This window comes from Pseudonocardia sp. ICBG1142 (assembly GCF_020496255.1).
Lineage (GTDB): Bacteria > Actinomycetota > Actinomycetes > Mycobacteriales > Pseudonocardiaceae > Pseudonocardia.
This window is the reverse complement of record NZ_JAHLJC010000031.1, coordinates 519,044-576,714: the sequence shown is the minus strand read 5'-3', so window position 1 is coordinate 576,714 and position 57,671 is coordinate 519,044. Positions and strand designations below refer to the sequence as shown.

At 74.8% G+C, this 57,671-nt stretch carries 48 protein-coding genes (2 of these 48 running past the window's edge); 27 read left to right on the top strand and 21 right to left on the bottom strand.

The window, feature by feature from the left end; all coding sequences use genetic code 11:
* Positions 1-253 carry the start of a CDP-alcohol phosphatidyltransferase family protein gene (locus tag KPL59_RS26880; RefSeq protein WP_051050132.1) on the bottom strand. 386 nt of this gene lie to the left of the window's left edge, so 253 of the gene's 639 nt are visible here — the first part of the coding sequence; its start codon is at positions 251-253; its stop codon lies beyond the left edge, outside the window.
* 189 nt (positions 254-442) lie between these two features.
* On the opposite strand from KPL59_RS26880, the gene KPL59_RS26875 reads away from it, so the two are divergent.
* The 4 genes from KPL59_RS26875 to KPL59_RS26860 all read left to right on the top strand — a co-directional run bounded on the left by KPL59_RS26875 (position 443) and on the right by KPL59_RS26860 (position 4,221).
* A complete protein-coding gene (locus KPL59_RS26875; protein ID WP_020623540.1) occupies positions 443-970 on the top strand; it encodes an OsmC family protein in 528 nt (175 codons plus the stop codon).
* Between the two features lie 305 nt (positions 971-1,275).
* Positions 1,276-2,190, top strand: a complete 915-nt coding sequence (locus KPL59_RS26870) for an MEDS domain-containing protein (RefSeq protein ID WP_226362423.1) — start codon at positions 1,276-1,278, stop codon at positions 2,188-2,190.
* A 288-nt stretch (positions 2,191-2,478) separates the two neighbouring features.
* Entirely contained in the window at positions 2,479-3,129 is a 651-nt protein-coding gene (locus KPL59_RS26865) for an ATP-binding protein (RefSeq protein ID WP_226362422.1), read from the top strand.
* 219 nt (positions 3,130-3,348) lie between these two features.
* The gene (locus KPL59_RS26860; protein ID WP_083695912.1) at positions 3,349-4,221 is read left to right on the top strand and encodes a BTAD domain-containing putative transcriptional regulator; all 873 of its coding nucleotides are present in this window, start codon (positions 3,349-3,351) and stop codon (positions 4,219-4,221) included.
* Positions 4,222-4,332: 111 nt separating this feature from the next.
* Here the strand turns inward: KPL59_RS26860 and KPL59_RS26855 are convergent, their stop codons facing one another.
* Both KPL59_RS26855 and fgd read right to left on the bottom strand, forming a co-directional pair.
* A complete protein-coding gene (locus tag KPL59_RS26855; protein WP_020623544.1) occupies positions 4,333-5,112 on the bottom strand; it encodes an enoyl-CoA hydratase/isomerase family protein in 780 nt (259 codons plus the stop codon).
* Positions 5,109-6,113 (bottom strand): glucose-6-phosphate dehydrogenase (coenzyme-F420), encoded by a 1,005-nt coding sequence (gene fgd / locus KPL59_RS26850; protein WP_226362421.1) that lies wholly within the window; start codon positions 6,111-6,113, stop codon positions 5,109-5,111. The genes KPL59_RS26855 and fgd overlap by 4 nt, the downstream gene beginning before the upstream one ends.
* A gap of 329 nt (positions 6,114-6,442) precedes the next feature.
* Here fgd and recQ point away from each other — a divergent pair, with 329 nt between their 5' ends.
* From recQ to KPL59_RS26830, 4 genes are all read left to right on the top strand, one after another.
* On the top strand, positions 6,443-8,290 hold the full coding sequence (recQ, locus tag KPL59_RS26845) for a DNA helicase RecQ (protein ID WP_226362831.1): 1,848 nt from the start codon (positions 6,443-6,445) through the stop codon (positions 8,288-8,290).
* Positions 8,287-9,057 carry a gamma-glutamyl-gamma-aminobutyrate hydrolase family protein gene (locus KPL59_RS26840; protein WP_226362420.1) on the top strand — a complete coding sequence of 257 codons (771 nt, stop codon included), beginning with the start codon at positions 8,287-8,289 and terminating at the stop codon, positions 9,055-9,057. Before recQ ends, KPL59_RS26840 begins: the two co-directional genes overlap by 4 nt.
* Before the next feature lie 115 nt (positions 9,058-9,172).
* Positions 9,173-9,751 carry a DinB family protein gene (locus tag KPL59_RS26835; protein ID WP_226362419.1) on the top strand — a complete coding sequence of 193 codons (579 nt, stop codon included), beginning with the start codon at positions 9,173-9,175 and terminating at the stop codon, positions 9,749-9,751.
* 150 nt (positions 9,752-9,901) lie between these two features.
* Positions 9,902-11,095, top strand: coding sequence for an alpha/beta hydrolase (locus KPL59_RS26830; protein ID WP_226362418.1), 1,194 nt, complete (start codon positions 9,902-9,904; stop codon positions 11,093-11,095).
* Here KPL59_RS26830 and KPL59_RS26825 read toward each other — a convergent pair.
* The 4 genes from KPL59_RS26825 to KPL59_RS26810 all read right to left on the bottom strand — a co-directional run bounded on the left by KPL59_RS26825 (position 11,092) and on the right by KPL59_RS26810 (position 18,591).
* Positions 11,092-13,221 (bottom strand): AAA family ATPase, encoded by a 2,130-nt coding sequence (locus tag KPL59_RS26825; RefSeq protein WP_226362830.1) that lies wholly within the window; start codon positions 13,219-13,221, stop codon positions 11,092-11,094. The genes KPL59_RS26830 and KPL59_RS26825 overlap by 4 nt on opposite strands.
* A 297-nt stretch (positions 13,222-13,518) precedes the next feature.
* Positions 13,519-15,903, bottom strand: coding sequence for a glycoside hydrolase family 65 protein (locus KPL59_RS26820; protein ID WP_226362417.1), 2,385 nt, complete (start codon positions 15,901-15,903; stop codon positions 13,519-13,521).
* Positions 15,900-16,634, bottom strand: a complete 735-nt coding sequence (locus tag KPL59_RS26815) for a beta-phosphoglucomutase family hydrolase (protein ID WP_043277242.1) — start codon at positions 16,632-16,634, stop codon at positions 15,900-15,902. Before KPL59_RS26815 ends, KPL59_RS26820 begins: the two co-directional genes overlap by 4 nt.
* Positions 16,635-16,707: 73 nt before the next feature.
* A complete protein-coding gene (locus KPL59_RS26810) occupies positions 16,708-18,591 on the bottom strand; it encodes a histidine kinase (protein ID WP_226362416.1) in 1,884 nt (627 codons plus the stop codon).
* Positions 18,592-18,751: 160 nt separating this feature from the next.
* Here KPL59_RS26810 and KPL59_RS26805 point away from each other — a divergent pair, with 160 nt between their 5' ends.
* Together KPL59_RS26805 and KPL59_RS26800 are read left to right on the top strand one after the other, a co-directional pair.
* Positions 18,752-21,301, top strand: a complete 2,550-nt coding sequence (locus KPL59_RS26805) for an RNA helicase (protein WP_226362415.1) — start codon at positions 18,752-18,754, stop codon at positions 21,299-21,301.
* A gap of 132 nt (positions 21,302-21,433) precedes the next feature.
* Entirely contained in the window at positions 21,434-23,578 is a 2,145-nt protein-coding gene (locus KPL59_RS26800) for a bifunctional diguanylate cyclase/phosphodiesterase (RefSeq protein WP_226362414.1), read from the top strand.
* Positions 23,579-23,586: 8 nt separating this feature from the next.
* Here the strand turns inward: KPL59_RS26800 and KPL59_RS26795 are convergent, their stop codons facing one another.
* Positions 23,587-24,375, bottom strand: a complete 789-nt coding sequence (locus KPL59_RS26795; RefSeq protein WP_020622114.1) for an LLM class F420-dependent oxidoreductase — start codon at positions 24,373-24,375, stop codon at positions 23,587-23,589.
* A 78-nt stretch (positions 24,376-24,453) separates the two neighbouring features.
* A complete protein-coding gene (locus KPL59_RS26790; protein WP_226362413.1) occupies positions 24,454-25,341 on the bottom strand; it encodes a DUF742 domain-containing protein in 888 nt (295 codons plus the stop codon).
* A gap of 335 nt (positions 25,342-25,676) precedes the next feature.
* Here KPL59_RS26790 and KPL59_RS26785 point away from each other — a divergent pair, with 335 nt between their 5' ends.
* On the top strand, positions 25,677-26,606 hold the full coding sequence (locus KPL59_RS26785; protein WP_226362412.1) for a hypothetical protein: 930 nt from the start codon (positions 25,677-25,679) through the stop codon (positions 26,604-26,606).
* Entirely contained in the window at positions 26,600-26,953 is a 354-nt protein-coding gene (locus KPL59_RS26780) for a GntR family transcriptional regulator (protein ID WP_226352536.1), read from the top strand. The genes KPL59_RS26785 and KPL59_RS26780 overlap by 7 nt, the downstream gene beginning before the upstream one ends.
* 17 nt (positions 26,954-26,970) lie before the next feature.
* On the opposite strand, the gene KPL59_RS26775 is transcribed toward KPL59_RS26780, so the two are convergent.
* On the bottom strand, positions 26,971-28,179 hold the full coding sequence (locus tag KPL59_RS26775; RefSeq protein WP_075333413.1) for an acyl-CoA dehydrogenase family protein: 1,209 nt from the start codon (positions 28,177-28,179) through the stop codon (positions 26,971-26,973).
* 213 nt (positions 28,180-28,392) lie between these two features.
* On the opposite strand from KPL59_RS26775, the gene fdhA reads away from it, so the two are divergent.
* On the top strand, positions 28,393-29,607 hold the full coding sequence (gene fdhA, locus KPL59_RS26770; RefSeq protein ID WP_149665220.1) for a formaldehyde dehydrogenase, glutathione-independent: 1,215 nt from the start codon (positions 28,393-28,395) through the stop codon (positions 29,605-29,607).
* 43 nt (positions 29,608-29,650) lie between these two features.
* On the opposite strand, the gene KPL59_RS26765 is transcribed toward fdhA, so the two are convergent.
* On the bottom strand, positions 29,651-29,992 hold the full coding sequence (locus KPL59_RS26765; protein ID WP_226362411.1) for a DUF1932 domain-containing protein: 342 nt from the start codon (positions 29,990-29,992) through the stop codon (positions 29,651-29,653).
* Between the two features lie 171 nt (positions 29,993-30,163).
* Between KPL59_RS26765 and KPL59_RS37165 the strand changes: the two genes are divergently transcribed.
* Positions 30,164-30,574 (top strand): aldolase/citrate lyase family protein, encoded by a 411-nt coding sequence (locus KPL59_RS37165; RefSeq protein WP_308187959.1) that lies wholly within the window; start codon positions 30,164-30,166, stop codon positions 30,572-30,574.
* Between the two features lie 4 nt (positions 30,575-30,578).
* Here KPL59_RS37165 and KPL59_RS26755 read toward each other — a convergent pair whose 3' ends face one another.
* From KPL59_RS26755 to KPL59_RS26740, 4 genes are all read right to left on the bottom strand, one after another.
* Complete coding sequence (locus KPL59_RS26755) at positions 30,579-31,724, bottom strand: VanZ family protein (protein ID WP_226352532.1); 1,146 nt, start codon at positions 31,722-31,724, stop codon at positions 30,579-30,581.
* A gap of 54 nt (positions 31,725-31,778) precedes the next feature.
* Positions 31,779-32,762, bottom strand: coding sequence for a methylmalonyl Co-A mutase-associated GTPase MeaB (gene meaB / locus KPL59_RS26750; protein ID WP_075306448.1), 984 nt, complete (start codon positions 32,760-32,762; stop codon positions 31,779-31,781).
* 158 nt (positions 32,763-32,920) lie between these two features.
* The gene (gene scpA / locus KPL59_RS26745; RefSeq protein WP_226362410.1) at positions 32,921-35,152 is read right to left on the bottom strand and encodes a methylmalonyl-CoA mutase; all 2,232 of its coding nucleotides are present in this window, start codon (positions 35,150-35,152) and stop codon (positions 32,921-32,923) included.
* Positions 35,149-37,080, bottom strand: coding sequence for a methylmalonyl-CoA mutase family protein (locus tag KPL59_RS26740; RefSeq protein ID WP_226362409.1), 1,932 nt, complete (start codon positions 37,078-37,080; stop codon positions 35,149-35,151). The genes scpA and KPL59_RS26740 overlap by 4 nt, the downstream gene beginning before the upstream one ends.
* 300 nt (positions 37,081-37,380) lie before the next feature.
* Here KPL59_RS26740 and KPL59_RS26735 point away from each other — a divergent pair, with 300 nt between their 5' ends.
* From KPL59_RS26735 to KPL59_RS26700, 8 genes are all read left to right on the top strand, one after another.
* Positions 37,381-37,986 carry a sulfite oxidase-like oxidoreductase gene (locus KPL59_RS26735; RefSeq protein WP_043278273.1) on the top strand — a complete coding sequence of 202 codons (606 nt, stop codon included), beginning with the start codon at positions 37,381-37,383 and terminating at the stop codon, positions 37,984-37,986.
* Positions 37,987-37,988: 2 nt separating this feature from the next.
* Positions 37,989-38,705: an FAD-binding oxidoreductase gene (locus KPL59_RS26730; RefSeq protein WP_226362408.1), complete on the top strand. Its 717-nt coding sequence runs from the start codon at positions 37,989-37,991 to the stop codon at positions 38,703-38,705.
* Positions 38,706-38,816: 111 nt separating this feature from the next.
* The gene (locus tag KPL59_RS26725; RefSeq protein WP_226362407.1) at positions 38,817-39,746 is read left to right on the top strand and encodes an alpha/beta hydrolase; all 930 of its coding nucleotides are present in this window, start codon (positions 38,817-38,819) and stop codon (positions 39,744-39,746) included.
* A gap of 146 nt (positions 39,747-39,892) precedes the next feature.
* Positions 39,893-41,410 carry a cytochrome ubiquinol oxidase subunit I gene (locus tag KPL59_RS26720; RefSeq protein WP_226362406.1) on the top strand — a complete coding sequence of 506 codons (1,518 nt, stop codon included), beginning with the start codon at positions 39,893-39,895 and terminating at the stop codon, positions 41,408-41,410.
* 17 nt (positions 41,411-41,427) lie between these two features.
* Positions 41,428-42,492, top strand: coding sequence for a cytochrome d ubiquinol oxidase subunit II (gene cydB / locus KPL59_RS26715; RefSeq protein ID WP_226362405.1), 1,065 nt, complete (start codon positions 41,428-41,430; stop codon positions 42,490-42,492).
* Positions 42,493-42,497: 5 nt separating this feature from the next.
* Positions 42,498-44,291 (top strand): thiol reductant ABC exporter subunit CydD, encoded by a 1,794-nt coding sequence (gene cydD, locus KPL59_RS26710; protein WP_226362404.1) that lies wholly within the window; start codon positions 42,498-42,500, stop codon positions 44,289-44,291.
* Positions 44,288-45,994, top strand: coding sequence for a thiol reductant ABC exporter subunit CydC (gene cydC, locus KPL59_RS26705; RefSeq protein WP_226352527.1), 1,707 nt, complete (start codon positions 44,288-44,290; stop codon positions 45,992-45,994). The genes cydD and cydC overlap by 4 nt, the downstream gene beginning before the upstream one ends.
* A 185-nt stretch (positions 45,995-46,179) precedes the next feature.
* Positions 46,180-47,631, top strand: coding sequence for a hypothetical protein (locus KPL59_RS26700; protein WP_308187958.1), 1,452 nt, complete (start codon positions 46,180-46,182; stop codon positions 47,629-47,631).
* A 66-nt stretch (positions 47,632-47,697) separates the two neighbouring features.
* On the opposite strand, the gene fabG is transcribed toward KPL59_RS26700, so the two are convergent.
* On the bottom strand, positions 47,698-48,456 hold the full coding sequence (gene fabG, locus KPL59_RS26695) for a 3-oxoacyl-ACP reductase FabG (RefSeq protein WP_020623147.1): 759 nt from the start codon (positions 48,454-48,456) through the stop codon (positions 47,698-47,700).
* A gap of 166 nt (positions 48,457-48,622) precedes the next feature.
* On the opposite strand from fabG, the gene KPL59_RS26690 reads away from it, so the two are divergent.
* From KPL59_RS26690 to KPL59_RS26680, 3 genes are all read left to right on the top strand, one after another.
* The gene (locus KPL59_RS26690) at positions 48,623-49,381 is read left to right on the top strand and encodes a class I SAM-dependent methyltransferase (RefSeq protein WP_226352524.1); all 759 of its coding nucleotides are present in this window, start codon (positions 48,623-48,625) and stop codon (positions 49,379-49,381) included.
* Positions 49,382-49,648: 267 nt separating this feature from the next.
* Entirely contained in the window at positions 49,649-50,467 is an 819-nt protein-coding gene (locus KPL59_RS26685; RefSeq protein ID WP_374111670.1) for an iron-siderophore ABC transporter substrate-binding protein, read from the top strand.
* 19 nt (positions 50,468-50,486) lie between these two features.
* Positions 50,487-51,248 carry an SDR family NAD(P)-dependent oxidoreductase gene (locus KPL59_RS26680; protein ID WP_226352522.1) on the top strand — a complete coding sequence of 254 codons (762 nt, stop codon included), beginning with the start codon at positions 50,487-50,489 and terminating at the stop codon, positions 51,246-51,248.
* 66 nt (positions 51,249-51,314) lie between these two features.
* Here the strand turns inward: KPL59_RS26680 and KPL59_RS26675 are convergent, their stop codons facing one another.
* From KPL59_RS26675 to KPL59_RS26655, 5 genes are read right to left on the bottom strand one after another with little or no spacing between them, the layout of a single operon-like run.
* Positions 51,315-52,379, bottom strand: coding sequence for an ABC transporter substrate-binding protein (locus KPL59_RS26675; protein WP_226352521.1), 1,065 nt, complete (start codon positions 52,377-52,379; stop codon positions 51,315-51,317).
* The gene (locus tag KPL59_RS26670; RefSeq protein ID WP_226362403.1) at positions 52,376-53,143 is read right to left on the bottom strand and encodes an ABC transporter ATP-binding protein; all 768 of its coding nucleotides are present in this window, start codon (positions 53,141-53,143) and stop codon (positions 52,376-52,378) included. The genes KPL59_RS26675 and KPL59_RS26670 overlap by 4 nt, the downstream gene beginning before the upstream one ends.
* The gene (locus tag KPL59_RS26665) at positions 53,140-54,168 is read right to left on the bottom strand and encodes an iron ABC transporter permease (RefSeq protein WP_226362402.1); all 1,029 of its coding nucleotides are present in this window, start codon (positions 54,166-54,168) and stop codon (positions 53,140-53,142) included. The genes KPL59_RS26670 and KPL59_RS26665 overlap by 4 nt, the downstream gene beginning before the upstream one ends.
* Before the next feature lie 46 nt (positions 54,169-54,214).
* Positions 54,215-55,321 (bottom strand): cytochrome P450, encoded by a 1,107-nt coding sequence (locus KPL59_RS26660; protein ID WP_226362401.1) that lies wholly within the window; start codon positions 55,319-55,321, stop codon positions 54,215-54,217.
* Positions 55,322-55,359: 38 nt separating this feature from the next.
* Complete coding sequence (locus KPL59_RS26655; RefSeq protein WP_226362827.1) at positions 55,360-56,949, bottom strand: Na+/H+ antiporter; 1,590 nt, start codon at positions 56,947-56,949, stop codon at positions 55,360-55,362.
* Positions 56,950-57,053: 104 nt separating this feature from the next.
* On the opposite strand from KPL59_RS26655, the gene KPL59_RS26650 reads away from it, so the two are divergent.
* Entirely contained in the window at positions 57,054-57,587 is a 534-nt protein-coding gene (locus tag KPL59_RS26650) for a YbhB/YbcL family Raf kinase inhibitor-like protein (RefSeq protein ID WP_226362400.1), read from the top strand.
* Between the two features lie 11 nt (positions 57,588-57,598).
* Positions 57,599-57,671 carry the 5' portion of a hypothetical protein gene (locus tag KPL59_RS26645; RefSeq protein ID WP_226362399.1) on the top strand. 944 nt of this gene lie beyond the right edge of the window, so only the first 73 of its 1,017 coding nucleotides appear in the window; it begins with the start codon at positions 57,599-57,601; the stop codon falls past the right edge of the window.

Sequence of the window (57,671 nt, the reverse complement as noted above, 5' to 3'; positions counted from 1 at the left end):
TGTAGAGGCGGTCCACGGCCGGGTCGAGCATGGCGCCGAACCGGCTGAACTGGTCCAGGACACGGGCGAGCTTGCCGTCGAGCCAGTCGGTGAACCCGCCGATCGCCAGCACCGCGACGGCCCAGCCGTCGGCCTCCGGGCCGAGCATCAGCCACAGGAACAGCGGCACCCCGGCCAGGCGCAGCATGCTGAGCGCGTTCGGGACGGTCCAGAGCCGGTCGTCGTCGGTGGGCGGGCCCACGGTGTCGTGCACCGAGTCCCGGACCGTGTCGCGCACCGTGTCCCGGACGGTGTCGCGGGCCTCGCGGACCGAGTCGGCGGCCTCGCGGGCGCTGCGGCGCACCGCGGCCGCCCGTCCGGTGTCGCTCTCCCTGCCCACACCGGGCACCCTAGTCGTCGGGTCGGGGTGTGCGGGGCGCCCCGTCGGGGTGAGGATGGGGACATGACCGACACGAACGTCTCCCTCCGTGACATCCAGGCCCCGCTCAAGCAGCAGTACCGCGACGACCCGGAGTCGGCGGTCATCACCCTGAAGGCCGACGGCGAGCTCGGCTCCGGTGTGGCGTGCAAGGTCTCCACCGGCCAGGCGATGGCCGAGGCGGGCCTGCACCCGGCCACCGGCGGCGACGGCACCCAGCTGTGCTCGGGCGACATGCTGCTGGAGGCCCTGGTGGCCTGTGCCGGGGTGACCCTGCGCGCGGTGGCGACCGCGCTGGAGCTCGAGGTGCACGGCGCCGTGCGGGCCGAGGGCGACCTCGACTTCCGCGGCACGCTCGGCGTCGCGAAGGACGCCCCGGTCGGGTTCCGGGACATCCGGCTGTCGTTCGACGTCGACATCCGCGACGGCGACGCGCCCGCGGCGCAGGACAAGGTCGCGACCCTGGTGAAGCTGACCGAGCGGTACTGCGTCGTCCTGCAGACCATCCAGGGCAGCGCGACCACCTCGGTCGCGGTCAACCCGGCCGCCTGACCCCGCCACGCCACCACCGCGCCGCCACGGACGGTGAACCCCCGACGCCGGGAGCCACCGCCGTCCGGCGGACACCGGACAGCGCCGAACGGCCGTACGTCCTGGTCGGACCGGGTCTGCGCACCACCGTCGCCCGCCGGTGACGTTCCGCTCGTCGCGCGTCACCGTCGGTTCGGCGCCTCGCACGCTCCGAGGTCTCGGGCCTCCGCCGAGGGCCTCCGTACGGTTGATCCGTCCAGGAGTTCGTGACGGGGTGTGCCCGGCGCCGCGAGGAGCGGCGGCGGGGCGGGCGCGGCAGGTGAGACGTGATCAAGCTGGCGGACGCGCTGACGTCCGGGGATCACGTGTGCGCGGTCCCGGACAGCACCGAGCACCTCGGGGAGCTCGCCGCCGCCTACGTCGGGCACGGTCTCGACCGGGGCGAGCGCATCCTCTACTTCGACGACGACGGCGCCGCCGACGTCCTGCTCCGCCGTCTCGCCGAGGACGGCGTCGAGGTCGACGACCCGCTGCGCCGCGGCCAGCTGGAGATCCTGCCCGCCGAGCGGACCCGGCAGACCTTCCGCACCCCGCTCGCCGACGTGTACGCCGGGATGGCCGACGAGATCGTCCGCTCCCGTGAGCTCGGCTGGAACGGCACCCGGATGACCGGGCAGATGCACTCCGTGCTCGACGCGGGTGCCGCCGGCACCCTGCCCGAGTACGACGGCCTGCTGGCCCGGCTGGTCCGCGAGAGCGCGGGCGGGCTGACCGCGCTGTGCACCTACGACGACCACTTCCCCGCCGAGCAGGTCGACATCATGCGTGCCCTGCACCGCGACCACGTCCCGTGCTCCACCGCCTACGACGACGGCCTGCTCCGGATCGTCCGGCTCGGCACCGGTCACGCACGGCTGGCCGGCGAGGTCGACCACAGCAACCGCTCGAAGATCACCTCGCTGCTGCACGCGGCGCTGGACTCCGCACTGCGCTCCGCCGACGCCTCCCCCGACATCGGCCTGGACATGGCCTCGGTGCGGTTCATCGACGTCGCCACCGCGGTCGCGCTGGTGCACGCCGCCGAGGGCTTCCCGGCCACCCACCGCCTGGTGCTGCACCGGGTCCGGCCGCGGGTGCTGCGGGTGCTCGAACGCTGCGGTGCCGCGTTCTCCCCCCAGCTCGTGTTCGACGACCGTCCGCCGGCCCGCGAGGTCGTGCATCCGGGAGGACGGGACCGGTGAAGGTCAACGCCGCTCCCCGCCCGCCCGGCTTCCGGCACGCCCTGGTGCACGCCGACGATCCGGTGGAGCTGCTCGCCGCCGTCGTCCCGGGCCGCGGCGCGGGACACCGGTGCCCGGGTCGCGCTCGACCTGCCGGCGCCGCTGGAACAGGCGCTGCACGACGAGCTCGGCGACGAGGTCGAGCTCGGCAGGCTGACGTCGCTGACCAGCTCGGCCCGGGAGTCCGGACAGACCGTCGCCGCCTGGCGGGCCCGGGAGCTGCGTGCGCTGACCTCGTCGGGCCGCCCGGTGCTGGTGGTCTCCGCGCACGACCCGGACCTCGACGGGGTCGACGGCGGGTTCTGGGTCGAGCTGGAGGCCGCGCTCAACATCTCCCTGGCGGGGCTGCCGGTGCTGCAGGTGTGCGCCTACCCACGGCTGCCGCTGCACGGCGCGGTCGGCGAGTCCGCCGAGGTCAACCACCCGCTGCGGCTGCACGCGTCCGGGCTCGCCGCGAACCCGCGGTACCGCCCGCCCGCCGAGGCGGTCGCGGCCCTGCCGATCGCGCCGCCGCACCTGCTCGGGCCGCCGGACGTCACGCTGTCCTACAACACCTTCGAGCTGTCCCGGGTGCGCGACGCCGTGACCGAGGCCGCCCGGGCCTGCCGGTTCGACACCACCCGCGGCGAGGACATGGTGCAGGCGGTCAACGAGATCGCCACCAACGCCGTCGAGCACGGGTCCCCGCAGGCGGAGCTGTCGGTCTGGGCACGCGACGGCGAGCTGGTCTGCGAGGTCCAGGACAGCGGGGTGATCACACTGCCGCTGATCGGGCTCGCGCCGCCGCACCCGTCGCAGGCGCGGGGACGCGGGACCTGGATCGCCCGGCAGCTCTGCGACAGCCTGCACGTGTGGCGGGCGCCGGACGGCACCCACGTCCGGCTGCTCTCCCGGGCCTGAGGCAGATCTCACGATCCGCCCCCACCCGGATCTCACACCGTGGGCACTGCTGGGCTATCCTCGCAAGCGACGACACCACACGGAGACGCCGCCCGCCGTCCGTGTCGGTGCAGTTCCGTCGTGCCCGCTCCGCGATCCGAGGCCTCCCGCCCGGCGCGCCCCGGCTCTGTGCGGAGCCGACCGCGGGCCGAACGCCACGACCGATCCGGGGAAACGGCCATGTCCGACGACGATCACTGTCGATCCAGTGAGCAGATCACTCCCACCTCCGCCCCGCACGTGCGAGTGCTGGGCTCGTTCGGGCTGCGCGCGGACGACCGCGCCGTCCCGCTGCCGGTCGACTCCCGTCGGCTGGTCGCCTACCTCGCCGTGCACCGGCGTCCGCAGCCGACGGCGGCGCTCGCGGCGACGCTGTGGCCCGGGGTCGGCCCGGTCCCCGCGGCCCGGCTGCTGGACGAGGCCGTCGCCGGCGTCGACGTACCGGGGCTGCTCGACGCCGACCACCTCGGGCGGCTGCAGCTCGCCGACGACGTGGTCGTCGACCTCACCGAGGCCATGCTGCTGATCCGCGGGCTGTCCGCGCCCAGCATGCTGCGCACGGTGCGCGAGATCGGCGCCCCGGAGACCACGCTGCTGGAGTCCGACATCCTCCCGTCGTGGACCGCGCCGTGGATCGCCGTGGAACGCGAGCGGTTCCGCCAGCTGCGCCTGTCCGCCCTGGAGGGTCTGGCCGGCACGCTCACCGCCGCCGACCGGCACGACGACGCCGTCGCCGTCGCGCGCCGGGCCGTCGCCACCGCCCCGAGCCGCGAGCGGTCGCGTCGCGCGCTGGTCGAGGCGCTGCTCGCCGGCGGGCACGTCGCCGACGCCCTCGCCGAGTACGAGGAGTTCCAGCGGCTGCTGCGCAACAGCGTCGGCGCCACCCCGGACTCCGAGCTGGACCGCCTGCTCGCCCCGCTGGACGCGGGCTGGCCGCTCGGCCCGGGTCTGCACCGTCCGACGCAGCGCCTCACCGTGGGCATGCCCGGCATCTCCCGCGGCCCGCAGCGGTCGCGCCGGGTCGTCGCGGGGAGCCCGGCCAGCGCGCGCTGAGCGACCGCACCGCGACACGCCAGGGCACACGCAAGGACGTACACGGAGGGGGCGCGACCGGTCGGTCGCGCCCCCTCCGTCGTGTCCGGGTCCGTCCTGGACGAGATGCGCTCAGTGGAACTGCGGGCGACGCTTCTCGCCGAACGCGGCGAGCCCCTCGGCACCCTCCGGGCCCGCGGCGCAGGTCGCGATGGAGTCCGCCTCCGCCGCCAGCTGTTCGGCGAGGCCCCGGTCCCAGCCGTCGGCCAGGAGCCCGCGAATGCGGCCCAGCGCGGCCGTCGGGCCCTGGGCGAGCCGGTGCGCGACCGCGGCGGCCTCGTCGGCGACCCGGTCGTCGTCGACGACCGAGGCGAGCAGTCCCAGCTCGGCCAGCGTCTCCGCGTCCAGGACCTCGTCGGTGAGCAGGACCCGTCGCGCCCGCGCGGCGCCGATCAGCCGCGGCAGCGTCCAGGTCATCCCGCCGTCCGGGGAGAACCCGATGCCCGGGTAGGCCGGGCGCATCCGGGTCGAGGTCCCGCCGACGGCGAGGTCGCACGCCAGCGCGATGCTCATGCCCGCGCCGGCCGCCCAGCCGGCGACCGCGGCGACCGTCGGCACCGGGCTCGCCGCCAGCGGGCGCAGCATCGAGTGGAAGGTGTCGGCGAGGGAGTGCACGTAGGCGTAGCGGTCCTCGGCGCCGGCGAAGGCACGCACGTCACCCCCGGTGCAGAAGTTCTCGCCGTCGCCGTGCACCAGGACCGCACCGGTCTCGGCCGGGTCGAGCGCCAGCAGCGCCTCGGCGACCTCGGCCACCGCGGGGCCGTCGAGGGTGCCGTGGCGGCCGGTGGAGATGCGGCAGCGCAGCACGCGCCCCTCGCGGGTCAGCGCCGGTGCGCTCGTCGCGGCGCTCACGTGAGCGCCCGCAGCTTCGGTGCGACGTCGGTCGTGAACTGTTCCAGGAACCGGCGCTGGTCGTGCCCGGGGCCGTGGACGACGAGGTGGTTCAGGCCCGCGTCGAGGTAGGGCTTGATCTGCGCGACGGCCTCGTCCGGGTCGGAGGCGACGATCCAGCGCTTCACGACCTGCTCGATCGGCAGCTCGTCGGCGAGCCGCTCCATCTCCCGGGAGGAGTCGACGGAGTTCTTCTGCTCCGGGGTGAGCGACAGCGGCGCCCAGAACCGGGTGTTCTCCCGGGCGGCGTCGGGGTCGCGGTCGTAGCTGATCTTGATCTCGATCATGCGGTCGATGCCCGAGGCGTCCCGGTCGGCCTTCTCCGCGCCCTCCTCGACGGCCGGGATCAGCTTGTCGGTGTAGAGCTCCATGCCCTTGCCCGAGGTGCAGATGAACCCGTCGCCGAAGCGGCCGGCGAACCGCGCCACCATCGGACCGCCCGCGGCGACGTAGATCGGCACCGGCTGCTCGGGCCGGTCGTAGATCATCGCGTCGACGAAGGTGTAGTACTCGCCCTCGGTGCTGACCGACTCCTCGGTCCACAGCGCGCGCATCATCTTCACGGCCTCGCGCAGCCGGGCGAAGCGCTCCTTGAACTCCGGCCACTCCCGCCCGGAGACGGCGATCTCGTTGAGCGCCTCACCGGTGCCGACGCCGAGCGCGACCCGGTTGCCGGTGAGCAGCGCCATCGTCGCGAACTCCTGGGCGAGCACCGCGGGGTTGTAGCGGAACGTGGGGGTCAGCACCGAGGTGCCGATCTGCACCCGCTTCGTGCGCTCCCCCACCGCCGCCATCCAGGGCAGCGCGGCCGGGGCGTGGCCGCCCTCGTGCCGCCAGGGCAGGAAGTGGTCCGACGCCCAGACGCTGTCGAGCCCCAGCTCCTCGGCGAGCACCGCGTACTCGACGAGGTCGCGGGGGCCGAACTGCTCGGCCGACGCCTTGTACCCGATCTTCAGATCCACGGGTCCGTCCTTCTCACGTGATCGCCCGGCGTCCGGTCTGCGGGGCGCCGTTGGTCCTGCAGGTCTTGCTACACCCCGGGAGCGCCCGGCGCAGCACCGCGGCGCCCACGACACACGGGCGGTGACCGGGACCACGCGTCGGACGCGGTGCCCGGTGCCGCGACGTGAGTGCCGGGCGGGGCGCGGCGGGCGGGGCTCGTACGATCGACGACGTGTTCGACGCCTCCGCCCCGGACGAGATCCCGCTCCCGCCCGAGCCCGAGGAGGACTACGGGTACGAGCCCCCACCGGAGGACGCCTGGGCCGCCGCACCCGCACCGGCCCGTGAGCTGCCCGTCCCCGAGCGGGTGCACAGCAGCGACCCGCACGAGATCCTGCGCCGGGTCTTCGGCTACGACGCGTTCCGCGGCGAGCAGCAGGCGATCGTGGAGCAGGTCGTCGGCGGCGGCGACGCGCTGGTGCTCATGCCGACCGGTGGCGGCAAGTCGCTGTGCTACCAGGTCCCGGCGCTGGCCCGGCCCGGGACCGGTGTGGTCGTCTCCCCCCTCATCGCGCTGATGCAGGACCAGGTCGACGCGCTGCGCGCGCTGGGGGTGCGGGCCGGGTTCCTGAACTCCACCCAGGACGCCGACGAGCGCCGCCTCACCGAGCAGGAGTTCCTCGCCGGGGAGCTGGACCTGCTCTACCTCGCCCCCGAGCGGCTGCGGGTCGAGTCCACCGTCCGACTGCTGGAGCGCGGCCGCATCGCGCTGTTCGCGATCGACGAGGCACACTGCGTCGCGCAGTGGGGGCACGACTTCCGGCCGGACTACCTGCTGCTCTCCGAGCTGCCGAAGCGCTGGCCGGACGTGCCACGGATCGCGCTGACCGCGACCGCGACCGACGCGACCCGCACCGAGATCGCCCAGCGCCTGGAGCTGACCGATGCGCGCCACTTCGTGGCGAGCTTCGACCGGCCCAACATCCAGTACCGGATCGTCGCGAAGAACGAGCCGCGTCGCCAGCTGCTGGAGCTGCTGCGCGCCGAGCACGCCGGGGACGCGGGCATCGTCTACTGCCTCTCGCGGCGCAAGGTCGAGGAGACCGCGGAGTTCCTCACCGCGCAGGGCATCCGGGCGCTGCCCTACCACGCGGGGCTCGACGCGTCGGTGCGCCGGGAGAACCAGTCCCGGTTCCTGCGCGAGGACGGCCTGGTCATGTGCGCGACGATCGCGTTCGGGATGGGCATCGACAAGCCCGACGTGCGGTTCGTCGCGCACCTGGACCTGCCCAAGTCCGTGGAGGGCTACTACCAGGAGACCGGCCGCGCCGGGCGCGACGGCGAGCCGTCCACGGCGTGGCTGGCCTACGGGCTCGCCGACGTCGTCCAGCAGCGGAAGATGATCGACGACGGCGAGGGCGACGCCGCGCACAAGCGGCGCCTCGCCCAGCACCTCGACGCGATGCTCGCGCTGTGCGAGACCACCGAGTGCCGCCGGGCCCAGCTGCTGCGCTACTTCGGGCAGAAGCCGGAGTCGGAGCGGTGCGGGAACTGCGACACCTGCCTGACACCGGTGTCCTCGTGGGACGGCACGGTCGCGGCGCAGAAGGTGCTCTCGACGGTGTGGCGGCTGAAGAAGGAGCGCAACCAGGAGTTCGGTGCCGGGCAGGTCGTCGACATCCTGCTGGGCAAGCACACCCCGAAGGTCGACCAGCACCGCCACGACGAGCTGTCGGTGTTCGGGATCGGGACCGAGCTGAGCGACGTCGCCTGGCGCAACGTGCTGCGCCAGCTGGTCGCGCGGGGGCTGCTGACCGTCGGCGGGAACTACTCCACCCTGCGGTTCACCGACGAGTCCCCGGCCGCGATGCGCGGTGAGCAGAAGGTCATGCTGCGCACCGAGCCGGAGCGCACCGCGCGGCCGTCGCGGTCGCGGGGCGGCGGGTCGAAGCCGGCCGTGGAGATGCCGGCCGAGGTCGCGCCGGTGTTCGAGCGACTGCGGGCCTGGCGGGCGGCGACGGCGAAGGAGCAGGGCGTCCCCGCCTACGTGATCTTCCACGACGCGACGCTGCGCGAGATCGCGACACGGTCCCCCGCCGACCGGGCCTCGCTCGGCACGATCTCCGGGATCGGCGAGGGCAAGCTCGCCCGCTACGGCGACCAGGTGATCGACGTGCTGCACGGGGCCGGCTCGTGACGCGCCCGCTGATCGGCATCAGCTGCTACAGCGAGCGGGCCGACTACTGGATCATGCGGGACGACGACGTCGTGCTGGTCCCCCGCACCTACGTCGACATGGTGCTGGCCGCGGGCGGGGTCCCGGTGCTGCTCGCGCCGGTGAACGGCGCCGAGGAGGCCGTGGACGCCCTCGACGGGCTGCTCCTCACCGGCGGCCAGGACGTCGACCCGGCCCGCTACGGGCAGGTGGCCGGCGCGCACACCGACACGCCGCGCACCGGGCGCGACGCCGCCGACGTGGCGGCGCTGCACCGGGCGCTCGGCCGCGGGATCCCGGTGCTGGGGGTGTGCCGCGGGCTGCAGCTGCTCAACGTGGCGCTCGGCGGGACGCTGCACCAGCACCTGCCCGACGTGGTCGGTGCACAGGTCGACGGGGCGCACTCGGCCGGTCCGGGGGTGTACGCGCCGGTGCCGGTGCTGACCGAACCGGGGACCCGGGCCGCGGAGATCCTGGGTCCGGGGCCGGTGACCGTGCGCTGTCACCACCACCAGGGGGTGGACCGGGTCGCCCTCGGGCTGCGGGTGTCCGCCCGCGCCGGGGACGTCGTCGAGGCGCTGGAGTGGAGCGACCCGGCCGGCCCCGGCGGCACGGACGCGCCCTGGGTGGTCGGTGTCCAGTCCCATCCCGAGCGCGACGCCGAGGACCTGCGCCTGGCCCGCGCCCTGGTCGCCGCCGCCACCCGGGCCCGCAGCCGCGCCTTCCGCCCGGTCCGCCTCGCCGGCTGAGCCGGATCCACACCCCCTGTCCGGTGTCCACACCCGCCACGACGGGTGTGCCTACCGGACAGGGGGTGTGGACGCGGGCAGCGGGTGTCCGCGATCGGGGCCAGGCTGTGGGGTCATGACGGAGATGGGGACGACGACGGGTGTCGACTGGAACTCCGAGCTGCTCGCTCAGCTGACGTTCCACTGGGAGACCGCACTGCGCCCGCGGCTGGCCGGGCTCACCGACGACGAGTACCACTGGGAGCCGGTACCCGGCTGCTGGGGCGTGCGCCGCCGCGGGGAGTCGGTGACCCCGCCGGGGGCCGGACCGGGCGACTGGGTGATCGACTTCGCCTTCCCGGCGCCGGAGCCGCCCCCGGTCACGACGATCGCCTGGCGGATCGCGCACGTGGTCGTGGGGGTGTTCGCGTTGCGGTCGCACTCCCACTTCGGCGGCCCGGCGGTCGACTTCGACTCCTACGACTATCCCGGCACCGCGGCCGCGGCCCTGGACGCCCTGGACACCGAGTACGCCCGGTGGACCGCCGGGGTCGCCGCGCTCGGCTCCGACGGCCTGGCCCGGCCGTGCGGACCGGCCGAGGGGCCCTACGCCGACGCGCCGCTCGCGACGCTGGTGCTGCACATCCACCGCGAGGTCCTGCACCACGGGGCCGAGATCGCGCTGCTGCGGGACCTCTACCGCGCCCGCGCCTGAGCAGCCCGCCGAGCGGAGCGCCTACTCTGTTGCACAACGACATCCGGCGGTGCGACGGACGACGGGGGGCCCGCAGTGGGACAGGACACGGACACGGGGCGGACGACGGCAGGGCCGGCCACACGGTCGGGTCCTCGACGCGCGGGGGCAGTGCTGTTCGCCGTGCTGCTCGGCCTGCTGGCCGTCCTCGTGCTGGTCTGGACCGTCCTCGCCCAGGCGCTCGCGCTGGCCCCGGTCGGCTGGTGGGGGCCGCTGCTGCAGGACGTGACGTCGCAGGGGCTGGTGCTCGTGCTCGGGTCGCTGCGCGACGGCCTCGGCGTGTGGAACGTCGTCCTCGCCCTGGTCGGCGTGGCGGCCGCCGCCGGGGTGCGGGCGCTGTCGCGGCGTCGCCGGGCCGGCTCGGTGTTGATCGGCCTCTCCGTGGCCGCCACGCTGGTGGCCGCGGGCACCTACACGGCGCTCGTGGTGACCGTCGCCCGCGACGGCGGCGGGCTGCACCCGTTCCTGCCGGTCTCGCCCGTCCCGGTCGCCGCGCCCGGGCCGGACCGCACCGTCGAGTTCGGTGCTCCGGGCGGGACCCCGCTGCTCGCGGACCTCTACCTGCCCCAGCCGGGCGGCGGTCCCGCGCCGGTGCTGGTGCGGGTGCACGGCGGCGGCTTCGTGCAGGGTTCGCGCGGCCCGTCGCCGTACAACCGGTTCCTCGCCGACAACGGGTACGCCGTCGTCGACGTCGACTACCGGCTCGCGACCGAGCAGGTGCACAACTGGGACACCCAGGTCGGCGACGTCGGCTGCGCGCTCACCTGGGTCGGCACCGCCGGCCCGGCGCTCGGGCTGGACACCTCGCGGGTCGGGATCTTCGGCGAGTCGGCGGGCGGCAACCTCGCGGTCAACGCCGCCTACCTCGACCGCGCCGGGACCCTGGCCCCGACCTGCGGTGACCGCGCCACGCTGCCCCGGGTGCGGGCGGTGGCCGGGATGTACCCGGCGGTCGACCTGACCGCCACCGAGCCGTTCTCCGCGATCGGGCGCCAGGTCGGGGCGGCCTACATCGGCGGGTCGCCGGAGCAGTTCCCGCAGCGCTACGCGTTCACCGACTCGATCACCCATGCCCGGCCCGACTCGCCGCCGACGCTGGTCGTGCAGGGTTCGGCGGACCACCTCGTCCCGGCGGCTCCGGTGGCGCGCTTCACCGCCGCGATCGCCGATCTCGGCGTCCCGACCCGCTACCTGCAGCTGCCCGGCCTCGAGCACGGCGCCGGTGACGCGCTCGGCACCGTCACCCCGGGCACCGAGCTGCAGCGCGCGGCGCTGCTGTCCTGGTTCGACCGCTGGGTGCGCTAGGGCCGGCCGATCCGCTTGAGCACCGGCGGCAGCTCCCCGCTGTGCAGCACCCCGAGCCGCTGGGTGGCTCGGGTGATCGCGACGTAGAGGTCGTTGAGCCCGCGCGGGGACTCGTCGAGCATCTCCTGCGGCTCCACCACGACGACGGCGTCGAACTCCAGCCCCTTCGACGCCGCGACCGGGAGCACCACGACCGGCGCGTCCAGCTCGGACTCCCCCTCGGCGGGCTCGGGGGTGGTGAGCCCGGCGGCGTCGAGGACGGCGCGGACCCGGTCCAGGCGGCCCTGCGGCGTGAGAACGGCGATGCGCCCGTCCCCGACCGCGTCGCGCTCGGCGCGCACCCTCTCGACCAGGATCCGGTCCCCGTCGGCCCCGGCGGGCAGCGCCACCGCCCACGGCGGGACCCCGGTCGAGCGCACCGACGACGGCGGCTGCAGCGAGGCGTCGATCTCGGCGAGCACGTCGTCGGCGACGTCGGCGATCTCCGAGGGCGTCCGGTAGTTCACCGTCAGCTGCTCCAGCCGCCACCGCCGCGCCACGAACGGTGACAGCACCTCGTCCCAGGAGCCCGCACCGCCGCGGTCCCCGGTCTGGGCGATGTCCCCGACCAGGGTCATCGACCGGGCGGGGGCGCGGCGCATGACCATCCGCCAGGCCATCGCCGAGAGCTCCTGCGCCTCGTCGACGATGATGTGGCCGTAGGTCCACTCACGGTCCGCGGCAGCCCGCTCGGCGGTGGAGTCGTAGCGGGAGACCTGCATGCGCTCGGCGAGCCGGTCGGCGTCGATGATGTCGGTGGCGCGCAGCAGCTCGGGGTCGGCCGGGGTCCAGCGCAGGTCCGGGGGCACGTCGGGGCCGGGCGCAGGGCGCTCCAGCAGCGCCCGCTCGGGCGCCGGGATCCGGCGGGCCACCGAGTTGAGCCGGCGGCGGTCGGCGAACAGGTCGGTCAGCAGCTGCTCGGGCGACAGCGTCGGCCAGAGCTCCTCCAGCTGCGCCGCCACCTCGGCGGACTCGGCGAGCTCGTCGCGGATGTCGTCGACGTCGCGCCGGTCCAGCAGACCGGACTCGCCGCCGCCGACACGGCGGGCGACCTGCTGGGCGAGCAGCCGGAGCAGCTCCTTGCGGAAGATGCGGCGGGCCTCGTTGTGCGGCTTGCGGGAACGCCGGGCCCGGGTACGGGCCTGGGCGACGGTGTCGCGGTCGAACACCACCCGCTGCTGTTCCACGACGAGCTCGACCGGGCTGCGCGGCAGCTGCTGCCGGTCGCGCACGGCGGCGGCGATCACCGGTGCCATCTCGGCGCGGCCCTTCAGCTCCGCCGTCGCCGGGGACTCGGTGCGGCGCGCGTCCAGGCCGGGGAACAGCTGCGCGACGGTGCCGAGCACGACGCTGGTCTCCCCCAGCGAGGGCAGGACCTGCCCGATGTAGCGCAGGAACGTCGGGTTCGGCCCGACGACGAGCACGCCGCGCCGGGCGAGCCGGTCGCGGTGGGTGTAGAGCAGGTACGCCGCGCGGTGCAGCGCGACCGCCGTCTTGCCGGTGCCGGGCCCTCCCTGCACGACCAGCACGCCGGACGGCTTCGACCGGATGATCCGGTCCTGCTCGCCCTGGATGGTCGCGACGATGTCGCCCATCCGCCCGGTACGGGCCTGCGACACCGCGGCCAGCAGCGCGGCCTCGCTGGTGAGCCCCGACCCGGAGCGGGCCCGCTCCTCCTCGGACATCTCGGCCAGGTTGAGCGGCTCGTCGTCGATCGCCACGACCTGCCGGAGCCGGGTCCGCAGGTGCCTGCGCCGCCGCATCCCCTCGGGGTTCGCGGCGGTGGCGGTGTAGAACGGCCGGGCGGCGGGCGCCCGCCAGTCCATCAGCAGCGGCTCGTACTCGTTGTCCTCGTCGAGCAGGCCGATGCGGCCGACGTAGCGGATCTCGCCGTCGTCGGCGTCGAGCCGACCGAAGGCCAGCCCGTGCTCGGCGGCGCGCAGCCCGGCGAGCCGGTCGGTGAGCATCTCCGCGGCGGCGTCGCGCTGGGTGATGGCCTGCGGGGTGCCGACGGTCTCCTCGCGGAGCGTGTCGGCCAGCCGGCGCGCGGTGTCGCGGCGGCGGTCCTCGAGCTGCTCGTAGAGCATGGCCACGTAGGACTGTTCGTGTGCCAGCTCCGGGTCGACCGGCGCGGCGGGGTCGGCCCCGGCAGCCGGGGAACCGGCAGCGGAAGTGGGTTCGGGCACGGCGCGGGGATCCTCCACCGGGGGGACGTACACGACACGTCCGCGCGGTGGCAGGGCGAGCCTGTCGCCGACGGAGCGACTGACCAGGCTACCAGCGGTGCACGACCGACCGGTACGTGACGGGCCGGGGTCGTCCGGCCACCGTCCGGCTGCCCCACCGTCCGGCGGAGCGGCCGGACGGCGGAGCGCCGGGCGCGGTCAGCCGCGGACCCGCGGGGCCCGCCCGTAGGGCTGCTCCACCGGCTCCACCCACTCCGGGGTGGGGGTCGGCGCGGTGGCCGGGGCCTCGCCGTCGAGCGCGATCGGGTCGCCGTGGTGGCGCAGCCGCATCGGGGCGCCGTCGGTGAGGCGGTACTCGGTCTCCTCGGGGGTGATCGAGACCCGGATCCGGCGCCCCTGCCACTTCAGGCCGAACGAGATCCGCGACAGCGACGTCGGGAGCACCGGCGCGAACGACAGCCCGTCGGCCTCGCAGCGCATCCCGCCGAAGCCCAGCACGACCGCGGTCCAGGTCCCGGCCATCGACGCGATGTGCATGCCGTGGTCGGTGTTGCCCGCGAGGTCCTGCAGATCGACCAGCGCGGCCTCGGCGAGGTACTGGTGGGCCAGCTCCAGGTGCCCGGTGCGGGCGGCCATCACCGACTGGGTGCACGCCGACAGCGACGAGTCCCGCACCGTGATCGCCTCGTAGTAGGCGAAGTTGCGGCGCTTCTGCTCCTCGGTGAACGCCTCCGGGAAGATCTGCATCGCCAGCACGAGGTCGGCCTGCTTGATGACCTGCTTGCGGTAGAGGTCGAAGTAGGGGTAGTTCAGCAGCAGCGGGTACCGGTCGGCCGGGGTTTCCTCGAAGTTCCACCGCTGGTGGTCGGTGAAGCCCTCGGACTGCGGGTGCACGCCGAGCCGGGAGTCGAACGGGATGAACATGGCGCTCGCGGCGTCGCGCCAGGACGCGATCTCCTCCGAGTCCACCCCGAGCCGCGACGCCGACCGCGGGTGCTTCGCGGCGACCTCCGCGGCGTAGCGCAGGTTCTGCTGGGCCATCAGGTTGGTGTAGACGTTGTTGTCCGCGATCGAGGAGTACTCGTCGGGGCCGGTGACACCGTCGATGCGGAAGTTGCCCGCCGAGTCGTGGCTGCCCAGCGAGCGCCACAGCCGCGCCGTCGCGACCAACAGCTCCAGCCCGACCTCCAGCTCGAACGCGGTGTCGCCGGTGGCGTGCACGTGCCGCTTGACCGCGTCGGCGATGTCGGCGTTGATGTGGAACGCCGCGGTGCCCGCGGGCCAGTAGCCGGAGCACTCGTGGCCGCGGATGGTGCGCCACGGGAACGCCGCGCCCTTGAGGCCGAGGGTCTCGGCGCGCTCGAAGGCCAGCGGCAGGATCGACTTGCGCCAGCGCAGCGCGTCCGCCGCCGCCTCCGGGGCGACGAAGGACAGCACCTGCAGGCAGAACGTCTCGGTGTCCCAGAAGGTGTGGCCGTCGTAGCCGTCGGCGGTCAGCCCCTTGGCCGGGATGCAGCGGCGCTCGGCGCGGGCGCCCGCCTGCAGGATGTGGAAGGTCGCGAGCCGCACGGCCTGCTGCAGTTCGGCGTCGCCGTCGATCTCGACGTCGGCGGTGGCCCAGAAGTCGTCGAGGTAGTCGCGCTGCTCGGCGACCAGGCCGTCCCAGCCGGTGTAGCGGGCGGCGGCGATGGCGGCGCGCACCTGGTCGTAGACCGCCGGCAGGCTGCGCCGCGAGGACCAGCCGTAGGCGAGGTACTTGACCACGCGCAGCGACTGGCCGGGCTGCACCCTGGCGATGACGGTGGTGCGGGCGAGGTCCTCGTTGGCGTCGGTGGACACCTGGATCCCGTCCGGGCCGAAGACCTCGTGCTCCATCGCCGCGCCGCAGCGCAGCCCCGACTTGCGGGTGCGGTGCACCAGGGTGGCCCCGGCGTCGCCGGCGCGGGACTGCTCGGGCTCCAGCACGTTGTCCAGCGCGGTGTCCAGGCGCGGGTCGTCGGCGTCGCGGCCGGGCAGCTGCTCGTTCGCGACGAGCTCGGACTGCAGCACCAGCAGCGCCGCGTCACCGGCGGCGCCGCTGCCCTCGTTGCCGTTGCTCACCAGCTCGACCTCGTAGGAGATCGCGGCGACCGCACGCTGGGTCAGCGACACCATGCGGGTGGAGCGGACCCGGACCCGGCGCCCGGCCGGGGACTCCCACTCGACCTCGCGGTTCAGCGTCCCGGCCTGCATGTCCAGCACCCGCTCGTGCCGGTGCAGGGTGCCGTAGCGCAGGTCGAACGGCTCGTCGTCGACCAGCAGCCGGATCAGCTTGCCGTTGGTCGTGTTGATGATCGTCTGCCCGGACTCGGGGTAGCCGTAGCCACCCTCGGCGTACGGCAGCGGGCGCACCTCGTAGAAGGAGTTCAGGTAGGTGCCGGGCAGGACGTGCGGCTCACCCTCGTCGAGGTTGCCGCGCAGCCCGATGTGGCCGTTGGACAGTGCGAAGACCGACTCGGTCTGGCCCATCGCGTCCAGGTCGAGGCGCGGTTCGCGGACCACCCACGGCTCGACGGTGAAGGTGGGCAGGTGGTCGGGCTTCACGAACGCTCCAGCAGGTCGGCGAGATCGGTGACGACGACGTCCGCGCCGTGCTCACGCAGCGCGGCCGCCTGGTCGAGACGGTCGACGCCGACGACGGCGCCGAAGTCCCCCGCGCGGCCGGCCTGCACGCCGGCCAGCGCGTCCTCGAACACGACCGCGGCGGACCGGTCGACCCCGAGGTCGGCCGCGGCGGCGAGGAAGGTGTCGGGGGCGGGCTTGCCGGGCAGGCCGCGCTCGCGGGCGGTGACCCCGTCGACGCGGTGGTCGATGAAGGTCTCCAGCCCGGTGACCCGCAGGATCTGCTCGGCGTTGGCACTGGAGGACACCACCGCGGTGGTGAGGCCGGCGTCCTTCACCGCCTCCAGGTAGCGACGCGACCCCGGGTAGACGTCGACGCCGTCGGTGCGGATGCGCTCCTGCACGAGGTCGTTCTTGCGGGTCGACAGGCCCCACAGGGTCTCGGCGTCCGGGGGGTCGTCCGGCGTCCCCTCGGGCAGCTCGATCCCGCGCGAGGCGAGGAAGCTGCGGGTCCCCTCGAGACGGGGCTTCCCGTCCACGTACGGACCGTAGTCGGTGGTGACGTCGAACGGGGTGTACCCGTCACCGTCACGGGCACGGAGGTACTCGTCGAACATCTGTTTCCACGCCGCAGCGTGGACGCTCGCGGTGTCGGTGAGTACGCCGTCCAGGTCGAACAGGCACGCGCGTGTGCCCTCGGGCAGCCCCAGCATGGCGCGCACGCTATCCGGATCGATGAAGCTCCGTCGCCCCGGGCGGTGCACGCCACTCCCCCGCCGACGGGTGTCACACCACGGGCACGCCCAGCGGCAGGACCAACAGGACGAACGGGGCGCCGGCGGAGGTGTCCGTCGGAGCCGCCGGATGGACCTCCACCCGGGCCGCCGGGCCGTCGGAGGCGTCCGGGTCCAGCCGCACGTGGACCGCGCCGCCCGCGCTGTGCGGCTCGATCTCCTCCTGCACCCCGCGGCGGACCGCGGCGAGCAGCGACAGCGGCGGCACCGCGGACGACGGGTCGACCCCGGCCCCGGACGGGTCGTCGAGCTCGGTGGTCAGGCGTGCCCCGAACCGGGTCCGTTCGATCTGCAGGTAGGCCCGGACGGCGGCGAGCTCCTCGTCGAGCCGGATCGACGCCTCCCCGGCCCGGTCCGCGGCCCGTGACAGGTCGGCGAAGCCGAGCAGCAGCTCCCGGGCCCGCGGCGGGTCGGTGCGCACCAGCGACGCGATGGTGTTGAGGGTGTTGTAGACGAAGTGCTGCTCCAGCCGGCGCGACAGTGGCCCGTGCCAGGGGCCGTCCGGGGCTGCGGTCGGGACGGCCGTCGGCGCCGCCGGGGCCCCGGGCAGCGGCGGGACCGCGTCGCGCACCCGGATGCGGACGGTCTCGTCGGGGGCCGGGGCGCGGTGGGCGCCCGGCCGCGGCGGACGGGCCTCGTCGGGGGGCGCGTCGCGGGCGGCCGGCTCGGCTGCCGGCGCGGCGGCGGAATCCCGGGTGGTCCGCGCGGCCGGGTCGTGGTCCGGCCCGGCTCGGCCGGGGGCCGGGCCCGGGGTGCGGGTGGCGGGGCGCGCGTCGTCGTCGGCGGCCGCGGGCCGGGTGCCCGCGCCGGCGGCCCGTGGCAGCACCACCGTCTCCGGACCCGGGCCGGTCCCGGCCGGGGACGCCCCCGGCCGGCGCAGCGCGACGGTCGGCCGGGACGCCGACGCCGCCCGGCGGGCCGCCTCGATGGCGGCGCCCAGGTCGTCGTCGTGCTCGGCGGGCGGCACCAGCCCGCGCCAGGACGGCAGGGCGAGCCGCCCGGCGGCCGTCCGGCCCCGGTGCTCGACCGCCGCGACCAGGCCGGGGGCCAGCCAGCGGGCGTCGCCGATGCCCTCGGGCACCCCGAGCGGCGGGGTCCCGGTGGCGGGGACGCCCACGACGGTCCGGGCGTCGACGTCGGCGGCGCCGATCCCGACGCGGCCCACGTAGCGGAGCCCGTCGGGTTCGGGCAGCGCCAGCAGCACCGCGCCGATCCGCTCCCGGCCCCCGCCGGGGCCCCCGGCCGGCACCCAGCCGGCGACGAGCACCTGCCGGTGCCGGCGCAGCGGCACCCGCAGCCAGTTCCGGGTGCGCCGCCCGGGCTGGTAGGGCAGGTCGAGCCGCTTGAGGTGCAGTCCGTCGAGGCCGTAGCGCTCCGCGGTCCGCACCACCAGGTCGGCCTCGTCGAGCCCGAACGAGGGCGGGACCAGGATCTTCGGCCCGGCCAGGCCGAGTGCCTCCAGCTCCGCGCGGCGCCGCCGGTAGGGCAGCTCCAGGGTGCGGCGGCCGTCGCAGAACAGCAGGTCGGTGACGACGTAGCCGATGGGCACCTCGGTCCGCAGGGCCGTGTCCGGGGACACCGTCGCGGTGCGGCGCAGCAGCGGCCCGCGCGACGGACGGCCCGCCTCGTCGAGGGCGACGACGGTGCCGTCGAGCACGAGGCCCCCTGGCGGTGCCTGGTCGCCGAGCACGGCCAGCTCGGGGAAGGACCCGGTCACGCTGCGCGCGGTGGACGACAGCAGCCGGACGCGGCCGGGCCGGGCGTAGGCCACGCAGCGGTGGCCCTCCCAGGCGAACTCGACCGCCCAGCGGTCCGGGTCGACCGCGTCGGTCAGCTCCCCGGCGGCGGGCAGCATCGGCGGGACGAGGTCGGGCATGGGCGCGCCAGGTCCCGCGCCGGCGCCCGACTGCCCGGCGCCGCGCGTCGCACCGCCCCCCACCACGGCATCCACGCTATCCCCCGCACGGGCGAGTGCGGGCGCCACCTCGGCGCTGCGGCGCCCGGTGTCGGGGGTGTCTGCGACGATCGGTCCCATCATGACGCTCACCGACCGGCTGCCGCGCTCCTCCGACCCCGCGAACCCCCCGGACCCCGCCGCGCTGGTGGACACCTTCGCCGAGTGGGCGTTCGACGAGCGCGGCCTGTCGCTGTACCCGGCGCAGGAGGAGGCGCTGCTGGAGCTGGTCACCGGCGCCAACGTGATCCTCTCGACGCCGACGGGCTCGGGGAAGTCGCTGGTCGCGATCGGAGCGCACGCCGCCGCGCTGGCCCGCGGGGAGCGCAGCTTCTACACCGCACCGATCAAGGCGCTGGTCAGCGAGAAGTTCTTCGCGCTGTGCGAGGTCTTCGGCGCGGACAAGGTCGGCATGCTCACCGGCGACGCCGCGGTGAACGAGAAGGCGCCGATCATCTGCTGCACCGCGGAGATCCTGGCCAACCTCGCGCTCCGCGAGGGCCCCGGGACCAACGTCGGCACGGTGATCATGGACGAGTTCCACTTCTACGCCGACCCGTCACGCGGCTGGGCCTGGCAGGTGCCGATCGTCGAGCTGCCGCAGGCGCAGTTCCTGCTGATGAGCGCCACGCTGGGCGAGACGTCGTTCTTCGCCGAGGACCTGACCCGGCGCACCGGCCGGGAGACCGCCGAGATCACCTCGGTGGAGCGGCCGGTGCCGCTGCACTTCCGCTACGTCGTCGAGCCGCTGCACGAGACGATCACCGAGCTGCTCTCGACCCGTGAGGCCCCGGTCTACGTCGTGCACTTCACCCAGCAGGCCGCCGTCGAGCGGGCCCAGGCCCTGATGAGCGTGAACGTCACCTCCAAGGAGGACAAGGCCGCGATCGCCGAGACGATCGGGGCGTTCCGGTTCACCTCCGGCTTCGGCCGCACCCTGTCCCGGCTGGTGCGCCACGGGATCGGCGTGCACCACGCCGGGATGCTCCCCCGCTACCGGCGACTGGTGGAGACCCTGGCCCAGGCCGGGCTGCTCAAGGTCATCTGCGGCACCGACACCCTCGGCGTCGGCATCAACGTGCCCATCCGCACGGTGCTGTTCACCGCGCTGTCCAAGTACGACGGGCGCCGGGTGCGCCCGCTCAAGGCCCGCGAGTTCCACCAGATCGCCGGCCGGGCAGGGCGCGCCGGGTACGACACCGTCGGCACCGTCGTCGCACAGGCCCCCGAGCACGACATCGAGAACGCCAAGGCACTGGCCAAGGCGGGCGACGACCCGAAGAAGCGCCGCAAAGTTCAGCGCAAGCAGCCCCCCGAGGGGTTCGTGGGCTGGTCGCAGACCTCGTTCGAGAAGCTGCAGCAGGCCCGCCCCGAGCCGCTGACCAGCCACTTCGAGGTCACCCACGCGATGCTGCTCAACGTCGTCTCGCGCGGCGGGGACACCTACGCGGCGATGGAGCACCTGCTCACCGACAACCACGAGCCCCGCAAGCGGCAGCTCAAGCACATGCTGCGGGCCATCGCGATCTACCGGGCGCTGCGCACCTCCGGCGTCGTCGAGCAGTACACCGTGGAGGGCGCGGCCCGGCCGCGCGCCCGGGTGGTCGACGAGCTGCAGCTGGACTTCGCGCTCAACCAGCCGCTGTCGCCGTTCGCGCTGGCGGTGTTCGAGCTGCTCGACCGGGAGTCGCCGACCTACGCCCTCGACGTGCTCTCGGTGATCGAGTCGACCCTCGACGACCCCCGCCAGATCCTCGCCGCCCAGCAGAACAAGGCCCGCGGCGAGGCGATCGCGGCGATGAAGGCCGACGGCATCGAGTACGAGGAGCGGATGGCCCGGCTGGAGGAGGTGACCCACCCCAAGCCGCTGGAGGAGATGCTGCACGCCGCGCTGGAGACCTACCGCCGCGGCGCGCCGTGGGTCGCCGACGCCGTCCTGTCGCCGAAGTCGGTGGTCCGGGACATGAGCGAGCGGGCGATGACGTTCACCGAGTACGTCTCGCACTACCAGCTCGCCCGTTCCGAGGGCCTGGTGCTGCGCTACCTGGCCGACGCCTACCGGGCGCTGCGCCAGACCGTGCCCGAGCACGCCCGCACCGAGGAGCTCACCGACCTCGTGGAGTGGCTGGGCGAGCTGGTCCGCCAGACCGACTCCTCGCTGCTCGACGAGTGGGAGAAGCTCGCCGCCGGTGCGGGGGCCGACGGGGAGGTGCTGCCGCCGGGGGCCGAGGTCGCCGTCGCCACACCGACCGGGGTCACCGGCAACACCCGCGCGTTCCGGGTCATGGTGCGCAACGCGCTGTTCCGCCGGGTGGAGCTCGCGGCGATGGGCCGTTACGCCGAGCTGGGCGACCTCGACGCCGACGCCGGCTGGACCGCCGACCGCTGGCGGGACGCGCTGGCCCCCTACTTCGCGATCCACGACCGGATCGGCTTCGGGCCCGACGCACGCGGGCCCGAACTGTTCGACCTCACCGAGGAGGCCGACCGCTGGCTGGTGCGCCAGGTGCTCGACGACCCGGCCGGCGACCGGGACTGGGCGATCGTCGCCGAGGTGGACCTCGCCGCCTCCGACGAGGCTGGCGAGGCGGTCGTGTGGGTGACGGACGTGACCGACGGGTCCTCGGTCTGACCCGACCGGCCGGTTGTCCGGCACCGACGTAACCCGGTCGGCCCCACCGGGCGGGTCGGATCGGTTACGGTGTTCACCGATCATCCCGATCATGAGGGAAGTCCCTCCCACCGGAGCGAACGGGGGCGGTGGATGCAGCAGGCCGACGTCGCCGCTGCACGCGCCGACCACGGACGGGCGCTCGTCCGCGCAGCCCTCCCCGACCCCGCCGACCTCGCCGCCCCGTGGACCGAGGAGCTGGCCCGCCGCTCGGTGCTGCCGGTCACCGAGCTGCGCCCGGTCGTCGACCGGGTGACCGGGCAGCTGCGGGCCGCCGCACTGGCCGAGCGCTACGACCCGGACCTCCCGGCCACCGCCGGCGGGGACCTGGTGCGGGCCCGGATCCACCAGCCGGGCTGCCTGGAGGTCGGGATGGAGCTGCTCGGGGCACACCTCGAACCCGCCGCCGACACCGCCGCCCGGGTCCGCCGGATCGCGGCGGTGCTCGCGTCGTTCGCCCGCGGGTTCACCGAGGCCACCCGCCGCCTGGTCCTCGCCGAGCACGAGCAGGTCACCCGCGCCGCGCTGGAGGCCCGCCGCGTCGCCGAGGAGGCCCGCCGCCGCTCGGACCTGCGGCTGCGGACCGTCGTCGACTCCGCGGCCGTCGGGATCGTGATCTTCGACCCGGGCGGCAGGCTCGTCGAGGTCAACGAGACCGCCGCGGTCATGCTCGGCTACACCCCCGCACAGCTGCTGACGATGCGGGTCACCGACTTCGTGCCCCCGGAGTCCGCGCCGGAGGTGTGGGCGGAGCGGCCGCGGCTGCTCGACGGCTCGCTGGACCGGCTCCGGGTGGTCCGCTCGGTCCGGCGGGCCGACGACAGCGACGTGTGGATCGACGCCGTCGTCACCCTGCTCGGACCGGTCGGCGGTGACGAGCGGCTGTTCGTCGCGGTGGTGACCGACGTGACCGACCAGCTCCGGATGCGGGAGAGCCTGGCCCACCAGGCGTCGCACGACCCGCTGACCGGGCTGCCGAACCGGTCGCTGTTCTTCGAGCGGCTGCGCGCCGCGATCGACGCGGGCTCCTCCGGCGCCCGCCCCGGGGTCTGCTACCTGGACCTCGACGGGTTCAAGGTCGTCAACGACACCCTGGGCCACCAAGCCGGGGACCGGCTGCTGCAGGTGCTGGCCGACCGGCTGCGGGACACGCTGGAGCCCGCGGGTCACCTCGTCGCGCGGATGGGCGGGGACGAGTTCGTCGTGCTGGTGCCGTGCACCGCCGACCGGGCCGAGCTGGAGGAGGTCGCGACCCGCGCTCTGGGGACCGTGCGCAGGCCGGTCCGCGTCGACGGCCGCGACATCGTGATCTCGGCGAGCGTCGGGGTGGTGCGCCACGACGGCGAGCTGGACGCCGACGAGCTGATCGCCGCCGCCGACACCACCCTGTACTCGGCCAAGCGCGCCGGCCGCGGGCGCTACGTGCTCTACGACCGCGACCGGCACCGCGACGACGTCGCCCGCCTCGAGCTGTCCTCGCAGATGCCCGAGGCACTGCGCCGCGACGACTTCGTGGTCGTCTACCAGCCGCTGGTCCGCCTCGCCGACGAGCAGACGATCGGGGTGGAGGCGCTGGTGCGCTGGCAGCGGCCCGACGGACAGCTGCTGGGCCCGGACCGGTTCATCCCGCTCGCCGAGGAGCCCGGGCTGGTCGTGCCGCTGGGCCGTCGTGTCCTCGACGAGGCCTGCCGGCAGGGCCGGATCTGGTCCGACGCGTACCCGGGCAGGCCGCTGACCATCAGCGTGAACGTCGCCGCCCGGCAGGTGACCGAGTCCGACCTGGTCGCCGACGTCGCGGCAACCCTGGAGCGCCACGACTGGCCACCCGAGCTGCTGCAGGTCGAGCAGACCGAGTCCGATCTGATGGGGTCGCCCGGCCGGCCGCTCGCGACGCTGCGCGAGCTCGACCGGCTCGGGGTGAAGATCGCCATCGACGACTTCGGGACCGGCTACTCGAACCTCGCCTACCTGCGGCACCTGCCGGTGCACCGGCTCAAGCTGGCCGGGCACTTCCTCGCCGGGACCGCCGAGCGCGACGACGTCATCCTGCGCACGCTGATCTCGCTGGCCTCGGCGCTGGACCTTGAGGTCACCGCCGAGGCGGTGGAGACCCGGGAGCAGGCGGCGCGGCTGCGCGAGTACGGCTGCGCCAACGCCCAGGGCTGGTACTACGCACCGGCGGTCGCCGCCGAACGGGTCCCGGACCTGATCCGGGACCCGTTCCTGCGCGAGCTCTGAACAGCCCGTCAGGCGGCGTTGCGCTCGTCGCGCCAGGCGATCCAGTCCTTCAGCCGGGCCAGGTCGTAGCCGCCCTGGCCGTCCTCGCCGACGGTGAACAGCCGCGCGCCGGCGTCGTACAGGGCGGCTGCGGAGTCCTCCGGGGAGCCCTCGACGCCCACCGAGCGCTCGATCTCGGCCGGGTCGCGGCCGATGTCGCGGCAGTGTCCGTCGAGCACGGCGGACTTGCGGACGAGGGTGTCGACGTCGCCGAAGCCGTGCCAGATGCCGGCGTGCTCGGCGGTGTAGCGCAGTGTCTTCTTCTCGCCGCCGCCTCCGATGAGGATCGGGATGTCGCGGGTGGGGGCCGGGTTGAGCTTCGACCACCGGTCGCGGATCCGGGGCAGGGCGGCGGCCAGGTCGTTCAGCCGGCCGCCCGCCGTGCCGAACTCGTAGCCGTACTCGTCGTAGTCGCGCTGGAACCAGCCGGACCCGATGCCCAGGATGAGCCGGCCGCCGGAGATGTGGTCGACGGTGCGGGCCATGTCGGCGAGCAGCTCGGGGTTGCGGTAGCTGTTGCAGGTCACCAGGGCGCCGATCTCCACCCGGGAGGTCGCCTCGGCCCAGGCGCCGAGCATCGTCCAGCACTCGAAGTGCTTGCCGTCGGGTTCGCCGTAGAGCGGGAAGAAGTGGTCCCAGTTGAAGACGATGTCGACGCCGGCCTCCTCCGCGGCGGCGACGGTGCGGCGGATGTCGGCGTAGTCGGCGTGCTGGGGCTGCAGCTGCAGCCCGATGCGGACGGGACGCGGATCGGTCATGTCCCCATCCTGGCCCCGGCGGGCGGTCCTCGCAGGGCGCCCGCGGGCCGGGGGCAGCGCTGTCGTGCCCGTGGGGGCCTACAGCCTGCGCAGCCCCGCCAGGACCCGGTCCATCAGCGCGACGCTCGGCCCGTCCTCCGCCGAGGACACGCCGTGCACCACCAGTCGCCCCTCGGAGGCGAGGTCGTCGATGAGCACGCGGGCGACACCCAGTGGCACCGCGGCCAGCGCCGCGACCTCCGACACCGACCGGGGCCGGGCGCAGAGCCGCAGCACCGTGGCGCGCTCGACCGACTCGGCCCGCGGGGCGGGGCCGGGGGCGGGCCGCACCGAGACCAGCGTCTCCAGCCGCAGCTCGGCGCGGACCCGGGTACGGCCACCGGTCATGACGTAGGGCCGGACCGGGGCGAACGCCGGGACCTGCGGCGACGCGCCGGCCGCACCGCCGGCCGCGCCGCTGTCCGAGCCGCCGTCCGTGCCGGCGGCAGCACCCGACGGGTGGCCCGGACCCGCGGTGGCGGGGCCGTCCGGCCGGCCCGCGACCATCGGCAGCGGGGCGGTGTCGGCGAGGCCGGCACCGTCGGGGATCTCCGCGGCGGTACCGCCGGGTGCGCCGGCCGCGGCGCCGTCCCGGGCGCCGCGTGCTCCGTCAGCGGGTGTCGCCGTCGCACCGACGTCGGCCCCGGCCCGGGCAGCGGCCCGCCGGGCCGCGCGTTCGCGGCGGCTCAGCCGGGTCCGCTTCGCCGAGTGCCCGCCGAACCGGGCCCCGGTCACCCCGACCAGGCTCTCCGGCTCGGGCTCCTCCCCGACGACGGTCGGCGCCGAATCCGACCCCGAATCCGGCTCCGGTGTCGACTCGGGTGTCGGCTCGGGTGGTCTGCCGTGCGGGTACTCCGGGCCGGGGGCGTGCCGGGACGGGGGCGTCCCGAACCGGGCCCCGGTGCGTCCGATCTCCGACCGTGCCATCCACCCTCCGCGCGTCGCGACCCCGACGGCCCGGGGGCGCCGCGGTCGTCCGTTTCGCCCCACGCTGCGCTCGTCGTCACGATGCGCGACCGGGAGCCACAGGGTGGCGCGGGACGGCTACCGCACCGTATCGCCCATGTCACGTCCGTGTGACGCGACCCCGTCCGTGCAGGTCACGCGTGCGGCGGTTCACCCGATCCGGTGAGCGGCGCGGACGCGTGCCGACCACCGCCGGCACGCCTGCCCGGTGTACCCGACATCCCCGAGGGGTGCGCAGGCAGCATTGTTCTAGTACATTGCGAACAAGTTCAGTTCGTTCGAGGACGGAGGACGTCATGACCACATCCACCACACCCGCCGGCCGTACGAGCCGGCGCCGGCTGCTGGCCGCCGCCCCCGCGGTGGCACTGACCCTGGCCGGGCTCGCCGCCCTGGTGGCGACCCGGCCGGACGGCCGGTTCGCCGTCCCGGTGGTCGTCATCGGGCTGCTCGCGCTCGGGCTGCCGCTGCTGCGGCTGCGTTCCGGGCGGCCCGATGTCGAGCGCCGCGCCGTCGGCACGTCCTGGGCGTTCGCCGTCATCGTGTGGTGGGTGCCGGCCTCCCGGCTGGCCCCGCAGGTCCCCGGTTGGGCCTGGACCGTCGCCGTGCTCGCCGGGGCCGTGGTCGCCTACGGACTGGGGCACGTGCTCGCCGGTCCGGACGCCCCGCACCCGTCGGCGACCGGGGGCGCCCCGGCCGGCGCGGTGCGCACCCCGCTCGCGCCCGGTGAGCGCTACCTGTGGGCGCGCTCCGTGCTCTCCCGTCCGACCCTGGTCCTCGCGGGCGTGCCGTTCCTGGCCGGGGTGGCGCTGCTGCTCGCGGGCGGGGCCGCCCCGCTCGTCGTCGTGCTGATCGCCGCGGCCGTCGTCACGACCGCACTGACCGCCGTCGCCCGGGTCCGGGTCGACGACGGCGGGGTGCACGTCCGCCAGGCCCTGCTCGGCCGCCCGCTGGCCGAGGCACCGCTGGCCGAGGTCCGCGGCGCGCGGTCGGAGCAGCTCGACCCGGAGCACTTCCGCTGGAACGAGTACGGCGTCCTGCGCCGGACGCCGTCGGTGCTCGGCTACCGCGCCCGACGGGCCGGGGAGGCGCTGGTGCTCGACCTCACCGACGACCGCAGGTTCGTCGTCACCGTGCCCGACGCCGCCACCGCGGCCGGGCTGGTCAACGCCGAGCTGGACCGGCGCGCCGGGCAGGGCGCGGCCGGCGCCGCACCGTCGTGCTGATCCGGGTCGACCCGTCGTCGCCGGTGCCGCTCGGGGACCAGGTCGCGGCCTCGGTCCGCCGGGCGGTCGCCGACGGGCGGGCCGCCGCCGGGGACCGGCTGCCACCCGCCCGTGAGGTCGCGGGCGCGCTCGGGATCAACCTGCACACCGTGCTGCGCGGCTACCAGCAGCTGCGCGACGAGGGACTGGTCGACCTGCGCCGCGGCCGCGGGGCCGTGCTCACCGAGCGGGCCACCGGCGGGCGCGCCGAGCTGGAGCGCAAGGCCACCGAGCTCGCCGAGCTCGTCCGGCGCCTCGGGCTCGACGAGTCCGACGCCCTCGGCGCGGTGCGGGCCGCCTTCCGCTGACGCCCCCGGCGTCGCCGTCAGCCGAGCGGGCTGCGCGGGAGCAGCCGGTCGGAGATGATCTTGCGTTGGATCTCGCTCGTGCCCTCGAAGATCGTGGTCAGCCGGGCGTCACGCCAGTGCCGTTCCACCTGGTGCTCGGTGGTGTAGCCGTTGCCGCCGTGCAGCTGGACGCCGTCCGCGGTGACCTCGGCGGCCATCTCGGTGGCCAGCAACTTGACCATCGCCGCCTCCCGCTCGCAGGGCTCGCCGAGGTCGAGCCGGTGCGCCACGTTCTGATAGAAGGCGCGGGCCTGCTCGACCCGGGCGGCCATCGTGGCGAGGGTGAACCGGACGGCCTGGAAGTCGCCGATCGGGTGCTCGAACTGGTGGCGGCGCTGCAGGTAGCGCACGCAGTCCTCGACGGCGGCCCTGGCCAGCCCGACCGCGCGCGCCGCGGTGTGCACCCTGGCGATGTTGAGCCAGGCCTGGGCGTCGGCGAAGCCCTCGCCGCCGGCGCCGAGCTGGTTGCCGACCGGCACCCGCACACCGTCGAACTCCAGGTCCCAGGTGACGAAGCCGTGGTAGCCGATCTTGTCGATGGGCCGGCCGGTGATCCCGGCGGGGAAGGTGTCGCGCTCCTTCTCCACGACGACGGTCGCGAGGCCCGCGGAGCGCTTCTCCCCCGGCGCCGGGTCGTCGGTGCGCACCAGCACCTGGATGAAGTCGGCGGCCTTGGCGTTGCCGGTCCAGCGCTTGTGCCCGGTGATCACGAACTCGTCGCCGTCGCGGACCGCGCGGGTCTCCACCGCGGCCAGGTCGGACCCGGCGTCGGGCTCGGACAGCGCGATCGCGCCGATCCACTGTCCGCGGGCCGACCGGCGCAGCAGCTCCGCGCGGCGCCGCGGGTCGGCGACGGCGGTCCCGGCGCCCTGCGCGCGGGCGATGATCGACCCGACGCTCATCCAGGCCCTGGCCAGCTCCTCGGCCACCATGCAGTACTCGAACGCACCGAGGCCGAGACCGCCGTGCTCGCGGTCGACGGTGATGCCGAAGTAGCCCAGCTCGCCCATCTCGTCGAGCAGGTCGCGGGGGATCTCGCCCTTGCGCGGGTCCAGCTCGTCGGCGACGGGCAGCACCCGGCTCGCGGCGAACTCGCGGGCCTGCTTCTGCAGCGCCTCGCGCTCGGGGGTGTGGTACGGCGCGGGGAGCACCGGGACCGGCGGCTCGAGAAGATCGTCAACGGCCATCCGCGCAGTATCACCCGCGCCGTCGCCCGGCGCCGGGCGGCGCTACCCCCTTCGGACCTGCACCCATCGTCAGGTGCGCACCCGGCCACGAGCTGGGAGGGTCGGGACCGGCGACGTGGCCGGCCCCGATGGGGCGCAGGGGATCCCTCGGTCCACGGAGCCACCGTGCGGTCGTGATCGCGGCCCGCACCCCCGCGCAACGAGGAGCACGTCATGCCCGACAACCGCGTCGTCGTGTACAAGGGGCCCGGCCAGGTCGCCGTCGAGTCGATCGACTACCCGAAGCTGGAGCTGCCGTCCGACGTCGTCGACGGCCTCGGCATCGCGCGCAAGGCCCCGCACGCGGCGATCCTGAAGATCGTCACCACCAACATCTGCGGCTCCGACCAGCACATGGTCCGCGGCCGCACGACCGCACCGGTCGGGCAGTCCCTCGGCCACGAGATCACCGGCGAGATCGTCGAGGTCGGCGACGACGTGCTGTTCGCGAAGGTCGGCGACATCTGTTCGGTGCCGTTCAACATCGCCTGCGGGCGGTGCCGGATGTGCAACGAGGGCAAGACCGGTGTCTGCCTGAACGTCAACCCGGCCCGTCCCGGCGCCGCCTACGGCTACGTCGACATGGGCGGCTGGATCGGCGGCCAGGCCGAGTACGTGATGGTGCCCTTCGCCGACTTCAACCTGCTGCGCTTCCCCGACCGCGACCAGGCGCTGGAGAAGATCCTGGACCTGACGATGCTCTCGGACATCTTCCCGACCGGCTACCACGGCGCGGTGACCGCGGGAGTGACCACCGGGTCGACGGTCTACGTGGCCGGCGCCGGGCCGGTCGGGCTGGCCGCGGCGCACGCCGCACAGCTGCTGGGGGCGGCCGCGGTCGTCGTCGGGGACATGATCCCCGAGCGGCTCGCCCAGGCCCGCAGCTTCGGCTGCGAGACCGTCGACCTGTCCGCCGACGGCACCCTGGCCGAGCAGCTCGAGCAGCTGCTCGGCGAGCCCGAGGTCGACGCCGCCGTCGACGCCGTCGGCTTCGAGGCCCGCGGACACGGCCGCGACGCCGGGGAGGCGCCCGCGACCGTGCTGAACTCGGTGATGGAGGTGACCCGGGTCGGCGGCGCGCTCGGCATCCCGGGGCTCTACGTCACCGGCGACCCCGGTGCCGCCGACGACAAGGCCAAGGAGGGCACCCTGGGCGTGCGGATCGGGCTGGGCTGGGCGAAGTCGCACAGCCTCACCACCGGTCAGTGCCCGGTGAAGAAGTACAACCGGCAGCTGATGCAGGCGATCCTGTCCGACCGGGCGCAGATCGCGAAGGCGGTCAACGCGACCACGATCTCGCTGGACGACGCCCCGCGCGGCTACCAGGAGTTCGACGGCGGCGTGGCTCGCAAGTTCGTGATCGACCCGCACGGCAGCGTCGCGGCGTGAGATCGGCCGGGTCCGGTGCCGCCGAGGCGGTGCCGGGCCCGGCTCAGCCGTCCTGCCCGGCCCCGGCCGCGCGCCGGTAGAGCTCCGCGGCGGCGCGGGAGAAGCCGTCGGGCAGCCCGACGGCGGCGAACGCGTCGGCCGCCTCGTCCATCTCCCCCGCCCAGCGCCACGCCCTGCCCGCCATGCGCTCGCGGGCGTGGGCCAGCGCGGCGGCGTGGTCGACCCCGGCCCGGTCCAGCTCGGCGTGCAGGGCGTGGGTGACGCCGAACGCCGCCGCGGCCTCCTCCAGCGCCACCCACAGCATCGGTGCGGCCTTGCTCTGCAGCGCGAAGCAGGCCTTGAGCCCGCTCGCGGTGCCCAGGTCGGTCCCGGCGGTCCCGAGCACCCGGGCGTCGAACGGGCCGGGCTCGAACAGGGTGGCGGCGGCGTCGGCCCCCGGCCCGGACAGCCACAGCGTCGTGGTGCCCGCCGTCCACGCCGGCGGTCCGATGACGGCGCCGTCGCAGACGGTCGCCCGGTCGCCGCGGTCGCGGCGTGCCGCTACCCGCCGGACGGGGTGCGTAGCTTCGGCCCGGTCCGCCCGTCGTGGCAGGGCCGCGACGTGTTCGCCCCGCCCCGCACGGTGGTGATGGTGGAGACGGTCGCGGCGGTGGCGAACCTGGCCGACATCGTGGCCGTCGACGGGGTGGCGGCGGTGTTCGTCGGGCCGTCGGACCTGGCGCTGGCGCACGGGCTCCCGGTCGCCGCCCAGGACGACGGCGGCCCGGGGTCCGACCGCCACGCCGAGCTGGTCTCCGGGATCACCGCGGTGTGTGCGCGGGCCGGGGTGCCGGTGGGCATCTACTGCGACTCCCCCGCGCACGTGCGGCGCTTCCGGGCGCTGGGGTGCACGTTCACGATGCTCGCCGCGGAGCAGGCGATCCTGCGGGCGGCGCTGGCGGAGAAGCTGGCCGACGCCCGGTCCTGAGCGGTCAGCCCGCAGACCCGTCCCGCACCACGCGACGGTCGTCCGGGGTGGTGCGGGCGGGCTCCCTGGCGTCGATCATCGCGAGCCCGGTGAGGCGTCCGGCCACCCCGCGGTGGCCGGTGCTGCGCCAGAGCCCGACCAGGCCGACGAGCCCCCACACCAGCCCGAGGAGGCCGAGCCCCCCGGACGGACCCGACAGCAGCAGGAACCCGCCGGTGCCGAGCAGTGCCCGGGCAAGGCGGAGTCCGCGGCCGGGGACCCTGCCGTCGGGCAGCGCCGGGCGCAGCCGCACCGCACGCTGGCCGACCGTCCCGCCCCGGCCGAACAGCGGCACGACCAGGAACGCCAGCAACGGCACCCAGAAGCCGACGACGGCGTTGGCGGTGTCGTACCAGTCCGGGAACGGCGCCCGCAGCCCGGCGACGACGGTGACCCCACCGAGCAGCAACGCCCCGAACAGCGCCCCGGTCGCCCACACCGCCATCAGGTCGCACACGGCGCCGAGCAGGCGGCGCCCGCCGGTGACCGGCGCCGGGAGGTCCGGGTCGCCCGTCTCGTCCCACGAGCGGGGCCGCAGCAGCATCGCGGCGAGCCCGCCGAGCAGGGCGCCCGCGGTGTTGGCGATGAGGTCGTCGACGTCGGCGAGCCGGTAGGCGCACGGGAACAGGAACCAGTTGCCGGTGTACTGGGTGGCCTCGACGAGCAGCGAGACCGCGAACCCGGCGGCGACGGTGACCGGCAGCGAGCGGCGGAACACCCCGCGCAGCAGCCAGCCCAGCGGCGCGAACAGCACCACGTTGAGCACGACCTGCTGGACGGCGGCGTTCGCGAGCCAGGCCCGCGCGCCGGTCGCGTCCTGGCGGGTGGCGATCCGGGCGATGTCGCCGACGAAGGCGAACGGCCGGGTCTGCAGCGAGTCCGCCGCGGTGCGCCCGGCGCAGAACGCCGCATCGACCTGGGGCAGCGGGAGCAGGGTGTAGCCGAGGATCGCCAGGCCGTACACCGGGACGGCGACGAGCACGGCCAGCTCCCCGGGCCCGAACCGGCCGCGGCGACGGTAGGTCACCGCGACGACGGGGACGAGCACGGCCAGCACCAGCGCCGACCCGAGCCCGATCGCCAGCATCCCGGGGATGATCCGCTCGTTCACGGTCGCCGACGCTAGTGACCCGCCCCGGTGCGGGCAGGGACCGAAACGGGTGGTTCAGCCCAGGACGTCGAGGATCTGCTGGGCGGCGAGGGTGGGGGTGAGCCCGCCCTCGCGGACCTCGGCGGTGAGCTTCGGGAGCCGCTCGGCCGTCGCCGGGTCGTGCAGCACCCGGTCCATCAGCCGGTCGCGCACCATCTGCCACATCCACTCGACCTGCTGGTCGGCGCGCCGGGTCGCGAGCTCACCGGCGGACTCGAGGGCCTCGCGGTGCGCGGTGACCTTCTCCCACACCGCGTCCAGACCCTTGCCGGTCTGCGCCGAGCAGGACAGCACCGGGGTGCGCCAGTGCGCCGAGGTGGGGGTCATCATGTGCAGCGCGCCGGCGAGCTCACGGGCCGCGGCGCGGGCGTCGCGCTCGTGCGGGCCGTCGGCCTTGTTCACCGCGACGACGTCGGCGAGCTCCAGGATGCCCTTCTTGATCCCCTGCAGCGCGTCGCCGGTGCGGGCGATGGTGAGGAACAGGAAGGTGTCGACCATCCCGGCGACGGCGGTCTCGGACTGGCCGACCCCGACGGTCTCGACGAGCACGACGTCGAACCCGGCGGCCTCCATGACCACCATCGTCTCCCGGGTGCGGCGGGCGACCCCGCCGAGCGTGCCGGCCGAGGGCGAGGGCCGCACGAACGCGTCCGGGTCGACGGCCAGGCGCGGCATCCGGGTCTTGTCCCCCAGGATGGAGCCGCGGGTCCGGGTGGACGACGGGTCGACGGCGAGCACCGCCACCCGGTGGCCCTGCGCGGTGAGCTTGGACCCCATCGCCTCGATGAACGTCGACTTCCCGACACCGGGCACCCCGGAGATGCCGACCCGCACCGCGTGCCCGGCCTTCGGGGTGAGCTCCAGGAGCAGTTCCTGGGCGGCCCGCTGGTGGTCGGGCCTGCTGGACTCGACCAGGGTGATCGCCCGGGCGAGCAGGGTGCGGTCGCCGGCCAGGACCCCGCGGGCGAGCTCCGCGGGGTCGGGGACGCGAGGGGCCATCGGCGGGACTCTCCTTGCGGGTCGGCACCGCGCCCGGTGCGCGGGTGGGCACACCGGGCGCGAGGACGGCGGCACGGTGACAGCGGCACGGTGACAGCGGCACGGTGACGGAGGCACGAGCCCGGGGACACCGTGACGGCGGCACCGTGCCGGCGGGCTCAGTCGGCGTAGACGCTGCCGGCCGGTGCGGACGTGTCCGGGTCGTCGTGACCGAGCGCGGCGGACAGCTTGCCGAGCAGGTCGACGGCGGCCTCGGCGATGACCGTGCCGGGCGGGAACACCGCGGCGGCTCCCATGTCGAGCAGCTCCGGTACGTCCGCGGGCGGGATGACCCCGCCGACGACGACCATGATGTCGTCGCGCCCCAGCTCGGCGAGCTCACGGCGCAGCTCCGGGACCAGCGTGAGGTGTCCTGCGGCCAGCGAGCTGGCGCCGATCACGTGCACGTCGGACTCGGCGGCCTGCTTCGCGACCTCGGCCGGGGTCTGGAACAGCGGCCCGACGTCGACGTCGAAGCCGATGTCGGCGAACGCGGTGGAGATGACCTTCTGGCCGCGGTCGTGGCCGTCCTGGCCCATCTTCGCGACCAGGATGCGGGGCTGGCGGCCCTCGTGGCGGGCGAACTCGGAGACGAGCTCGCGGGCGCGGTCGATCGCCGGGTTCTGCCCGGCCTCGGCGGAGTACACACCGGAGATGATGCGGATCTGACCGGCGTGACGCCCGAAGACCTTCTCGAGTGCGTCGGAGATCTCCCCGACCGTGGCCTGGTCGCGGGCCGCGTTCACGGCCAGCTGGAGCAGGTTCTCGTCGTCGGAGCGCGACGAGCCCTCGGCGATCTTCTCCGCGGCGCCGGTCAGCGCCCGCAGCGCCTCGTCGACGGCGCGGTCGTCGCGCTCGGCGCGCAGCCGCTGCAGCTTCTCGAGCTGCTCGCGTCGCACGTTCTTGTTGTCGACCTTGAGCACGTCGATCTGCTCGTCGGCCTCGACGACGTACTTGTTGACGCCGATCACCGGCTGGCGGCCGGAGTCGATGCGGGCCTGGGTGCGGGCCGCGGCCTCCTCGACACGCATCTTCGGGATGCCGGCGTCGATGGCCTGGGCCATGCCGCCGGCCTTCTCGACCTCGTCGATGTGCGCCCACGCCCGCTTGGCGAGGTCGTAGGTGAGCTTCTCGACGTAGTACGAGCCGCCCCACGGGTCGACGACGTTCGTGGTACCCGACTCCTGCTGCAGCAGCAGCTGGGTGTTGCGGGCGATCCGCGCAGAGAAGTCCGTCGGCAGCGCGAGGGCCTCGTCGAGGGCGTTGGTGTGCAGCGACTGGGTGTGGCCCTGGGTCGCGGCCATCGCCTCGACGCAGGTGCGGACGACGTTGTTGTAGACGTCCTGCGCGGTCAGCGACCAGCCGGAGGTCTGGGAGTGCGTCCGCAGCGACAGCGACTTGGCGTTCTGCGGCTCGAACCGGTTCACGAGCTTCGACCAGAGCAGGCGCGCGGCCCGCATCTTGGCGACCTCCATGAAGAAGTTCATGCCGATCGCCCAGAAGAAGCTCAGCCGCGGGGCGAACTTGTCGATGTCCAGCCCGGCGTCGACACCGGCCCGCAGGTACTCCACGCCGTCGGCCAGGGTGTAGGCGAGCTCCAGGTCGTTGGTCGCACCCGCCTCCTGGATGTGGTACCCGGAGATGGAGATCGAGTTGAACTTCGGCATCTTCCGGCTGGTGAAACCGAAGATGTCGGAGATGATCTGCATCGACGGCTGCGGCGGGTAGATGTAGGTGTTGCGGACCATGAACTCTTTCAGAATGTCGTTCTGAATGGTTCCGGTCAGCTTCTCCGGGCTCACGCCCTGTTCCTCGGCGGCGACGATGTAGAGCGCCAGCACCGGGAGGACGGCGCCGTTCATCGTCATCGACACCGACATCTTGTCCAGCGGGATGCCGTCGAAGAGCTGGCGCATGTCGAGGATCGAGTCGATCGCGACACCGGCCATGCCGACGTCGCCCGCGACGCGGGGGTGGTCGGAGTCGTAGCCGCGGTGGGTGGCGAGGTCGAACGCGATCGACAGGCCCTTCTGCCCGGCGGCGAGGTTGCGCCGGTAGAACGCGTTGGACTCCGCGGCGGTGGAGAACCCGGCGTACTGGCGCACCGTCCACGGCTGGTTGGTGTACATCGTCGGGTACGGCCCGCGCAGGTACGGGGTGATGCCCGGGTAGGTGTGCAGGAAGTCGACGCCGGCGAGGTCGTCGGCGGTGTAGAGCGGCTTGACGCCGATCCCCTCCGGGGCCTCCCAGACCTCGGCGGAGCCGTTCCAGGTGGTCGCGGCGGCGGTGTCGCCCGTGTGGCCCGTGTCGCCGCCCAGGAGCGGCACGGTGGTGAAGTCGGGAATGCTCACTTCGAGCCCTCCAGGTGGGTGTACACGTCGTCCAGGACGGCGAGGGCGTCGCAGCCGGCGAACAGGTGGCCGTCGACGCCGGGCACCGGCTCCCTCGGCTTCCCCGCGAGCAGGATGTGGGTGGCCCCGGCCTCGCGCAGCGCGGCGGCGGTCTCGGCGGCCCGCTCGTCGTAGAGCGTGTCCGAGGAGCAGAGCACCGCGACCGGCGAGCCGCTCTTCCCGAACGCCTCGACGACGTCGGCGGCGGTCTCGGTCGGGCCGGCGTCGACGGTGTCGACACCGCCCGCGGCCAGCAGGTTGCGGGTGAACCCGGCACGGGCGGTGTAGACCGCCAGCGGGCCGAGGGTCGCGAGGAAGGCGGTGGGACGCGAGCCCGTCTCGGCCAGCAGCGCGTCGGAGCGGTCCCGGTGGGCCTCGTAGGCCTCGGCGGGGCGGTAGAGCGGCAGCCCCCCGCGCTCGACGGCCGGCGGCAGCGGGGTGCGTCGTACCGGCTTCTCGTTCAGGTCGGGGAACTCCGAGACGCCGGTGAGCGGGGCCTTCCGCTTCGCGACGTCGGCCTCGCGGCGGGCGCGGACCTCGCCCACCTTCTCCGCGACCAGGCCGGAGTCGAGCGCGGCGACCGCGCCACCCGCGGCCTCGATCTCGACGAAGAACTCCCAGGCCACCCGCGCGAGGTCCTCGGTGAGGTGCTCGACGTACCAGGACCCGCCCGCCGGGTCGATGACCCGCGCCAGGTGCGACTCCTCGACCAGCAGGTTCTGGGTGTTGCGGGCGATGCGGCGGGAGAACGGCTCGGCGACGCCGAGGGCGGCGTCGAACGGCGGCACGGTGACCGCCTCGGCCCCGCCGACGCCCGCGGCGAACCCGGCGACGGTGCCGCGCAGCATGTTCACCCACGGGTCGCGCCGGGTGAACAGCGCGTCGGGGACGGTGGCGTGCTGGGTCTGCGGCACGTCGGTGACGCCGGAGGCCTCCAGCACCCGGACCCACAGCCGCCGGCCCGCCCGCAGGGTCGCGATCGTCGGGAACTGCTCGGGAGTGGCGGCGTAGCGGAACTCGATCAGCCGGGCCGCGTCGGCCACCCCGATCCCCGCGGCGTCCAGGGCGCGCAGGTAGGCGACCCCCGCGGCCAGGGACCACCCCAGCTCCTGGGCGTCGGAGCCGCCGGCCTCGCGGACCACCGTCGCGTCGACGGTGATCGCGGTGACCTTGTCGAAGGTGCCGTGCACGCGACGGGCGACCTCGACGACGGACTCGACGTCCGGACCGGAGCCAGCGCGGGCGCGCAGCCCGATCGGGTCGACGCCCAGCGAGCCGAGCAGCTCGGCGTCCTCGACGCCGTTGCGGGCGGCCAGGTCCAGGTAGGCGTGCGCGGCGGCGACCTGCTCGGTCCCGGCGTCGAGGGCGACCCCGGCCAGGTCCAGGTGCACGCCGTCGAGGGCGCGCGCCAGGTCGGCGACGGCGACGCCGCCCTCGCCCACCCGCAGCCACACCGAGGTGACGCCGCACTCCAGGTCGGCCAGCACGGCCTCCCGGACGGCGGCCGGGTCGGTGCCCGCGTGGCGCTGGCGGATGTCCCAGCCGTCGGGGACGTGGCCGTCGGTGCGGGCGCCGCGGGTGAACGGCCACGACCCCGGCACGCCGGTGGGCGGCAGGTCGGTGGTGTCCTCCTCGGCGTAGAGCGCCGCGACCCGGATCCCGTCGGGTGAGGTGCGGGTCAGGGTCTCGACCCCGGCCCCGAGCTCGGCGTCCTCGCCGATCCGGCCCGACTTGCGCACCACCGCGTCCACGGCGGCGAGCCACTGGTCGCGGGTGACCGGGTCGAAGGCGCCCGCGAGGACCAGCTCCTCCGGCTCCACCGGAGCATCCACGGAAGAGCCCTCCGGACCGGCTGCGCGGCCGACCGCGCTGCGGTCACTGTCCGTCATCCGCTCTGTTCTCCTCACCGGCCCGCGGGGCGGCCTCGTTGCCCGCCGGATGGCGCCGTCGTCGACACCACCGAAGTGCAGCGGAGTCTAGTGAGCCGGTGGCGCCAGGGGCATGCGCTGTGGCGAGGCGCGCACGGCCTGTGATGCACCCGACTGGCGCAACGGGGCCGTCCGGGGGCGTCGCGGCGTACACCCGGCCGTTCCCCGCCGGTAGTCCCCACCGGTAGCCCCTGGCGGCCGGGTGCCGGTGTGACGGGCCGGGGCGGGAACAACCGGGGGCAGGGGTGCATTGTGGTCGGCATGCCCCGCGTGACCCGAGGATTCGTCGGGCGCAGACCGCGTGACCGACGGCTGCCGCCCGGCCAGTACGACGCCGGCGACCAGTGGCCGGTGCTGACCGCCGAACGCGCCCCCGTGCTGGACACCGCCCGCTGGACCTTCCGCATCGACGGTCTCGTGCAGCGCCCGGTCGAGTGGACCTGGGACGAGATCCGCGCCCTGCCCCGCGAGCGGTGGGACGGCGACATCCACTGCGTCACGACCTGGTCGAAGTTCGGGATGCACTGGAGCGGGGTCGCGGTCGACACGCTGCTGGAGGCGGCGGGACCGCTGCCGGAGGCGCGGTTCGCCGTCGCGCACTCGCACTCGGGCTACACCACGAACATGCCGCTGTCGGACCTGACCGGCGGCCGGGCGTGGCTGGCGTTCGAGGCGCAGGGCGCGCCGCTGACCCGCGAGCACGGCGGCCCGGCGCGGCTGCTGGTGCCGCACCTCTACTTCTGGAAGAGCGCGAAGTGGGTCGCCGGGCTGCGCCTGCTCGCCGAGGACGAGCCGGGCTTCTGGGAGCGCAACGGCTACCACGACCGCGGCGACCCGTGGTCCGAGCAGCGGTTCCAGGGGGACTGACGGTGGACACGACCCCACGCCGCACCCTGCGCTGGCAGGCCGCGACCGTGCTGTCGGTGCACGACGAGGCCCCGGGGGTGAAGACCTTCCGGCTCGGGCTGGAGGAACCGGCCACCCACCTGCCCGGCCAGTACTACGTGCTGCGCCTGACCGCCGAGGACGGCTACACCGCGCAGCGCTCGTACTCGGTCGCCTCCGCGCCCGACGGGCGGCCGGAGATCGCCCTGACCGTCGAACATCTCGACGACGGCGAGGTGTCGGGGTTCCTGCACGACGTCGCCGTCGTCGGGGACGTGTTGGAGGTCCGCGGCCCGGTCGGGGGCTGGTTCGCCTGGGACGGCGTCTCCCCCGCGCTGCTGGTCGGCGGCGGGTCCGGGCAGGTCCCGCTGGCCGCGATGCTGCGCCACGCCCGCGCCGTCGGCCGTCCCGACCTGGTGCGGATGCTGGTCTCGGTCCGCACCCCCGACGATCTGTTCTACGGCGAGGAGCTCACCGGTCCGCCGGTCACCGCGGTGTTCACCCGGACCGCCCCTCCCGGCGCGACCCGCCCGGCGGGCCGGCTCACCCTCGCCGACCTCGCCCCGCTGGTCCGCGGCGGGGAGACCGCGTTCGTGTGCGGCTCGCCGGCCTTCTCCGCCGCCGCGGCCGACCTGCTCGCCGCCGCCGGCGTCCCCGACCACGCGATCCGGATCGAGCAGTTCGGCCCGACCGGGGCCTGACCGAGCGGCCGGGCACCGGGGTGCGGCACGATGACCCGGCCCCGAGACTCCGCGTGCTGCCGCGAGCGGCCCGGACCGACTCGATCCGCCCGTGCACCGCAGGAGCCGACGATGACCGTCACCCCCGCCGAGACGTCGTTCCCGAGCGGCGGGCTGCGCTGCGCGGCCTGGCTCCTCACGGCGTCCGGCGACGCGCTCACGAACGACCGCGGCCGGCCCTGCGTCGTCATGGCGCACGGGTTCGGTGCCACCCGCGACTCCGGGCTGCTGCCCTTCGCGCAGCGTTTCGCCGCCGCGGGCCGCGCGGTGCTGGTGTTCGACTACCGCGGGTTCGGCGCCTCCGACGGCACCGGCGACCCGCAGCTCGACCAGGACGTCCACCACGGCCGCCACCGCGCCGACTACCACGCCGCGATCGCGTACGCCCGCACGCTGCCCGGCGTCGACCCGGAGCGGATCGTGCTGTGGGGCAGCTCGTACTCCGGCGGGCACGTGGTCCCGGTCGCCGCCCGCGACGGCCAGGTCGCCGCGGTGATCTCCCAGGGCGCCGCGATGGACGGGGCCGCCGCGCTGCTGGAGATCCTGCGCTACGCCGGGCCCGGGCAGCTGGCCCGCCTCACCGGGCACGGCCTGCGCGACGCCGCCGCCGGGCTGCTCGGGCGCTCGCCGCACCGGATCGCGGTGTTCGGGCCGCCCGGGTCGACCGCGGCGATCACCTCGCACGACGCCGAGAGCGGCTACTCCTCGATCGCCGGACCCGGGTTCCGCAACACCATGCGGGCCCGGGGCGCGCTGCGGATCCCGCTCAACCGCCCGGTGACGGCGGCGCGGCGGCTGCGGGCGCCGATCCTCGTCGTCGTCGCGGCGCGGGACTCGATCGCGCCGCCGGCGTCGGTGCGTGCGGTCGCCGCGCGGGCCGGGGCGGGCTCGGAGGTGCTGGAGCTGCCGTGCGGGCACTTCGACATCTACCTCGGCGAGATGTTCGAACGGTCGGTGGCCGCACAGGTGGACTTCCTGCGGCGCACGCTCGCCGTCGCCTGACCGGGCCGGACGGAGCCCCTCGGACCTGGGGGGCGAGCGCACCCGCGGCGGCCCGCGTGTCCAGCGCCACCGGGCCCGGATCCCCACTGATCTTCTACTTCCGGTAGAACTACTACTGGACGTAGAACTTCGCTCGGGAGGTCCCGATGGACGCGCTCGACCTGGCTCGCTGGCAGTTCGGGATCACCACGATCTACCACTTCCTGTTCGTGCCGCTGACCATCGGGCTGTCGGTGATCGTCGCGTCGCTGCAGACCGCCTGGTTCCGCACGGGCCGGGAGGAGTACCTGCGGGCGACGAAGTTCTTCGGGAAGCTGTTCCTGATCAACTTCGCGATGGGCGTGGTCACCGGGATCGTGCAGGAGTTCCAGTTCGGGATGAACTGGAGCGCCTACTCCACCTTCGTCGGCGACGTGTTCGGCGCGCCGCTGGCGATGGAGGCGCTCATCGCCTTCTTCCTCGAGTCCACCTTCATCGGGCTGTGGATCTTCGGGTGGGACCGGCTGCGCCGGGGCGTGCACCTGGCCTGCATCTGGGCCGCCGCGATCGGATCGAACCTCTCGGCGTACTTCATCCTCGCGGCGAACGCCTGGATGCGGAACCCGGTCGGCTACGAGGTCGACCGCGCCACCGGCCGGGCCCGGCTCACCGACATCGGCGCCGTGCTGACCAACCCGCAGGCCTGGTCGACCTACGCCCACGTCGTCGCCGCGGCGTTCCTGATCGCGGGCCTGTTCGTCGCCGCGGTCAGCGCCTGGAAGCTGATGCGCGAGCGCTGGCGCCGTCCCGGTGACGCGACGCCGCACCCGAGCGAGCACACGCTGTTCCGCAAGACCCTGCGCACCGGGTTCCTCGTCACCCTCGTCGCCGGGGTGCTGGTCATCGCCTCCGGTGACCACCAGGCCAAGCTGGCCGCCACCTACGAGCCGATGAAGCTCGCCTCAGCCGAGGCGCTGTGGCAGACCGAGGAGTCGGCCGGGTTCTCGCTGTTCGCCGTCGGCGACGTCCAGGGCAGCCGCAACCACATCAACGTGCAGATCCCCGGCGTCCTGAGCTTCCTGGCCACCGGGAGCCCGTGGGGCCCGGTGCAGGGCATCGAGAACGTGCAGGCACAGTACGAGGCGCTCTACGGCCCCGGGGACTACCGGCCCAACATCGCCGTCCTCTACTGGGCGTTCCGACTGATGATGGGCCTCGGCCTGGCCGGGGTCGCGGTCGCGACGGCCGGGCTCTGGCTCACCCGCGGCGGACGGCTGCCCGGCTTTACCCGCGACGGGGCACCGGCTCCGGCCGGGCGGCTCCGGCGGTGGGCCTACCGGGGCGTGATCGCCGCCCTGCCCGCGGCGCTGGCCGGGAACATCGCCGGCTGGGTGCTGACCGAGATGGGCCGCCAGCCCTGGACGGTGCACGGCGAGCTGCTCACCGCCCAGAGCGTCTCCCCCGGGGTGAGCCTGGGCCAGGTCGCGTTCTCCCTGGCCACGTTCACCGCGCTCTACGGGGTGCTCGCCGTCGTCGAGGTGCGGCTGCTGTTCCGCTACGTGCAGGCCGGTCCCGGCGCCGCACTCCCCTACACCGACGATCCCGACGGCCCCGACGGCCGTCCCGACGACGGCGCCGCCGTCGGCACCGACGACGAGCGCCGCCCCGCGGCGTTCAGCTACTGACCTGCGGAGGGACGACGATGGACCTGCCCACGATCTGGTTCCTGGCCGTGGCCGTGCTGTGGACCGGCTACCTGGTGCTCGAGGGGTTCGACTTCGGCGTCGGGATGCTGGTCCGCGTCCTGGGCCGCGACGAGGAGGCCGACCGCGAGGCGGCGCTCGGCGCGATCGGCCCGGTGTGGGACGGCAACGAGGTGTGGCTGATCGCCGCCGTCGGCGCGATGTTCGCCGCCTTCCCCGCCTGGTACGCCGCGACGCTGTCGGGCCTCTACCTGCCGGTGCTGCTCGTCCTGTTGGGCCTGATCGTGCGCGGGGTCGGGCTGGAGTACCGGCACAAGCGCTCCGACGCGTCCTGGAAGGCCCGCTGGGACCTCATGATCGGTCTCGGGTCGCTGGTCCCGGCCTTCGTGTGGGGCGTGGTGCTCGCCAACCTGGTCCGCGGCCTGCCGACCGTGCTGAGTGCCCCGGGCAGTGGGCAGAACACCGTGGTCACGGCCTCGCTCGCGGACCTGCTGAACGGCTACGCCCTGCTCGGCGGCGTCGTCACCACTGCGCTGTTCCTCCTGCACGGCGCGGTGTTCCTGGCGCTCAAGACCGACGGGCCGGTGCGGTACCGGGCACGCCGGTTCGCCCTGCGGGCGGTGGTCCCGGTCCTGCTGGTCACCGTCGCCTTCCTGGCCGCGACGCTCGCGCTGCGTGAGCCGTCCTGGACCGGCACGGTCGCCTGGGTCAGCGGGCTGGCCCTCGCCGCGGCCGGGGTGGCGCTGCTGCTCGGCCGCGAGGGATGGGCGTTCACCGCCACCGCGCTGTCGATCGGCGGGCTGTCGGTCGTGCTGTTCGGGCAGCTGTACCCGTCGCTGCTGCCCTCGACCACCGACCCCGCCCACACCCTGACCGTCGCGAACGCCACGTCCGCGCCCTACACGCTCACGGTCATGAGCTGGGTCGCGGCCGTGTTCCTGCCGCTGGTCCTCGCCTACCAGTCCTGGAGCTACTGGGTGTTCCGCAAGCGCCTCGGCGGGGCGCGGGTCGCACCGGAGGGGCCCTCCGGCCCTCGTGGCACCGCGGTACCGGCGCCACGATGACGACCGTGTCGCGCCCGTCCACCCCGTCGGCTCCGCCGGTCCCGTCGGGCACCGCCGGGGCGCCGCCCGCGGGCGGCCCGCCCGTCGACCCGCGGCTGCTGCGCACCGCGAGCGCGGTCCGGGTGCACCTGGCCGTCGCCGCGGGCTGCGGGGTCGCCGCGACCGGGCTGATCCTGGCCCAGGCCTGGCTCGTGTCGCGGGTGGTGGCCGGGGCGACGCCGTCGTTCGCCACCGACGGCACGCCCACCGGTCCGGGCGCCGGGCTCGACACCCTGGCCTGGCTGGTCGGGGGCGTCGCCGTCGTCGCGGTGGCGCGGGCGCTGCTGTCCTACGGCGCGGAGTCCGCGGCACTGCGCAGCGCCGCCCGCGCCAAGTCCCAGCTGCGGATGCAGCTCGTGCGCCGGCTCGCGCTCGCCGCGCCGGACCCGCGGCGGTCCTCCGGCGAGGTCGTCACCCTCGCCACCCGCGGGCTCGACGCCCTCGACGACTACTTCGCCCGCTACCTGCCCCAGCTGGTGCTCGCCGTCCTGGTCCCGGTCGCGGTGCTGATCGTCGTCGCGGACGCCGACTGGATCTCCGCGGTCGTCATCGGGGTGACGCTGCCGCTGATCCCGCTGTTCATGGTCCTGGTCGGGATGCACACCCGGGCCAGGACCGACCGCCAGTGGCGGCTGCTGTCGCGCCTCGGCGGGCACTTCCTCGACGTCGTGCAGGGGCTGCCGACCCTCGCGCTGTTCCGCCGTGCGCAGGTCGTCGCGGGAAAGGTCCGGGAGACCACCGACGCCCACCGGCACGCCATGACCGGCACCCTGCGGGTCGCGTTCCTGTCCGCGTTCGTGCTGGAGGTCCTCGCGACGCTCGCCGTCGCCCTGGTCGCCGTCGAGGTCGGACTGCGGCTGCTCTACGGGAACCTCGACTACGCCACCGCGCTGTTCGTGCTGGTCCTGGCCCCGGAGGCGTACCTGCCGCTGCGCGAGGTCGGTGCCCGGTTCCACGCCAGCATGGAGGGGGTCGCCGCCGCCCGGCAGGTGTTCGCCGAGCTCGACCGCCCCGTCGGCGGCGCCACCGGCGGGACCGCTCCGGTGCCGCCCGCCGACCCGGCCGGGCGCGGCCTGACCGTCGACGGGCTGCGGGTGCGCTACCCCGGCGCGGACACCGACGCCGTCGCCGGGCTGTCGCTGACCCTCGCCCCCGGTGAGACGGTGCTGCTGCGCGGCCCGTCCGGGGCCGGGAAGTCCACCCTGCTCGGCGTGCTGCTCGGCACCGTCGTCCCGACCGGCGGCACCGTGATCGTGCACGGCCGGGACGGAACCGGCGCCGAGCTCGCGGAGGTGGACCTCGACGCCTGGCGGCGCGGGGTGGCCTGGGTCCCGCAGCAGCCGCACCTGTTCGCCGACACCGTCGCCGCCAACGTCCGGCTCGGCGCCGGACGGGACCACGTCACCGACGACGCCGTCCGCGCGGCCGCACGCCGGGCCGGGCTCGACACCGTCGTCGCCCGGCTGCCCCGGGGCTGGGACACCGTGCTCGGTGAGGGCGGCACGCAGCTGTCCTCCGGAGAGCGCCAGCGGGTCGCGCTGGCCAGGGCGTTCCTGCGCGACGCGCCGCTGGTCCTGCTCGACGAGCCGACCGCGCACCTCGACCCCGACTCCGCCGCCGCGGTCCGCACCGCGGCCACCGAGCTGCTGCGCGGGCGCACCGCGGTCGTCGTCGCCCACGACGCGGGCTGGGCCGAGCACACCGACCGCACGGTCACGATCACCCCCGCCACGATCACCCCGGCCGGGGGTCCCCGATGAGCCCCTGGTCGCTGGCCCGCAGCGTGCTGGCGCCCCGGCTGCGCGGCGTCGTCGGCGGCGCGCTGCTCGGCGCGCTCGCCACCGCCTGCGGTGCCGGGCTGCTGTCGCTGGCCGCCTGGCTGCTCGCCACCGCCGCCCAGCACCCGTCGGTGACGGCGCTGTCGGTCGCCGTCGTGCTCACCCGTGCCCTCGGCGTCGGACGCGGGGTGGCCCGCTACGCCGAGCGGCTGGTCGGGCACGACGCCGCCCTGCGCGCGCTGTCGGACATGCGCGGCCGCGTCTACGCCCGGCTCGCCGCCACCGAGCCGGTCCACCGGTTCCGGTCCGGCGAGCTCGTCGCCCGGCTGGTCGGCGACACCGACTCCGTGCAGGACCTGGTCGTGCGCGGGATGCTGCCGGTCGTCGCGGCCGCGGTCGCCGGGTCCGGTGCGGTGCTGCTCGCCACCGCGCTCCACCTCCCCGGCGGCGCGCTGCTCGCGGGCGGGCTGCTGCTCGCCGGGGTCGCGGTGCCCGCCCTCGCCGCGGCGCTGTCGCGGCGGCCCGCCGAGCGCGCGGGCGTCGCGCGGGACCGGCTGGCGACCGCCCTGGTCGACCTGCTCGACGGCGGCCCCGAGCTGCTGGCCCACGGCGCGACCGGCCACGCCGTCGACGCGGTCGCCCGGGCCGATGCCGAGCTGACCCGCACCGCCCGCCGGGACGCCGCGCTGCTCGGCCTCGGCGCGGGCTCCGGTGCCCTGGTCGCCGGGCTCACCCTGGCCGGGACGCTGCTGCTGGGTGTCGCCGCCGTCGACGCCGGTGCCCTCGGCGCGGTCCCGCTGGCCGTGCTGGTGCTGACGGCGCTGGCCGCGTTCGAGATCGTCGCGCCGCTGCCCGCCGCCGCGGCCCGGCTCGCCGCGGTCCGCGCCGGGCTGGCCCGGCTGGTGCCGGTGCTCGACGCCGCCCCCGCCGTCGCGCACCGCGAACCGGGCTCCCCACCGCTGCCCCGTCGCGGCGACCTGGCGATCCGCGGTCTCACCGCGGCCTGGCCGGGACCGGGACCGGACGGTCGCGGCCGCACCGTCCTGCAGGGGGTGGACCTCGATGTCGGGCGCGGGGAGGTCGTGGCGCTGGTCGGCCCGAGCGGGTCGGGCAAGTCGACGCTGGCCGCGGTGCTGTTCCGGTTCCTCGACCCGCGCGCGGGCACCGTCCGGCTCGACGGGCACGACCTGGCGGTGCGGGCACCCGAGGAGGTCCGCGCGGTGGTCTCCGGGGTGCCGGCCGACCCGCACGTGTTCGACTCGACGGTCCGGGAGAACCTGCGCCTGGCCGCCCCCGACGCCGACGACGCCGTCCTGCACGACGTCCTGCGCCGGGTCGGTCTCACCGGGCTGGCGCTCGACGACGAGGTCGGCGCACACGGCGCCCGGCTGTCCGGTGGGATGCGCCGGCGGCTCGCGCTGGCCCGCGCGCTGCTCGTCGACCCGGCGGTGCTGGTGCTCGACGAGCCCACCGCCCACCTCGACCCGGACACCCGCGACGCCGTCCTCGACGACCTGCTCGCCGCCGCGGCGGGGCGCGCGGTGCTGCTCATCACCCACGACCCGGCGGTACTGCCGCGGGCCGACCGCGTGTACACGCTGCGCGACAAGAAGGTCCACCTGCGTGACGGGGCTGCGTGCAGCCCTCGCGAACCGCGGCCCTACCCTGCTCCGAACGTCCGATAGCGGGCTCGCGCCGGCTCCGGGCGCGCCCGGGGTTCTCTCAGTCAGGTCACAGGAGGCCCCTGACACGCTGGGAGCACCTCGCCGGGACACCGTCCCGCGCAGGAGTGCAGGAGTCAGTACGAGCCCGCGCGCGCCACGGCATCCGCCCGGCGCCGCGTCCGGTCAGAACGTGAGGTCACCACCCCGTGCGAGCGTCACGCCGTCCCTCCCCGACGACGTCAGGACCGAGGTCCGCGTCGCGGACCCCCCGGTTCCGGTCCGGCCTGCGCCGGGCCCCGGCCCTGGCCCTGGTGCTCTCGGGGGTCCTGGCCCTCGCCGCCTGCACCTCGGGGGTCGGCGGTGACGACACCGCCGGCGACACCGCGCCGTCGTCGGCCCTGGAGGCCTCCGCGAAGGCCGTCGACCTGGGCAGCTGGCGGTGGGACAAGCAGCCGGGACCGATGGAGATCGGGGTGACCCACACCCAGGACAGCCTCGACGACACCGAGCCCGCACAGGCCCGCCAGCGCGGGGTCGACATCCTGTCGAGCCTCGGCCAGGAGTACCAGAACCACCACATCATGGGCTTCGGCACGCTCAACCCCGAGCCGCGGCCCGGTGAGTTCGACTGGGGCTCGCTGGACCGCCGGATGCAGCTCACCGAGGAGACCGGCGGCAAGGCGATGCTGACGCTGTGCTGCTCCCCGGACTGGATGAAGGGCGCACCGCGCGACAGCGGCGACACCCGCTGGGACCGGCTCGAGAAGGCCCCGCTGCCCGAGCACTTCGCCGACTTCGCCAACCTCGCCCGCGAGGCCGTGCAGCGGTACCCGCAGGTCGACCGCGTCCTGGTGTGGAACGAGCTGAAGGGCTTCTACAACCAGGCCGAGAACCGCTGGGACTACGAGGGCTACACGAACTTCTACAACCAGGTCTACCAGGCCGTGAAGTCCGTCCGGCCCGACGTGCAGGTCGGCGGCCCCTACGTCGTCATGAGCAGCGTCCCGGTCGACTCGCACGACGCCTCGAACATCCGCGGCCCCTGGGGGGCGCTCGACCAGCGCCCGCTCGACGTCCTGGACTACTGGCTGAAGAACAACGTCGGTGCGGACTTCATCGTCGTCGACGGCTCGACCACCAACCGCGGACAGCAGGACGCGATCTCCCCGGTCGACGTCGGCGCGGAGAAGTTCTCGGTGATCGACCGCTGGATCCAGGAGCGGACGCAGCTGCCCATCTGGTGGGCCGAGTTCTACGCGAACGTCCCCGCCGACGCCCAGGCCGGCTTCGACTCCCCCGCCAGCGCGGTCTCGACGATCGCCGCACTGCAGGCGATGGCCCGCTCCGGCACCCAGGGCGCGCTGCTGTGGGGTCCCGAGGGCAGCAGCTCGCTCGAGTACTCCTCGCTGTGGACCCCGGCCACCGAGGAGAACGGCGGCCAGGCGACCCCGCTGACCGAGGCGTGGCGCTGGCTGGTGCCCCGGCTCCGGGAGGGCACCGTCGAGCTGGGCCGGGCCACCGACGGCTCCTCGCTGGGCGGTTTCCGCGCGGCCGACGGCTCGATGCTGCTGGTCAACTTCTCCGCCGACGCGGTGCCGGTGTCCGGCCAGGAGGACATCCCCGGCTGGGCGATCGTGCCGATGACCACCAGGTCCTGACACCCCGCGACGGCAGAACGGGCCGGCACCGCAGCTGCGGTGCCGGCCCGTTCGTCGTGGGGCGGGTCAGGCCTTCGGGCCACCGGCCACGTAGATGACCTGGCCGCTCACGAACGACGAGCGCTCGTCGACGAAGAACGACACGGTCTGGGCGATGTCCTCGGGCGCGCCGGGGCGCTGCACCGGGATCTCCTTGGCCCGGGCGGCCTTGAAGTCCTCCCAGTCCACGCCGATCCGCTCGGCGGTCGCCTTGGTCATCTCCGAGGCGATGAAGCCGGGGGCGATGCAGTTCGCGGTGACGCCGAACTTGCCGAGCTCGATCGCCAGGGTCTTGGTGAAGCCCTGCATGCCGGCCTTCGCCGCGGAGTAGTTCGCCTGGCCGCGGTTGCCCAGCGCGGAGGTCGAGGACAGGTTCACGACCCGGCCCCAGGCGGCGTCGACCATGTGCTTCTGCACCGCGCGGGTCATCAGGAAGGCCCCGCGCAGGTGCACACCCATGACCGCGTCCCAGTCGTCGACGGTCATCTTGAACAGCAGGTTGTCCTTGGTGATGCCGGCGTTGTTGATCAGCACGGTGGGTGCGCCGAGGCGCTCGGTGACCGCGTCGACGGCGGCGGCGACGGCCTGCTCGTCGGCGACGTTCGCACCGAACGCGGCCGCGGTCCCGCCCGCGGACTCGATGGCCTCGACGGTCGCCTTCGCGGCCGACTCCTCCAGGTCCAGCACCGCGACCTTGTGTCCGTCGGCGGCGAGCCGGATCGCGGTGGCGGCCCCGATGCCGCGCGCCCCACCGGTGACGATCGCGGTCCTCTGCTGCTGGGTCATGTCTCTCCTCGCTGATCGACGGTGATCTCCGGGTGTCTCCCGCTGCCGATCGTGTCACCCCCTACCGCCGCGTCACATCGCGGTCCGTGCGACGTCGCTCACCCCCGATCGGATGCCTCGGGTGCACTAGCGTCGAGGTGTCCGTTCCCGACCAGGAAGGATTTTCATGGCCGTCGAGCGTTCCGAACCGTCCTACCGGCTTGCTCTGCCGGAGCCCACGACCTCGTTCGAGCAGGACGCGGAGTACTGCGTCATCGACCTCGGACACGGGTGGACCGAGTACCGCTTCCACGACTACGACGAGCTGTTCAAGATCCCCGGCCTCTACGAGAAGCTGTTCTACGACATCCTGCAGTGCCAGTCCCCGGCCGTGGTCGCGGGCGCCCTGGCCGAGCAGCTCGACGCCGTGGGTGTCGACCCGTCCGGGCTGCGCGTGCTCGACGTCGGCGCCGGCAACGGCATCGTCGCCGAGGAGCTGCGCGCCCGCGGAGTCGGGAAGGTGGTGGGGATCGACATCCTCCCCGAGGCCCGCGACGCCGCCGAACGCGACCGCCCCGGGGTCTACGACGACTACCACGTCGTCGACCTCACCGCCCTCGACGACGAGACCGTCGAGAACATCTCCTCGGGCGGCTTCGACGCCCTGACCTGCGTCGCCGCGCTCGGCTTCGGTGACATCCCACCCGCTGCGTTCCGCACCGCGTTCGACATGGTCGCCGACGACGGCTTCGTCGCGATCACCCTGCGGGACGACTTCCTGACCGACGGCGACACCTCCGGGTTCGCCGGCCTCATCTCGTCGCTGCTGGCCTCCGGCGAGCTCGAGGAGCTCGGCGCGACCGTCTACCGGCACCGGCTCGCGACCAGCCGTGACCCGTTGCTGTACCGGGCCGTCGTGGCCCGCAAGCGCCGCCCGCGCGACTGACCCGGCGCGTTCGCACCGGTCCGCGCCGCGTCGACCGGTGCGAACGCGCGGCCGCGAGACCTTCCGGACATCCCGGGTTAGGTAAGCCTCGGCTATTGTCCCGGCGTGCTCCGACGACTGATCATCCTGCTGGCCCTCGCGGGCCTGCTCACCGCCTGCGCCTCCGATCCGGGCCCGGCCGCCGCGCCGTCCGGCTCCGACGGCGCGTTCCCCGTCCGCATCGACAACGCCTTCGGCACCGCGGAGATCCCCGCCCGCCCGCAGCGCGTGGTGGCCCTCGGCGTCACCGACGCCGACCCCGTCCTCGCCCTCGGCGTCACCCCGGTCGCGCTGGCCGGCTACGCCTTCTACGAGGAGACCGGAGGGCTCGGGCCGTGGGCTCGCGGCCTGGTGCGGGGTGAGGCACCGCAGCTCCTCACCGAGACCGAGCCGAACCTGGAGCGCATCGCCGCGCTGCGCCCGGACGTCATCATCGCGCTGTCCTCGAGCATCGACCAGGCCGCCTACGACCAGCTGACCGCGATCGCGCCGGTCGTCGCGCGGCCCGCCGGCACGATCGCGTTCGGGGTGAGCCGCACCGACCAGATGCGCGCCGTCGCCACCGCGCTGGGTGAGACCGCGCGCGGCGAGGAGCTGATCCGCACCGCCGACGCCGCGTTCTCCGACGCCGTCGCTGCGCACCCGGAGTTCCGCGGCAAGGTCGGCGCCACGGTGCTGCCCTTCGACGGCAAGTACGGCGCCTTCACCGCCGCCGACGCACGCGGGCAGTTCATGACCGGCCTCGGCTTCGCGCAGCCGCCGGCGATCGCCGAGCGCGACGACCGGAAGAGCTTCTACGTCGAGGTCTCCTCCGAGCAGGCCGGCCTGCTCGACGGCGACGTGCTGGTGATGCTGGCCGACGAGGGCGCCACGAAGCAGCAGGTCGACTCCGACCCGGTCCTGCGGCAGGTCCCGGTCGTCGCCCGTGGCGACATGGTCGTGCCCGACGCCGACACCCGGGGCGCGATGACCTACAACAGCGTGCTCTCGGCCCCGTTCGCCCTGGAGCGGCTCGTCCCCCAGCTCGCCGAGAGGCTCCGCGACTGATCCGGGTTAGGGTCCCTGCGTGACTGTGATGGAGCGGTTCCGACTGGACGGCCGGGTCGCCGTCGTCACCGGTGCGTCGTCCGGCCTCGGTGTGGCCTTCGCGAAGGGCCTCGCCGAGGCCGGCGCGGACCTCGTGCTGGGCGCGCGACGGGTCGACAAGCTGGCCGACACGGTGGCACTGGTCGAGGCGACGGGTAGGCGCGCGGTCGCCGTCGCCACCGACGTGGCGAAGCCCGAGGACTGCCGGGCGCTGGCGCAGGCCGCCGTCGACGAGTTCGGTCGGCTCGACGTGCTGGTGAACAACGCCGGGATCGGCACCGCCGTCCCGGCCCTGAAGGAGACCCCCGACCAGTTCACCTCGGTCATCGACGTCAACCTCAACGGCTCCTACTGGATGGCGCAGGCCTGCGCGGCGCACATGGCGCCGGGGTCGAGCATCGTCAACATCTCCTCGATCCTGGGCCTGACCACGGCGTCGCTGCCGCAGGCGGCCTACTCCGCGTCCAAGGCGGCGATCGTCGGCCTGACCCGCGACCTGGCCCAGCAGTGGACCGGGCGGCGCGGGATCCGGGTCAACGCGGTCGCCCCCGGCTTCTTCGCCTCGGAGATGACCGAGCAGTACCCGGACGGCTACCTGGAGCGGATGACCGAGCGGATCCCGGTGGGCCGCAAGGGCGACCCGGAGGAGCTGACGGCGGCCGTGCTGTTCCTCGCCTCGGCGGCCGGTGGCTACGTCACTGGTCAGACCTGGGCCGTCGACGGCGGCATGACGATCACCTGACCCGACCGGCCCGGATCGGATCGGAGGTCCCGGGGGCGCCGCGCGGCACCCCCGGGACCTGCGCACTCAGCTGCGGGGCACGTCGTCGGACGCCGGGGTCAGGCCGGAGGCGGGCACCAGGTTCCAGCGCTCCAGCGCCGCCCGCACCTGCTCGGCGGCGTCGACGTTGAGCGGACCCGAGGTCCACAGGGCGTAGGGCAGGTTCAGGAAGCGGTTCTCCCGGACCGCGGGCAGGTCGCGGGTGTCGGGGCGGCTCTTGAGCACCGCGACCTTCTCGGCGAAGGTCTGCGGCGGATAGTCGACGAACAGGAACGCGGCGGGCTGCGCCGTCGCGACCCGCTCCCACGAGACCTGGGTCCAGGTGTCGTCGACGTCGGACAGCGCGTTGCGCGCCCCGGCCGCTTCCATGATCGCCTGCGGGGCGCCGAAGCGGCCGCTGGAGTACGGCGACTCGGTGCCGCTGTCGAACAGGAACACCGTCGGCGGGGTCGCGGCCTTCGGTGCCCTCCCCAGAGCGGCGAGCCGGTCGTCGAGGTCGGCGACGACGCGGTCGGCGTCGGCGGTGTGCCCGGTGATCGTGCCGAGGTTGTGCAGGTCCTCGCGCAGCGCCGTCCAGGGGTCGACGATGCCGCGGGCGCGCTGCCCGTCGGCCTGACGGCAGGACTCGGTCAGCACGTACGGGGCGATGCCCTGCTCGCGCAGCCGGGCCGGGGTGAGGTTCTTCTCCTCGCTGTAGCCGTAGTTCCAGCCGGCGACCATCACGTCGGGGTCGCGGGCCAGGACCGTCTCCAGGGTCGGGTACTGCGGCGCCGCCTGGGCCAGGCCGTCGACGGCGGCGCCGTAGTGGCGGCGCAGCGTCTCGGCGTCGCGCTGCATGCTCGACACCGCGGCGACCCGGTCCTGGGCGCCGAGCGCCAGGACCATCGAGATCATGTTGCCGTCGTTGACGAACATGCGCTGCGCCGGGGACGGGAACGACGCCGGGGTCCCGCAGTTCGTCACGGTGACCGTGCCGGCCGGGGCATCGGCGGCGGGCGGTGCCGGGGCCGGGGCCGAGCAGGCTGCGAGGGCGACCGCCGCCGCGGCGAGGACGGCGGACAGCCGCAGTGGACGGGTGGGCACGAGCGTCACGGAGTCTCCCCGGGTAGGTCGAGCAGGAGGCGGGACCGCCCGGTCACCGGGTGCGTGACGCGGGCGGCGGCGACCCCGAAGACCCGTGAGACGGTGTCGGGGTCGAGGTCGGGCACGGCCGGGAGGGCCCGGCCGTCGTGCAGCACGACGAGGCGGTCGCACCAGCGGTCCGCGAGGTCGAGGTCGTGCAGGCTCACCACGACGGTCCGGCCGAGTGAGCGCACCAGCTCCAGCAGGCCCAGCGCGTGCCGGACGTCGAGGTGGTTGGTGGGCTCGTCGAGCAGCAGGACCCCGGCGTCCTGGGCGAGCCCGCGGGCGAGCAGCACCCGGCGCCGTTCCCCGCCGGAGAGCCGGTCGACCGGCCGGTCGGCCAGGCCGTCGAGCTGGACCGCGGCCAGCGCGGCGGTGACCGCTGCCCGCTCGGCCGCGTCGCCACCCGACCACGGCGGCCGGTGCGGGACCAGGCCGAGCGCGACGACCTCCCCGACGCACAGGTCCGCGGGGAGGTCCTCCTCCTGGCCGACGAAGGCGATCCGCCGAGCCCGCTGCCGGGCCCGCATTGCGGTCAGCGGGGTGCCGTCGAGCAGCAAGCGGCCCGCGGCGGGTCGGCGGATCCCGGCGAGGGCGCGCAGCAGGGTGGACTTGCCGCTGCCGTTGGGCCCGACGACGCCGAGCACCTCGCCGGGCTCGACCGCGAGGTCGACCCCGGCCAGCACGGTGCGCCCGCCGAGCACGCAGGACAGGGTCTCGGCACGCAGGCTCATGCCGTGCTCCCGGCGGTCCGGTAGCGGCGACGCCCCATCAGGACCAGGAACACCGGGGCGCCGATCAGCCCGGTGACCACGCTCAGCGGCATCTCGGTGGGCCGCACCGCGATCCGGGCGGCGACGTCGACGACGACCAGGAACAGCGCCCCGGCCAGCGCGGACACCGGGACCAGCACCCGGTGCCGGGAGCCGACGAGCAGCCGGGCCAGGTGCGGCACGACCAGCCCGACGAAGCCCACCGCGCCCGAGACCGCGACCAGCACCCCGACCGCGGTCGCGCAGACCGCGAACAGCGCCGCCCGAGCGGCGGTGACCGGCACGCCGAGCGCCGCCGCGGTGTCGGGTCCGGCGTTCAGTGCGTCGAGCCAGCCGCTGGAGGCCAGGAACAGGACGAGCACCAGCCCGACGGTCACCGCGGGCACCGCGACCCGGTCCCACTGCGCCCCGGACAGGCTCCCCAGCAGCCAGAACAGCACGGACTGGGCGGCCGCCGGGTCGCCGGCGCGGAACACGAGGAAGCTCGCCGTCGCCGAGAACGCCGAGCCGAGCACGGTGCCGGTGAGGATCAGCCGGATCGGGGTGATCCCGCCCTGCGCGACGGCGATCGCCCCGACCAGAGCCCCGGCCACGAGGGCTCCGAGCAGCGCCCCGGTGAACAGCGCCCAGGTGCCGAGCGCACCCAGCACCCCGGTGGTGATGACGGCCGTGGCGCCGACGCTCGCGCCGGAGGACACCCCGAGCAGGTAGGGGTCGGCGAGCGGGTTGCGCACCAGGGTCTGCACCCCGGTGCCGGCGAGCGCGAGGCCCGCACCGACGATCGCGGCGAGCAGCGAGCGCGGCATCCGCAGGTCCCACACGATCGTCGAGACCGGGCCGGGACGGTCCTGCAGCACCGCGTCGACGACCCTCGCGACGGGGAGGACCTCGGCGCCGAAGGCGAGCGAGCCCAGGAGCGCGACCGCCAGCAGCGCGGCCAGGGCCACCGTCACCGTCGCGGAGCGCACCGACCGTCGTTCCCACACCTGCACAGTTCATCATGTGGCGGCAGCTCGGTGGCTGCGGGGAAGATCACCGAGCGGGACGCAGGTGCACCCGTAGCCCGGCGAGCCGCGGTCCGCCGGACCCGCCGGGGTGCACCTCGACGAGGCCGGTGGCCGGAAGGGTGGGCCGGGCGTCGGGGAAGTCGTCGCGCAGCACCTCCAGCATCGTGCGCAGCTCCAGCCGGGCCAGGTGCGCACCGGCGCAGAAGTGCGGGCCGTGCCCGAACGTCAGCGGATGTCCCTGGGTCGGGCGGGCGTCGATCCCCCGGATGTCGACGAGCACCGGAGCCCCGGCGGGCAGCGCCCGTCCGGCGAGGTCGAGAGCGGTGCGGGCGAAGCGCCACAGCGAGTAGGGGGCGGGCGGGTGGACCCGCAGCACCTCGGTGACCAGCGCGTCGAGCTCGTCGGCGGTGCGGCCGGCGAGCCCGGAGTCCAAGGCGTGGGCGACGACGTAGCCGAGCGCGGCGTCGGTGGTGAGCTGACCGCCGAACACCAGGCCGAACACGAGGTAGCCGACCTGGGCGTCGTCGAGGTCGGGCAGGGCCGCACGCAGGCCGGCCGCGACGCCGTCGCCGGTCCCGTCGGTGACCGCGGCCGTGCCGATGGCCTGCAGCCGTCCGAAGGCGGCGCCGGCCACGGCCGGGTCGGGGCTCCACATCGCGCGACAGGCGTCGACGGCGTCGTCGAGGAGCCCCGGCGGGGCACCGACGACCTCGAGCACGACGGCCAGCGGGTACCGGATGGTGACGTCCTCGGTGAGGTCGACCTCGCCGGGGCCGAGGCCGTCGAGCAGGCCGGCGGCGAGGGACCGGATCCGTCCGGCGTACGGAGCGAGCGCGCGGGCCGACAGCAGCGGGGCGTGCGCGCGGCGCAGCCGGGCGTGCCCGGCGCCGTCGGCGGTGGTGAGCGACAGCCGCTCGGCGGCCGGGGGTTCGAGGTCGGTGACGCCGGGCGGGGCGAGCGCGGGGTCCTTGGCGAACCGCGGGTCGGTGAGCACCCGGCGGGCGAGCGCCTCCTCGGTGACCACCCACACGGTGGGCCCGTCGGGGAGCGTCGTGCGCACGACCGGACCTGCGGTCGGCGCGGGGTCCGGTTCGGACAGCGAGCGGGTACGGGCGGTGAACGGGCACGTCATGGCTCGATCGTGCCCGCGGACGCGGACACCTCCGGTCCTCAGTCGAGCAGCACCGTGCGCAGGTCGAGGCGGCGCAGCACCCGGTCGACGGCGTGCGGGTCGACACCGGGCTCGCGCCGCGCGGCCAGCACCTCGGTCCGGGCGGCCGCCAGCGCTGAGGCCTGCGCCTCGGCGAACGCCCGGCGGGCCTTCTTCACTGCCGCGATCCGGGACCGTTCCTCCTCCGACGGCGTCTGCCCCGACAGCACCCGCTCCAGCCGTTCGACGCGCTCCCGCATGGCGGTGCCGACCTCCTCGGGCAGGCCGCGGACCGTGCGTTCGAACTCCAGGGTGGCGACGGCGGCCCGGCGCGCCCGCAGCACGATCTCGCGTTCGGCCCGCTCCTCGGCGTCGGCCTCGTCGTCGATGTCGAGGGCGCGGACCAGCATGCCCAGGGTGAAGCCGGGCACGAGCAGCGTCACGAACAGCACCGACACCGCGATGAGGACGAGCTCGTCGCGGGCGGGGAACGGCGCCCCGGTCGCGGTCTGCAGCGGCAGCGACAGCGCGAGGGCGAGCGTCGCGAGGCCCCGCATGCCGCACCAGGACAGGAGCACGGCCTCGCGTCCGGTGAGCGGGGCGGCGCCGGCCGCGGCGGCCCCGTCGGCGTCGCGGGCCAGCACCCGCCAGGCGACGACCATCCAGAGCACCCGCACCGCGACGACGACCACGCACACGACCGCCGCGTGCGCGAGCATCGTCGGCAGCTCGTCGCCCGCGGCGAGCACGACCTGGCGCAGGTCGAGCCCGATCAGGCCGAACGCGAGCCCGGTCACCAGCAGCTCGACGACGTTCCACAGCGAGGACTGGGTGAGCCGCTCGGCCGCCTCGTCGGCGTCCGCCCCGGCCCGCAGCTGCAATGCCAGCACGACGACCGCGATGACCCCGGACGCGCCGAGCTCCTCGGCCGCCAGGTAGGTGGCGAAGGGCAGGACCAGGGTGAGCGCGCTGCGTCCGGTGGCGTCGGTGACCCGGCCGAGCACCCGTCGGGCCAGCCAGGCGACCCCGAGACCGATGAGCACCGCCCCGGCCGCGCCGAGGACGAACCGCAGCCCCAGCCCCAGCGGGCTCAGCTCGCCGCCGGAGACGGTGGCGAGCACCGCGGCCTGGAACACGACCAGGGCTGTCGCGTCGTTGAACAGCCCCTCGCTCTGCAGCACGGCCACCACCCGGCGCGGGATCGGGACCTGCCCGGCGACGGCCTCGACCGCCACCGGGTCCGGCGGGGCCACCATCGCGCCCAGCGCGATCGCCGCGGTCACCGCGATCCCCGGGACCAGCAGCCACACCGTGCCCGCCACGACCGTCGCGGTGACCAGCACCAGCGCGACGGCGAGCAGCGCGATGGACCGCCACCGGGCCCGGAACACCGCCCACGACGTGCGCTGCGCGGTGGCGAACAGCAGCGGCGGCAGGAACAGCGGCAGGATCAGCTCGGGGTCGATGACGAACGCGTCGGGCAGGCCGGGCAGCAGCGCGACGACCACGCCGAGCACCACCATCAGCGCGGGCCAGGGCAGCCGCAGCCGGTCCCCCACCCCGACCAGGACGACCGCGGCCACCATCATCCCGACGAGCACGAGCAGCATCTCCACGGACCGACACCCTGCCCTCCTCGCCGCCGGACGGCAGCCGACGCGCCGTGCCAGGATCACGGCGAGACACCCGCCACCGACCCGAGGAGGTCCATCCCGTGCCCCGCAACCCCTACGACGAGCTGCCCCAGGTCCCGTCGTTCACCCTGACCAGCACCGACCTGGCCGACGGCACCGCGCTCGCCACCCCCCAGCTGTCCGGGATCTTCGGCGCGGGCGGCGAGGACGTCTCGCCGCAGCTGTCCTGGTCCGGCGCGCCGGAGGGGACCCGGTCCTACGCCGTGACCTGCTACGACCCGGACGCCCCGACCGTCGCCGGGTTCTGGCACTGGGCGGTGTTCAACCTGCCGGCGTCGGTGACGTCGCTGCCGTCCGGCGCCGGTGACGACACCGGGTCCGGCCTCCCCGAGGGCGCGGTCCAGCTGCGCAACGACGCGAGCCTGGCCCGCTACCTGGGCGCCGCCCCGCCGCCCGGGCACGGCCCGCACCGGTACTTCTTCGTGGTGCACGCCGTCGACGTGCCCACGCTGGACGTGCCCGCCACCGCGACGCCCACGTTCCTCGCCTTCACCCTGTTCAGCCACACCGTCGGCCGTGCCGTCCTGGTCGGGACGCACGCGAACCTGAGCTGAGGCCCGCCGGCGTGGACGCGGACGCGGAGCTGGACCTGCTCTACCGGGTCCCGCCGGAGGACTTCGTCGCCGCGCGCGCCGCCG

Bases quoted from the DNA above. Each gene is read 5' to 3' on its own strand.
- cydB (WP_226362405.1), top strand. From the start codon at position 41,428: ATGGACCTGCCCACGATCTGGTTCCTGGCCGTGGCCGTGCTGTGGACC.
- KPL59_RS26720 (WP_226362406.1), top strand. From the start codon at position 39,893: ATGGACGCGCTCGACCTGGCTCGCTGGCAGTTCGGGATCACCACGATC.
- KPL59_RS26800 (WP_226362414.1), top strand. From the start codon at position 21,434: ATGCAGCAGGCCGACGTCGCCGCTGCACGCGCCGACCACGGACGGGCG.
- KPL59_RS26835 (WP_226362419.1), top strand. From the start codon at position 9,173: ATGACGGAGATGGGGACGACGACGGGTGTCGACTGGAACTCCGAGCTG.
- cydC (WP_226352527.1), top strand. From the start codon at position 44,288: ATGAGCCCCTGGTCGCTGGCCCGCAGCGTGCTGGCGCCCCGGCTGCGC.
- KPL59_RS26690 (WP_226352524.1), top strand. From the start codon at position 48,623: ATGGCCGTCGAGCGTTCCGAACCGTCCTACCGGCTTGCTCTGCCGGAG.
- KPL59_RS26810 (WP_226362416.1), bottom strand. From the start codon at position 18,591: ATGCCCGACCTCGTCCCGCCGATGCTGCCCGCCGCCGGGGAGCTGACC.
- KPL59_RS26805 (WP_226362415.1), top strand. From the start codon at position 18,752: ATGACGCTCACCGACCGGCTGCCGCGCTCCTCCGACCCCGCGAACCCC.
- fdhA (WP_149665220.1), top strand. From the start codon at position 28,393: ATGCCCGACAACCGCGTCGTCGTGTACAAGGGGCCCGGCCAGGTCGCC.
- KPL59_RS26655 (WP_226362827.1), bottom strand. From the start codon at position 56,949: ATGCTGCTCGTGCTCGTCGGGATGATGGTGGCCGCGGTCGTCCTGGTC.
- KPL59_RS26825 (WP_226362830.1), bottom strand. From the start codon at position 13,221: ATGCTCTACGAGCAGCTCGAGGACCGCCGCCGCGACACCGCGCGCCGG.
- KPL59_RS26725 (WP_226362407.1), top strand. From the start codon at position 38,817: ATGACCGTCACCCCCGCCGAGACGTCGTTCCCGAGCGGCGGGCTGCGC.
- KPL59_RS26660 (WP_226362401.1), bottom strand. From the start codon at position 55,321: ATGACGTGCCCGTTCACCGCCCGTACCCGCTCGCTGTCCGAACCGGAC.
- meaB (WP_075306448.1), bottom strand. From the start codon at position 32,762: ATGGCCCCTCGCGTCCCCGACCCCGCGGAGCTCGCCCGCGGGGTCCTG.
- fabG (WP_020623147.1), bottom strand. From the start codon at position 48,456: ATGACCCAGCAGCAGAGGACCGCGATCGTCACCGGTGGGGCGCGCGGC.
- KPL59_RS26735 (WP_043278273.1), top strand. From the start codon at position 37,381: ATGCCCCGCGTGACCCGAGGATTCGTCGGGCGCAGACCGCGTGACCGA.
- KPL59_RS26875 (WP_020623540.1), top strand. From the start codon at position 443: ATGACCGACACGAACGTCTCCCTCCGTGACATCCAGGCCCCGCTCAAG.
- KPL59_RS26775 (WP_075333413.1), bottom strand. From the start codon at position 28,179: ATGGCCGTTGACGATCTTCTCGAGCCGCCGGTCCCGGTGCTCCCCGCG.
- KPL59_RS26670 (WP_226362403.1), bottom strand. From the start codon at position 53,143: ATGAGCCTGCGTGCCGAGACCCTGTCCTGCGTGCTCGGCGGGCGCACC.
- KPL59_RS26790 (WP_226362413.1), bottom strand. From the start codon at position 25,341: ATGGCACGGTCGGAGATCGGACGCACCGGGGCCCGGTTCGGGACGCCC.
- KPL59_RS26740 (WP_226362409.1), bottom strand. From the start codon at position 37,080: ATGACGGACAGTGACCGCAGCGCGGTCGGCCGCGCAGCCGGTCCGGAG.
- KPL59_RS26815 (WP_043277242.1), bottom strand. From the start codon at position 16,634: ATGCTGGGGCTGCCCGAGGGCACACGCGCGTGCCTGTTCGACCTGGAC.
- KPL59_RS26785 (WP_226362412.1), top strand. From the start codon at position 25,677: ATGACCACATCCACCACACCCGCCGGCCGTACGAGCCGGCGCCGGCTG.
- KPL59_RS26860 (WP_083695912.1), top strand. From the start codon at position 3,349: ATGTCCGACGACGATCACTGTCGATCCAGTGAGCAGATCACTCCCACC.
- KPL59_RS26795 (WP_020622114.1), bottom strand. From the start codon at position 24,375: ATGACCGATCCGCGTCCCGTCCGCATCGGGCTGCAGCTGCAGCCCCAG.